The sequence below is a fragment of the Enterobacter cloacae complex sp. 418I7 genome (genome assembly GCF_050030705.1).
Lineage (GTDB): Bacteria > Pseudomonadota > Gammaproteobacteria > Enterobacterales > Enterobacteriaceae > Enterobacter > Enterobacter intestinihominis.
This window is the reverse complement of record NZ_JBLGUU010000001.1, coordinates 456,566-512,882: the sequence shown is the minus strand read 5'-3', so window position 1 is coordinate 512,882 and position 56,317 is coordinate 456,566. Positions and strand designations below refer to the sequence as shown.

59 protein-coding genes (1 of these 59 only partly in view) are annotated in these 56,317 nt (G+C 56.2%); 19 read left to right on the top strand and 40 right to left on the bottom strand.

Annotation, left to right across the window (positions count from 1 at the left end; translation table 11 throughout):
* Both nrdD and nrdG read left to right on the top strand, forming a co-directional pair.
* Positions 1-347: the final stretch of an anaerobic ribonucleoside-triphosphate reductase gene (gene nrdD / locus ACQG0S_RS02505; protein ID WP_022646868.1), read on the top strand. 1,792 nt of this gene lie to the left of the window's left edge; the window shows 347 of its 2,139 coding nt (coding positions 1,793-2,139); its start codon lies off the left edge, out of view; it ends in the stop codon at positions 345-347.
* Between the two features lie 105 nt (positions 348-452).
* Positions 453-917, top strand: a complete 465-nt coding sequence (gene nrdG, locus ACQG0S_RS02500) for an anaerobic ribonucleoside-triphosphate reductase-activating protein (protein ID WP_022646867.1) — start codon at positions 453-455, stop codon at positions 915-917.
* Between the two features lie 32 nt (positions 918-949).
* Here nrdG and ACQG0S_RS02495 read toward each other — a convergent pair whose 3' ends face one another.
* From ACQG0S_RS02495 to pmbA, 12 genes are all read right to left on the bottom strand, one after another.
* The gene (locus ACQG0S_RS02495) at positions 950-2,860 is read right to left on the bottom strand and encodes a BglG family transcription antiterminator (protein ID WP_426749976.1); all 1,911 of its coding nucleotides are present in this window, start codon (positions 2,858-2,860) and stop codon (positions 950-952) included.
* Positions 2,861-2,879: 19 nt separating this feature from the next.
* A complete protein-coding gene (locus ACQG0S_RS02490) occupies positions 2,880-4,016 on the bottom strand; it encodes a lactonase family protein (RefSeq protein WP_048965764.1) in 1,137 nt (378 codons plus the stop codon).
* A gap of 118 nt (positions 4,017-4,134) precedes the next feature.
* Positions 4,135-4,875 (bottom strand): 2-dehydro-3-deoxy-phosphogluconate aldolase, encoded by a 741-nt coding sequence (gene dagF / locus ACQG0S_RS02485; protein WP_048966056.1) that lies wholly within the window; start codon positions 4,873-4,875, stop codon positions 4,135-4,137.
* Positions 4,872-5,990, bottom strand: a complete 1,119-nt coding sequence (locus ACQG0S_RS02480; RefSeq protein WP_048966057.1) for a DgaE family pyridoxal phosphate-dependent ammonia lyase — start codon at positions 5,988-5,990, stop codon at positions 4,872-4,874. The genes dagF and ACQG0S_RS02480 overlap by 4 nt, the downstream gene beginning before the upstream one ends.
* Positions 5,974-7,107 (bottom strand): amidohydrolase/deacetylase family metallohydrolase, encoded by a 1,134-nt coding sequence (locus ACQG0S_RS02475; protein WP_048966058.1) that lies wholly within the window; start codon positions 7,105-7,107, stop codon positions 5,974-5,976. The genes ACQG0S_RS02480 and ACQG0S_RS02475 overlap by 17 nt, the downstream gene beginning before the upstream one ends.
* Positions 7,108-7,149: 42 nt before the next feature.
* Positions 7,150-7,791 (bottom strand): DUF4310 family protein, encoded by a 642-nt coding sequence (locus ACQG0S_RS02470; RefSeq protein ID WP_003856081.1) that lies wholly within the window; start codon positions 7,789-7,791, stop codon positions 7,150-7,152.
* Between the two features lie 13 nt (positions 7,792-7,804).
* Positions 7,805-8,581, bottom strand: coding sequence for a DUF4311 domain-containing protein (locus tag ACQG0S_RS02465; protein ID WP_006810337.1), 777 nt, complete (start codon positions 8,579-8,581; stop codon positions 7,805-7,807).
* A gap of 22 nt (positions 8,582-8,603) precedes the next feature.
* A complete protein-coding gene (locus ACQG0S_RS02460; protein WP_006810338.1) occupies positions 8,604-8,903 on the bottom strand; it encodes a DUF4312 family protein in 300 nt (99 codons plus the stop codon).
* Between the two features lie 2 nt (positions 8,904-8,905).
* Complete coding sequence (locus ACQG0S_RS02455) at positions 8,906-9,268, bottom strand: SFCGS family glycine-rich protein (RefSeq protein WP_006810339.1); 363 nt, start codon at positions 9,266-9,268, stop codon at positions 8,906-8,908.
* A gap of 10 nt (positions 9,269-9,278) precedes the next feature.
* Positions 9,279-9,617, bottom strand: a complete 339-nt coding sequence (locus ACQG0S_RS02450) for a PRD domain-containing protein (RefSeq protein WP_026080657.1) — start codon at positions 9,615-9,617, stop codon at positions 9,279-9,281.
* Positions 9,618-9,927: 310 nt separating this feature from the next.
* Positions 9,928-10,314, bottom strand: a complete 387-nt coding sequence (gene cybC, locus ACQG0S_RS02445; protein WP_022646861.1) for a cytochrome b562 — start codon at positions 10,312-10,314, stop codon at positions 9,928-9,930.
* A 42-nt stretch (positions 10,315-10,356) separates the two neighbouring features.
* A complete protein-coding gene (pmbA, locus tag ACQG0S_RS02440; protein WP_023299182.1) occupies positions 10,357-11,709 on the bottom strand; it encodes a metalloprotease PmbA in 1,353 nt (450 codons plus the stop codon).
* A 95-nt stretch (positions 11,710-11,804) separates the two neighbouring features.
* Here pmbA and yjgA point away from each other — a divergent pair, with 95 nt between their 5' ends.
* Positions 11,805-12,356, top strand: a complete 552-nt coding sequence (gene yjgA, locus ACQG0S_RS02435; protein WP_003856072.1) for a ribosome biogenesis factor YjgA — start codon at positions 11,805-11,807, stop codon at positions 12,354-12,356.
* A gap of 86 nt (positions 12,357-12,442) precedes the next feature.
* Here the strand turns inward: yjgA and mpl are convergent, their stop codons facing one another.
* A complete protein-coding gene (gene mpl / locus ACQG0S_RS02430; protein WP_022646859.1) occupies positions 12,443-13,816 on the bottom strand; it encodes a UDP-N-acetylmuramate:L-alanyl-gamma-D-glutamyl-meso-diaminopimelate ligase in 1,374 nt (457 codons plus the stop codon).
* A gap of 179 nt (positions 13,817-13,995) precedes the next feature.
* Here mpl and fbp point away from each other — a divergent pair, with 179 nt between their 5' ends.
* Positions 13,996-14,994, top strand: a complete 999-nt coding sequence (gene fbp, locus ACQG0S_RS02425) for a class 1 fructose-bisphosphatase (RefSeq protein ID WP_022646858.1) — start codon at positions 13,996-13,998, stop codon at positions 14,992-14,994.
* 39 nt (positions 14,995-15,033) lie between these two features.
* Here fbp and ACQG0S_RS02420 read toward each other — a convergent pair whose 3' ends face one another.
* From ACQG0S_RS02420 to ytfQ, 5 genes are all read right to left on the bottom strand, one after another.
* Positions 15,034-16,602, bottom strand: coding sequence for a methyl-accepting chemotaxis protein (locus ACQG0S_RS02420; protein WP_045307825.1), 1,569 nt, complete (start codon positions 16,600-16,602; stop codon positions 15,034-15,036).
* Positions 16,603-16,695: 93 nt separating this feature from the next.
* Positions 16,696-17,697 (bottom strand): galactofuranose ABC transporter, permease protein YjfF, encoded by a 1,002-nt coding sequence (gene yjfF / locus ACQG0S_RS02415; RefSeq protein ID WP_023299180.1) that lies wholly within the window; start codon positions 17,695-17,697, stop codon positions 16,696-16,698.
* Entirely contained in the window at positions 17,684-18,709 is a 1,026-nt protein-coding gene (gene ytfT / locus ACQG0S_RS02410; RefSeq protein ID WP_426749972.1) for a galactofuranose ABC transporter, ATP-binding protein YtfT, read from the bottom strand. Before ytfT ends, yjfF begins: the two co-directional genes overlap by 14 nt.
* 10 nt (positions 18,710-18,719) lie before the next feature.
* Positions 18,720-20,222, bottom strand: coding sequence for a galactofuranose ABC transporter, ATP-binding protein YtfR (gene ytfR, locus ACQG0S_RS02405; protein WP_022646854.1), 1,503 nt, complete (start codon positions 20,220-20,222; stop codon positions 18,720-18,722).
* Between the two features lie 102 nt (positions 20,223-20,324).
* A complete protein-coding gene (ytfQ, locus tag ACQG0S_RS02400; RefSeq protein ID WP_046621030.1) occupies positions 20,325-21,281 on the bottom strand; it encodes a galactofuranose ABC transporter substrate-binding protein YtfQ in 957 nt (318 codons plus the stop codon).
* A gap of 309 nt (positions 21,282-21,590) precedes the next feature.
* On the opposite strand from ytfQ, the gene ppa reads away from it, so the two are divergent.
* The gene (gene ppa / locus ACQG0S_RS02395) at positions 21,591-22,121 is read left to right on the top strand and encodes an inorganic diphosphatase (protein WP_006810347.1); all 531 of its coding nucleotides are present in this window, start codon (positions 21,591-21,593) and stop codon (positions 22,119-22,121) included.
* A gap of 141 nt (positions 22,122-22,262) precedes the next feature.
* Here the strand turns inward: ppa and ACQG0S_RS02390 are convergent, their stop codons facing one another.
* The 3 genes from ACQG0S_RS02390 to tamA are packed head-to-tail and all read right to left on the bottom strand — an operon-like array spanning position 22,263 to position 28,116.
* Positions 22,263-22,607 (bottom strand): gamma-glutamylcyclotransferase family protein, encoded by a 345-nt coding sequence (locus ACQG0S_RS02390; RefSeq protein ID WP_045307822.1) that lies wholly within the window; start codon positions 22,605-22,607, stop codon positions 22,263-22,265.
* Between the two features lie 2 nt (positions 22,608-22,609).
* Positions 22,610-26,386 carry an autotransporter assembly complex protein TamB gene (tamB, locus tag ACQG0S_RS02385; RefSeq protein ID WP_038415163.1) on the bottom strand — a complete coding sequence of 1,259 codons (3,777 nt, stop codon included), beginning with the start codon at positions 26,384-26,386 and terminating at the stop codon, positions 22,610-22,612.
* Positions 26,383-28,116: an autotransporter assembly complex protein TamA gene (gene tamA, locus ACQG0S_RS02380; RefSeq protein WP_426749969.1), complete on the bottom strand. Its 1,734-nt coding sequence runs from the start codon at positions 28,114-28,116 to the stop codon at positions 26,383-26,385. The genes tamB and tamA overlap by 4 nt, the downstream gene beginning before the upstream one ends.
* A gap of 224 nt (positions 28,117-28,340) precedes the next feature.
* Here tamA and msrA point away from each other — a divergent pair, with 224 nt between their 5' ends.
* Together msrA and ACQG0S_RS02370 are read left to right on the top strand one after the other, a co-directional pair.
* The gene (msrA, locus tag ACQG0S_RS02375; protein ID WP_003856057.1) at positions 28,341-28,982 is read left to right on the top strand and encodes a peptide-methionine (S)-S-oxide reductase MsrA; all 642 of its coding nucleotides are present in this window, start codon (positions 28,341-28,343) and stop codon (positions 28,980-28,982) included.
* Between the two features lie 250 nt (positions 28,983-29,232).
* Positions 29,233-30,570, top strand: coding sequence for a hemolysin family protein (locus ACQG0S_RS02370; RefSeq protein WP_022646849.1), 1,338 nt, complete (start codon positions 29,233-29,235; stop codon positions 30,568-30,570).
* An 82-nt stretch (positions 30,571-30,652) separates the two neighbouring features.
* On the opposite strand, the gene ACQG0S_RS02365 is transcribed toward ACQG0S_RS02370, so the two are convergent.
* Positions 30,653-31,060, bottom strand: a complete 408-nt coding sequence (locus tag ACQG0S_RS02365; RefSeq protein WP_048966059.1) for a hypothetical protein — start codon at positions 31,058-31,060, stop codon at positions 30,653-30,655.
* A gap of 335 nt (positions 31,061-31,395) precedes the next feature.
* The gene (locus ACQG0S_RS02360) at positions 31,396-31,602 is read right to left on the bottom strand and encodes a DUF1107 domain-containing protein (RefSeq protein WP_003856054.1); all 207 of its coding nucleotides are present in this window, start codon (positions 31,600-31,602) and stop codon (positions 31,396-31,398) included.
* 324 nt (positions 31,603-31,926) lie between these two features.
* Here ACQG0S_RS02360 and ACQG0S_RS02355 point away from each other — a divergent pair, with 324 nt between their 5' ends.
* Positions 31,927-32,484 (top strand): YtfJ family protein, encoded by a 558-nt coding sequence (locus tag ACQG0S_RS02355; RefSeq protein WP_017694658.1) that lies wholly within the window; start codon positions 31,927-31,929, stop codon positions 32,482-32,484.
* Here the strand turns inward: ACQG0S_RS02355 and cysQ are convergent.
* Complete coding sequence (gene cysQ, locus ACQG0S_RS02350; protein WP_022646848.1) at positions 32,478-33,218, bottom strand: 3'(2'),5'-bisphosphate nucleotidase CysQ; 741 nt, start codon at positions 33,216-33,218, stop codon at positions 32,478-32,480. The two genes, ACQG0S_RS02355 and cysQ, sit on opposite strands and share 7 nt — an antisense overlap.
* 190 nt (positions 33,219-33,408) lie before the next feature.
* On the opposite strand from cysQ, the gene ACQG0S_RS02345 reads away from it, so the two are divergent.
* Positions 33,409-35,352, top strand: a complete 1,944-nt coding sequence (locus ACQG0S_RS02345) for a bifunctional 2',3'-cyclic-nucleotide 2'-phosphodiesterase/3'-nucleotidase (RefSeq protein WP_048966060.1) — start codon at positions 33,409-33,411, stop codon at positions 35,350-35,352.
* A 93-nt stretch (positions 35,353-35,445) separates the two neighbouring features.
* Here the strand turns inward: ACQG0S_RS02345 and ACQG0S_RS02340 are convergent, their stop codons facing one another.
* A complete protein-coding gene (locus ACQG0S_RS02340) occupies positions 35,446-35,832 on the bottom strand; it encodes a winged helix-turn-helix transcriptional regulator (protein WP_022646846.1) in 387 nt (128 codons plus the stop codon).
* 84 nt (positions 35,833-35,916) lie between these two features.
* On the opposite strand from ACQG0S_RS02340, the gene ACQG0S_RS02335 reads away from it, so the two are divergent.
* From ACQG0S_RS02335 to ACQG0S_RS02325, 3 genes are all read left to right on the top strand, one after another.
* Positions 35,917-36,765: an SDR family oxidoreductase gene (locus ACQG0S_RS02335; protein WP_022646845.1), complete on the top strand. Its 849-nt coding sequence runs from the start codon at positions 35,917-35,919 to the stop codon at positions 36,763-36,765.
* Between the two features lie 81 nt (positions 36,766-36,846).
* Positions 36,847-37,671, top strand: coding sequence for an AraC family transcriptional regulator (locus tag ACQG0S_RS02330; protein ID WP_023299151.1), 825 nt, complete (start codon positions 36,847-36,849; stop codon positions 37,669-37,671).
* A gap of 75 nt (positions 37,672-37,746) precedes the next feature.
* Positions 37,747-38,712, top strand: a complete 966-nt coding sequence (locus ACQG0S_RS02325; RefSeq protein ID WP_045307818.1) for a DMT family transporter — start codon at positions 37,747-37,749, stop codon at positions 38,710-38,712.
* Between the two features lie 80 nt (positions 38,713-38,792).
* Here the strand turns inward: ACQG0S_RS02325 and ACQG0S_RS02320 are convergent, their stop codons facing one another.
* The gene (locus tag ACQG0S_RS02320; RefSeq protein WP_045307817.1) at positions 38,793-40,439 is read right to left on the bottom strand and encodes a methyl-accepting chemotaxis protein; all 1,647 of its coding nucleotides are present in this window, start codon (positions 40,437-40,439) and stop codon (positions 38,793-38,795) included.
* Between the two features lie 245 nt (positions 40,440-40,684).
* Here ACQG0S_RS02320 and ytfE point away from each other — a divergent pair, with 245 nt between their 5' ends.
* On the top strand, positions 40,685-41,347 hold the full coding sequence (ytfE, locus tag ACQG0S_RS02315; protein WP_023299148.1) for an iron-sulfur cluster repair protein YtfE: 663 nt from the start codon (positions 40,685-40,687) through the stop codon (positions 41,345-41,347).
* An 86-nt stretch (positions 41,348-41,433) separates the two neighbouring features.
* On the opposite strand, the gene cycA is transcribed toward ytfE, so the two are convergent.
* Both cycA and fklB read right to left on the bottom strand, forming a co-directional pair.
* Positions 41,434-42,843 (bottom strand): D-serine/D-alanine/glycine transporter, encoded by a 1,410-nt coding sequence (gene cycA / locus ACQG0S_RS02310; protein ID WP_022646840.1) that lies wholly within the window; start codon positions 42,841-42,843, stop codon positions 41,434-41,436.
* A gap of 314 nt (positions 42,844-43,157) precedes the next feature.
* Positions 43,158-43,778, bottom strand: coding sequence for an FKBP-type peptidyl-prolyl cis-trans isomerase (gene fklB / locus ACQG0S_RS02305; protein ID WP_008502892.1), 621 nt, complete (start codon positions 43,776-43,778; stop codon positions 43,158-43,160).
* Positions 43,779-44,009: 231 nt separating this feature from the next.
* On the opposite strand from fklB, the gene ACQG0S_RS02300 reads away from it, so the two are divergent.
* Positions 44,010-44,648: an OapA family protein gene (locus ACQG0S_RS02300; protein WP_045307816.1), complete on the top strand. Its 639-nt coding sequence runs from the start codon at positions 44,010-44,012 to the stop codon at positions 44,646-44,648.
* A 46-nt stretch (positions 44,649-44,694) separates the two neighbouring features.
* Here the strand turns inward: ACQG0S_RS02300 and ACQG0S_RS02295 are convergent, their stop codons facing one another.
* The 5 genes from ACQG0S_RS02295 to rpsF form a co-directional block, all read right to left on the bottom strand.
* Positions 44,695-45,624 (bottom strand): DMT family transporter, encoded by a 930-nt coding sequence (locus ACQG0S_RS02295; protein WP_038415152.1) that lies wholly within the window; start codon positions 45,622-45,624, stop codon positions 44,695-44,697.
* 152 nt (positions 45,625-45,776) lie between these two features.
* Positions 45,777-46,226 (bottom strand): 50S ribosomal protein L9, encoded by a 450-nt coding sequence (rplI, locus tag ACQG0S_RS02290; RefSeq protein WP_006810372.1) that lies wholly within the window; start codon positions 46,224-46,226, stop codon positions 45,777-45,779.
* Between the two features lie 41 nt (positions 46,227-46,267).
* On the bottom strand, positions 46,268-46,495 hold the full coding sequence (gene rpsR, locus ACQG0S_RS02285) for a 30S ribosomal protein S18 (protein ID WP_000135199.1): 228 nt from the start codon (positions 46,493-46,495) through the stop codon (positions 46,268-46,270).
* Between the two features lie 4 nt (positions 46,496-46,499).
* Positions 46,500-46,814: a primosomal replication protein N gene (gene priB / locus ACQG0S_RS02280; RefSeq protein ID WP_022646836.1), complete on the bottom strand. Its 315-nt coding sequence runs from the start codon at positions 46,812-46,814 to the stop codon at positions 46,500-46,502.
* A gap of 6 nt (positions 46,815-46,820) precedes the next feature.
* Complete coding sequence (gene rpsF / locus ACQG0S_RS02275) at positions 46,821-47,216, bottom strand: 30S ribosomal protein S6 (RefSeq protein ID WP_003856034.1); 396 nt, start codon at positions 47,214-47,216, stop codon at positions 46,821-46,823.
* Between the two features lie 340 nt (positions 47,217-47,556).
* On the opposite strand from rpsF, the gene yjfY reads away from it, so the two are divergent.
* Entirely contained in the window at positions 47,557-47,832 is a 276-nt protein-coding gene (gene yjfY / locus ACQG0S_RS02270; protein ID WP_023299144.1) for a DUF1471 family protein YjfY, read from the top strand.
* A gap of 133 nt (positions 47,833-47,965) precedes the next feature.
* Here the strand turns inward: yjfY and ACQG0S_RS02265 are convergent, their stop codons facing one another.
* The 6 genes from ACQG0S_RS02265 to ulaA are packed head-to-tail and all read right to left on the bottom strand — an operon-like array spanning position 47,966 to position 52,373.
* Complete coding sequence (locus ACQG0S_RS02265; protein WP_048966061.1) at positions 47,966-48,652, bottom strand: L-ribulose-5-phosphate 4-epimerase; 687 nt, start codon at positions 48,650-48,652, stop codon at positions 47,966-47,968.
* A complete protein-coding gene (locus tag ACQG0S_RS02260) occupies positions 48,645-49,505 on the bottom strand; it encodes an L-ribulose-5-phosphate 3-epimerase (protein WP_022646833.1) in 861 nt (286 codons plus the stop codon). Before ACQG0S_RS02260 ends, ACQG0S_RS02265 begins: the two co-directional genes overlap by 8 nt.
* A 9-nt stretch (positions 49,506-49,514) precedes the next feature.
* Entirely contained in the window at positions 49,515-50,165 is a 651-nt protein-coding gene (gene ulaD / locus ACQG0S_RS02255; protein ID WP_017694667.1) for a 3-keto-L-gulonate-6-phosphate decarboxylase UlaD, read from the bottom strand.
* Between the two features lie 12 nt (positions 50,166-50,177).
* Positions 50,178-50,645, bottom strand: coding sequence for a PTS ascorbate transporter subunit IIA (ulaC, locus tag ACQG0S_RS02250; protein WP_003856024.1), 468 nt, complete (start codon positions 50,643-50,645; stop codon positions 50,178-50,180).
* Between the two features lie 9 nt (positions 50,646-50,654).
* A complete protein-coding gene (gene ulaB, locus ACQG0S_RS02245; protein ID WP_003856022.1) occupies positions 50,655-50,960 on the bottom strand; it encodes a PTS ascorbate transporter subunit IIB in 306 nt (101 codons plus the stop codon).
* 12 nt (positions 50,961-50,972) lie between these two features.
* Positions 50,973-52,373: a PTS ascorbate transporter subunit IIC gene (gene ulaA, locus ACQG0S_RS02240; RefSeq protein WP_023305301.1), complete on the bottom strand. Its 1,401-nt coding sequence runs from the start codon at positions 52,371-52,373 to the stop codon at positions 50,973-50,975.
* 359 nt (positions 52,374-52,732) lie between these two features.
* Between ulaA and ulaG the strand changes: the two genes are divergently transcribed.
* Positions 52,733-53,797, top strand: coding sequence for an L-ascorbate 6-phosphate lactonase (gene ulaG / locus ACQG0S_RS02235; RefSeq protein ID WP_023299142.1), 1,065 nt, complete (start codon positions 52,733-52,735; stop codon positions 53,795-53,797).
* A gap of 110 nt (positions 53,798-53,907) precedes the next feature.
* Positions 53,908-54,663, top strand: coding sequence for an HTH-type transcriptional regulator UlaR (gene ulaR / locus ACQG0S_RS02230; protein ID WP_003856014.1), 756 nt, complete (start codon positions 53,908-53,910; stop codon positions 54,661-54,663).
* Here the strand turns inward: ulaR and yjfP are convergent.
* Complete coding sequence (gene yjfP / locus ACQG0S_RS02225; RefSeq protein ID WP_023299141.1) at positions 54,660-55,382, bottom strand: esterase; 723 nt, start codon at positions 55,380-55,382, stop codon at positions 54,660-54,662. The two genes, ulaR and yjfP, sit on opposite strands and share 4 nt — an antisense overlap.
* Positions 55,383-55,519: 137 nt before the next feature.
* Between yjfP and bsmA the strand changes: the two genes are divergently transcribed.
* Together bsmA and yjfN are read left to right on the top strand one after the other, a co-directional pair.
* Entirely contained in the window at positions 55,520-55,849 is a 330-nt protein-coding gene (gene bsmA, locus ACQG0S_RS02220) for a biofilm peroxide resistance protein BsmA (protein WP_003856011.1), read from the top strand.
* A gap of 148 nt (positions 55,850-55,997) precedes the next feature.
* Positions 55,998-56,273: a DUF1471 family protease activator YjfN gene (gene yjfN / locus ACQG0S_RS02215; protein ID WP_003856009.1), complete on the top strand. Its 276-nt coding sequence runs from the start codon at positions 55,998-56,000 to the stop codon at positions 56,271-56,273.
* Positions 56,274-56,317: the final 44 nt, after the last annotated feature.

Here is a 56,317-nt window from a genome sequence, read left to right as displayed (position 1 = left end):
CGCCCATCGCGAACGGCGGTTTTATCTGCTACGGCGAGTACCCGAACATCCAGCATAACCTGAAGGCGCTGGAAGACGTGTGGGATTACAGCTATCAGCACGTTCCGTACTACGGAACCAACACGCCAATCGACGAGTGCTACGAGTGCGGCTTTACCGGTGAGTTCGAGTGTACCAGCAAAGGCTTTACCTGCCCGAAATGCGGTAACCACGATGCAGCCCGCGTCTCCGTGACCCGCCGCGTGTGCGGCTACCTCGGCAGCCCGGACGCCCGTCCGTTTAACGCCGGTAAGCAGGAAGAGGTGAAGCGCAGGGTGAAACATCTGGGAAATGGGCAGATCGGGTAATCCACTGCCACGTTAATGCCCGGTGGCGCTGCGCTTACCGGGCCTACGGACCGCTCTCTTTTGTAGGCCGGGTAAGCGCAGCGCCACCCGGCGTGGTTATTCGCGATGAACTATCACCAGTACTACCCCGTCGACATCGTCAACGGCCCCGGCACCCGCTGCACCCTGTTTGTATCAGGCTGCGTTCACGAGTGCCCCGGCTGCTATAACAAAAGCACCTGGCGCCTGAACTCGGGTATGCCGTTTACCGCTGAGATGGAAGACCGCATCATCAACGACCTGAACGACACGCGCATTAAACGTCAGGGGATCTCGCTCTCCGGCGGCGACCCGCTCCATCCGCAAAACGTGCCGGCGATCCTGAAGCTGGTAAAACGCATCCGCCGCGAGTGCGCGGGAAAAGACATCTGGGTCTGGACGGGTTATAAGCTGGATGAACTGAATGCGCAGCAGAAGGAAGTGGTGGATCTGATTAACGTCCTGGTCGACGGCAAGTTCGTGCAGGATCTAAAAGATCCTATGCTTATCTGGCGCGGCAGCAGCAACCAGGTTGTGCATCATCTGCGTTGAATGAAGGCGGATATCCTCTGTCCGCCTGAACGTCAAAACCGACTCACACTCTCCATTGCCTCAGCCTTAAACGCCGCAAAATCCTCGCACTGGCACAGGCGCGCCATCGCGCGTTCACGCAGGAAAGTGACAAAAATATCGTAAATCGCCATTGCCTCTTCGTACTCGCTTTTGCTGATGGCGAGCAGAAAAATGACATGGGCAGTTTCATCTCCCCACTGAATGCCCTGCGGCGCCAGCACGGTGTAGACCACCGTTTTTTGCGCCAGCAGGCCGAGGGAGTGCGGCAGCGCGATGCCGTCACCGAGCATAGTGCTGACGATAGCTTCACGCTCGATAACCGATTCCAGAAATTCCGCGCCGACAAAGCCTTCGCTTTCAAGCTGCCCACACAGTTCGCGGAACAGCGTTTGCTGGTCGAGAGGCTTGTCGAGAATAAGGAAATGGGCCGCGTCGAAGTATTTCTCCAGCATCCACGGGCGGGTACGGTCCACCAGCACCAGCTTGCCGATCTGCTCTAACTGATAATCGGTCGGGAACGGGGCGATTATCACCACCGGTTTGGATTTTTCGCTCACGCGAGCGGTGGAGATCACGAAGTCTTCGCCGATGGCATCGGCAAGTTCGTACTCGCGCAGGGTGAGCGTGCGCGTCACCTCAATCTGCGGGTATTTGCGCTGAAGCACCGCCTCGATCATGCGCACCATCGCGTTACCGGCGTCACATACCAGCAGCACGCGCGGCTGACGCTGGTAGCCGATGTTGTAGTGGCGCTCCAGACCGACACCGATATGCAGCACCAGAAAACCAATTTCGTTTTCGCTGATCACATACGGCGTGTATTTGCCCCAGCTCGACACCGCCGCGAGGGTCATATCCCACGCCATCGGGTAGTGCTGCTTGATGTTATCCAGCAGCGGATTGGGGATCATGATTTGATACCGCACGCGGGTAATCATGGTTTTGATGTGCGTGAGCAGATCTGCATGCAGTTGCTCGTCGCTCAACAGGTTGTAGTTATAGTGGGTGTTGATGTAGCGCAGGATATAGTTGACCAGGGCTTCGTCGTCGTCAGCATTAATGGCGCTGGGAGCGATCTCCTGGATCTGCCGCGCCGCAATGTGCACGCACAGCCAGCTCTCTTCCGATGGTGAAAGCGCCTTGCCCGCCAGCTCCTGGATAGCCACCGCAATATCTTTCGCCGCCTCGCGTACGTTCTCTTCCACGTCTTCAGCGTGGAATTCCGGCAGCGGATACCCCTCGCTGATGCGCCGCACCGACACCGCGCAGTACAGGCGCAGGAACAGCTCGCCTTCATCGGTCAGGCGAATGTGATGGCGCGTCAGCGCGTCGTGCAGGACAGGGACCATCTTTTCCGCCACGCCCGCGTTGAGCGCCACGTCGGTCACCAGCGGGTTCAGGCTATCCTGCTGCGCCAGCTCCCACAGGAGATCGGTCAGGCAGGCGCGGATCGCCATCTCGCTGCCAAACAGCTTCATGCCGTGGCGCGGGCGGGTTTCCAGCGTCAGGTTGTAACGGTGAAACCACTCGCGCACTTCCACCATGTCGCTCTGCAATGTGGCCCGGCTGACGAACCACTCATCGGCCAGATCCTCCAGCTTGAGGGAAAAGGCTGACGTCAGAAAACGCACCCCCAGATAGTGCACGCGCTCCGGTCCGGTTCGCGGAATACGCAGCGCGCGCGGGTGGGACGACTGCAATTGTTGATAGCGCACCACATCATTGATTTTGAGCTGATAGCCGTTGCCCCGGCTCAAAATGAACTGCGCGCCGTGGCTGGCCAGCAGCGCGTTCAGGGCGGTGATATCCGCCCGGACGGTTCGCGTGGAGACCGACAGCCGCTGCGCCAGCTCGTCCTGCGGCAGCGTCTCGTTTTGCAACAGATCGAAAAGTTGTGCTAAACGTTGGTTCGGAAATCGCACGTCGTTGTCCTCTTACTGCTCAGGGTGAAATGACCATCTGGGATGGGCTGCCGACCGGGGTATAGTCTGACTCGGCGCTCAGCTTGCCGTCCGGCGCCACGCGGAAACGGGTAATGTTGTCGCTGCGCTGGTTCATGACGTACAGCCAGCGCCCCTGCTTATCAAGCGTCAGGGTGCGCGGATAGTCGCCCCGCGTCCAGACATCGTCCTGATGCGTCAGCGTACCCTCCGCCGTTACGGTAAAGTGCCCGATGCTGTTATGCAAACGGTTAGCGACATACAGCTGTTTCCCGTCGGCGCTTAGCGCCAGCCCGGCAGCAAAACTGGTGCCTTTATAACCGTCCGGCAAGGCTGAAATCGTTTTACCCTCTTTCAGCCTGCCGTTGCTGTCCAGCGCATAATGGGTGAGCGTAGAGGCTTCTTCGTTAATCAGCCACAGGGCATCCCCCTTCGGCGTAAAGACGAAATGGCGCGGCCCGGCCCCTTTTGAGGAGGCGCGGATAAACGGCGGATCGTTCGGGGTCAGCTTTCCGGTTCGATCGTCAAAACGGTACTGATAGATGCGATCCAGCCCCAGATCGGTGGAAAAAACGTATTTCCCGCTCGGATCGGCGGCGATCATGTGCGCGTGAGGGCCGTTATGATCGCTGATGGCGAAACTGCCCTCGACGGCAGCTTCCGGCTTTGCCGCGCCCGGTTCGCCTTTGTCCTGATGGGTGTCCGTAGCATCGCCCAGGCTGCCGTCTGCGTTAACGGGCAGCACCGCGATCGATCCGCTGACGTAGTTCGCCACCAGCAAATGTTTGCCGTTCGGCGTCAGGGAAAGATACACCGGCCCCGCGCCGCCGGAGGCCACCTGATTCAGCTCGCTCAGCGCGCCGTTATCGCCTATTCGCAACGCCTGCACCACGCCCTGCTCCACCTCGCTTGCCAGGTAGAGCGTTTTGCCGTCGTGCGAGACGGTAAGCTGCGCAGCGTTCGGGAGTTGGCTCACCAGCGTTTTGTTATCTAGCGCGCCGGTTTGCGGGTCGACGGTAAAACGGTACAGCCCTTCGCCGTTGGGATTATAGGTACCCACCCAGGCGTATTGCGTCTGGGCGACAGCGGCGGTGGCGAGCATTGAGAGTGAAGCGACAAGCAGGGTACGGGTGTGCATGGTGGCTCCTTCGGGTGTGTGCGGTGTGTTTCCCCTCACCCTAACCCTCTCCCCAAAGGGGAGAGGGGACGATTACACCCTCTCCCCTTTGGGGAGAGGGCTGGGTGAAGGGCAGGTTCTACTTCACCAGCTTCTTCGTCATCTCCAGCAGCGTACGCACATCTTCCGGACGCGTGTCGCCGCTGGCTTTGTCGATAATCGAGCTGTAGATATGCGGGATGATTTTGCTCACGCCCGCGTCGAGGGCGATCTGCAGGATCTCCTCAAAGTTCTCCAGATCGATTCCCCCGGTCGGCTCCAGCCAGAAGTCGTGACGGGCGCAGGCTTCCGCCACCGCTTTATACTCGTCACGGCACTTGAGGCCGCCCATCGGGAAGTACTTGATTGAGCTTCCGCCAAAATCTTTCAGCAGGGCGATAGCGGTTTCAACCGGCACAATGCCGTCCGGCGCGTTGCTGCTCAGCGGGCCGGTGGAAATTTTAACCATGCCGACGGTACCGGTCGGGGAGACCAGGCCATTGACCACCGACTCATTCTGCCCCAGCAGCGCGCGGCTGGTGGCCACGCCGGTGAAGACCTGATTGACGTGCTGCGGCTGTACCTGGCGGGAGATTTCACTCACCATCGCCGACTGGTTCGGCTCGCCTGCGCCCAGCCCCACGGAGAGCGCGTTATCAATCAGGGCCGCATACTCACGCATATCCGCGACGGCGCTCGCCACGTCGGGGTAATTTTTGGAGAGCACGCCCACCAGCACATGACCTTCCGCCGCCTCGTAAATGGCGCTGGCGTTGGCTTTCGATCCTGCCAGCACGTTCAGGCAGACGCGGTCACGGTAAAAGTTGGGGGTCAGTTTCATGCTTTTTTCTCCTGTCCTAATACTTCGCTAATGCGGCGGTACACGATGTTTAGCTGGTCAGCATTCACGCTGCGCACATCCGCTTCGATAATCCCTTCGTTGGCTTTGTAGCCACGGAAGTAAACGGCGTATTCACCCTGCTTCAGCTTCGCCACCAGGTCACCCGTGCCGACGCCGGTGGTCGCTTCGTCAAACTTAATCTCGGTGCGCGCGATATCGCGACCCGCGCTGTCCCAGACCACGCGGGCGGTGACGCCGTTCAGGGTGTTGAGCGCGTCAATAAACGGCGTCATTTTCGCCACCATCTCGGCCCCGCTCTCCCTGGTGGCCGTCAGGTAGTGTTCGATGGCGCAGGTCAGGCCGAGGATCCCCTCTTTGCCCACCTTCATCGCGCGGCCAATGCCCGCCGTCTGGCGCTTCACCCACTCAACGTACTGGGTTTTGCCGATCACCAGGCCGCTGGTTGGGCCTTCAATCGCCTTCGCGCCGCTGTAGATCACCAGGTCCGCGCCGGAGCGGTAATAGGTATGCAGATCTTCTTCCGCCGCGGCATCAACGATCAGCGGCAGGTCGTGTTTACGCGCCACCACCGCCGCCTGCTCGACGCTGAGCATGCTTTTCTGTACGCAATGGTGCGATTTAATGTAGAGGATAGCCGCTGTACGCGGGGTGATCGCTGCCGCCAGCTGATCGGCAGAGCATTCGTTGGCGTAGCCCGCTTCCACCAGCCTGCCGCCACCCAGCGCTACCATGGTGCCTACCGGCGCGCCAAAGTTAACGTTGTGGCCTTTCGGCAGGACGATCTCGTTGTTCTCAATCGGTGTGACGTGCAGGTTTTCCAGCAGCCAGTCGCTGTCTTTCACCAGTACCGCCGCCACGGACTGGGCAATGCCCGCTGACGCGCAGGAGACCACCGTTGCGCCTTCCACCTCCAGCAACTTCGCGATGTATTCGCCGGTTTTATTGACCAGATCCTTTATCTCGAAATAGTGATTCATGCCGTCCATCGCCGCCTGCACCACTTCCGGGCGCGGCGTGGAGACACCCAGCGCCGTCATGCGGCCAGAGGTGTTGATAACCTGCTTTAAGTTGTACTTCTCATAAATCGAAGGCATGTTCCGTGCTCCCTTGTTCGGTCATGTAGCCCTTGCCCGCGCGGATCGCGGCAAGCGGCACCAGAATGTGTTCAGCCTGCAGGCTGTCGTTTTCAGCATCCGTCAGCACCGTCGGCTGGCGTTTAAGGGTGAACAGCGTCAGGTCAGCGTCGAGACCAGGCTGAATGCGGCCTTTGCGCGTCAGGCGCAGGCCGTCTGCGGCGTTGGCGGTGACGCAGTCAATCACCTGCGGCAATGACATGCCGATGGCGAGGAATTTCGACATCACGCTTGCCAGCGAGCCGACCGGGCCGTTGATGCGGTTGCGGCAGTAGATATCCGAGCTGATGGTGTGCGGCAGAATGCCCATCGCGATGGCGCGTTTCGCCACCTCAAAGCTGAAGCTCGCCGTGCCGTGGCCGACGTCCAGACGCACGCCGCGCTTCAGCGCAGACGTAATGGAGGCGCGCAGCTCGCCGGAGGGCGTCAGAATGCGGTTGGGCTTGCCGTTGTAGCAGTGGGTAATTATGTCGCCGGAGCTTAACAGCTCGGCAATCTCATCGAGGTTCGGCGGGTTGTTGCCGATGTGCACCATCAGCGGCAGGTCGCCATTCTCTTTTTGAATCGCTTTCGCGCGCTCCAGCGGGGTAATGCCGTTTTCACCGACCACGCTGCTGCTCATGCGCGCCTTCAGGCCGACGATAAAATCCGGGTAGCGCGTCACCGCCTGCTTCACCGCATCAGCATCAATATTGGTCATATTGGCCAGCTCGTTCTGGGCAATCAGCCCCACGCGGGAGATGTTCAGCAGGGCAAACACCTCGGTGGATGCTTTGCGGGTGATGGCGTAAAAATCATCCACGTCGTCGGCCCCGGTACTGCCCGCGTCCACCACGGTGGTGACGCCGGTGGCAATGCCCACGCTGTCCGGCTCGTCGTGGTAAATTGGGGAGTTCGGGTAGCAGTGGACGTGGGAGTCAATCCAGCCCGCGCTGACGAACACGACACCGTTAAGCTCAACCGTTTTACGAGCGGGAGCGTCAATTTGGCCTGTCGCGGCGATCTTCCCGTCCTGAATGGCGATATCGGTCAGGGTATCGTCGGCGAGGCGCGCACGGCGCAGGAGTAGATCAAACATGGGGTTCTCCTGATAAGGCGGGCACCGAAGCGCCCGCAGGTATTAAAGGGCGACCGGGAACAGCCAGCCCAAAATCATTGCGCCGAGGATGGCGCCACCGGTAATCGGCTTCTGCCAGATGTAGAACAGCAGCGCGCCCACCAGGGAACCGACGCCGATTGGAATGGAGGCGGTCATGGCGCTGAGGATAATCAACGGCCCGAGGAAGCGGCCGGAGGCGTTACCCGCGCCCATCATCACGTCTGCACCGTAGGTGGAGTTACTCTGGTTGATGGTGAACTTACGCGCCAGGATGATGACGTAGCCAATCGCCAGACCAATCACCAGGCCGGTAATCAGCGAGGCAATAAAGTTGGTCACCGGGAACATGATCCCCGCGCCCAGCAGCAGCGCCGGTACGCCGAGGCCCACGCCGGTCTGGATCGCCCCGCCGATGTCGAGAATCCCGACCAGCGACCCTTCGATGATACGGGCGAACAGGAAGCTTGCGCCGAACGCCGCCACCGCGCCGTAAACGCCGGTATCGATTCCCGCTTTCAGCATTGCCACGAAGGCCACTTCGTTAAACGCGCCGATACCGTAGAGGTAGTACATGTGCGTCCCGGCGAAGACGCCGGAGGAGAGCAGGCCAACGAAGATCGGGAACGACCAGTCGGCATACCAAAAACCTTTATTCTGTTCCATTTAGAGGCTCCTGTTATTTACCGCTGAGCGAGTTGTGGATCATGTCGAGCCAGTTCGGCACGGTCAGATGGAAGGATTCGATCATCTTCATGTCGAAGCCGCGGAAGAAGCCGCTCAGCACAAACAGCAGGACGATCGCCGCCATCATCACTTTGGTGACGTGGTTCCAGCCGCTCTCTTCCACGCCTTTACCGATCAGGATCCCCAGCACCAGACCCGGCACGGCGTTACCCATGATCAGCTGCGCTGCGCCGCCAAAGATGGTGGCCCAGAAGCCCGATTTTTTACCCGCGTCGATGGCTGCCAGCCAGAAGATCACCGGCATCACGGTGTTGACCAGCAGGTTCGCGGCAGGCACCAGCACCTTCACGGCGGTGACCTGAAGCGCAGCCGGAACGGAGGAGGCGGTCAGGTTAAGGAAGGTCACGACAATCATGCCGATAATGCCGCAGGCAATCGCCATTTTGCGCGGGTCATGCAGCGTTTCACCGACGTTACGGTTTTTGATCATCAGTGCAGCAGCACCCCAGTTCGGGATGATGCGGTGGTCAACGTCCTGTGTGAAGGCACCTGCGGCCACGGAAGAGGCCCAGGCGTTAAAGAAGAAACCTAACCCAAAGGAGAAGTGGGACGCCGGATCCCCTTCACAGGAGTTCAGTTCCCCCAATGTACGAAACGCGCCCATACCCTGAGTGGTAGGCGCATGAAACATGCGTGCAGCCCCGGCTCCAACACCGACGCCAACCAGGCCGCCAATGATGAGCGATTTTATTAATATAATTAAGAACATCAGTCTGCCCTTTTATGAATAATCAGCGTTGCGTGACGAAATCCACCTGGTCGAGATTGATGGCGGTCACGTTGACGGTCACATCCAGCTCCACGCTGTAGGTGCGTCTTTCCCGACGCAGAAAGAAGAACAAAAACGCTTCTTTTCGCACCGCTTCTTGCGCCTGAACAACCTGCACATCCTGTGGCTCAATACGCAGTAAGATATGCGGTGAGGCTTTCATCACCGCGGCCTGTACGTGGTTGAGGGCGTCGGCAAAGGCGCGCGCTTTGGCATCGCCCTTCCCCTTCACTCTCACCGTGGTCGTGAACTGTTCTTTCATGCTTACGCGCCGTATTTCTTCTGCCACGCCTGTACCAGACGCTCGCCCAGCTCTTCTTTATCCATAAAGCCAAAGCCCAGCACGTTGCAGCCTTCGTTGATAGCGGTCACCCCCTCATCCACGGAGCGCATGCCGTATTTGGCCTTGTAGCCGTATTTGGTCTGGGCGGTGATGGCACCCGCGCCGCCGCTGCCGCAGAACGAGATCCCGAAGGTGGCGTTTTCTGCTTTCATCACGTCACCGAGCTTCATATCCGCTGCCATGCCCGGTACGACAACCGCGCGTCCGCCGGCTTTTTCCACACCCGCAGCCACTTTCTGACCTTTACCCAGGCGATCGCCAATCACGACTGTAATCTGTTCCATGTGTTGCTCCTTAAAGGTTGTCTTTCGCGACTTCGAAGTGAACGGAGAGCAGCCAGGCTTCTTCATCAGGAAGATTGCCAAACTGCGCTACCACTTCACGGGCAAGTTGCATTGAATCTGGTGAAATTTCGTCGAACAGCTCTGCTTCAACCTCCGGCAGCGGCTCGCCGGTCACAGACCGGTGCGCCATTGCGCGAACGTGGGAGGTCAGCATCTGCTCCTGTACCGCGTTGGGGATGATGTTGTGCCGGGCCAGCAGGGCGTAGACCTGCTGAAGCATGGTGTTCGCGAGCTGTTCTGTTTGCACCGCCTGTTCCCCAACGTCGTTCATTACCGCTCCGTTAATCACTCGTCTTACCCCGTTAATGGCTCTGGAATAAAACTAACGTCGAGGGGGCGTTGTTTGTAGCGAGTTGTTTTCCACTTCGAAGTGGAAAGGCGAGCCGCGGCAGTGATCTGTGCCACATAAATGCGGTGAATCTGGATTAATCGCTGGATTTACGTGATGAATATCACGCTATTACGCGGCACTAAACAGGTAAGCGGAGTGGAAAAGATTACGAGCAGGCTCGTAGAAATGTGATGTGGATAAGGTTTTCTTATGGGGAGGGAGAAGAGTGTGAGCGGGGATGCTTAACGCACCCCGCTCATCCAGACTATCAACGATACTTTTTGTGATACGCGTTGCGGGTCGCCGCAAACTGGTCGGCTGCCGCCTGGGCTTCCTTCACTTTGCCTTCGTTCGCCAGCTTCAGCGCGCCGTCGATCTGGCCGACCAGCACGTCAAAACCGTGGCGGTAGTCTTTCATCTCGGCGCTGTCCGCCGCTTTGCTTTCCAGCTTCGGCGGCGTCGCTTTTTGCGCATCCAGCGCCGCTTCACGCATTTTGGTCAGTGCGTCTTTCATCTCCGCCGCATCGTCGGTTTTCTGCACCACCTTCAGGTTTTGACTGAGGATGTCCATGTTGTCTTCAAGATCGGCAGCAAACGCAGATGAACCAAGAACCAGCGTTGAAGCCGCGACGATCGCTAACAGGTGTTTACGCATTGCTCACTTCCTTTTTTATTATAAATCACGCTTTTACGGGGATTATTGCCCGGCGATTTTCATCTCCGGCAGTAATACAGAACCACACTGAATATTGCTGCGTGTTTCAATATCGTTACCGACCGTAACAATATTGCGCCACATGTCCTTGAGGTTGCCGGCGATGGTGATTTCGCTCACCGGATACTGAATTTCACCGTTTTCCACCCAGAAGCCCGCTGCGCCGCGAGAGTAGTCGCCGGTGATACCGCTCACGCCCTGCCCCATCAGCTCGGTGACCACCAGACCGGTGCCCATCTCTTTCAGCATCTGTTCAAAATTCAGGCCCTGCCCGGCAATGCGCCAGTTATGAATGCCGCCCGCGTGCCCGGTGCTTTTCAGCCCCAGCTTACGCGCGGAGTAGTTGGTCAGCAGCCACTGGGTCAGAATGCCGTCTTTAACGATATCCCGGCGCTCCGTGCGCACGCCTTCGCTGTCGAACGGCGTGGAGGCCAGCCCTTTCAGCAGGTGCGGGTGCTCTTCGATGGTCAGCCATTCCGGCAGGATCTGCTTGCCCAGCGAGTCGAGCAGGAAGGTCGATTTACGGTACACCGAACCACCCGCAATCGCCCCCACCAGATGACCAAACAGACCGGTTGCCACTTCGTTGGCAAAAATGACCGGGGCTTTCATGGTGGAGAGTTTACGCGGCGAGAGGCGTGACAGCGTACGTTCGGCGCACTCTTTTCCCACCCACTCCGGAGACTGCAAATCCCCCAGCGCGCGGCCAATGGTATACGCGTAATCACGCTCCATATCGCCGTTCTCTTCGGCGATCACGCAGCTGGAAAGCGAGTGGCGGGTTGAGCAGTACCCCTGCAACATGCCATGGGAGTTACCAAACACTTTGATGCCGTAGTGGCTGTTAAAGCTGCCGCCTTCGGTATTGGTGATGCGTTTGTCAGCCTGCAAAGACGCCTGCTCGGCGCGCGAGGCCAGCTCAATGGCTTCATCCGGGGTCACTTCCGCCGGATGGAACAGATCGAGATCCGGCGCGTCAAACGCCAGCAGCTCTTTATCAGCCACGCCAGCGTAAGGATCCGGGGAGGTGTACCGCGCGATATCCAGCGCCGCCTGTACTGTACGGGCGATAGCATCCGGGCTGAGATCGGTAGACGACGCGCTGCCTTTGCGATTCTGGTGATACACCGTGATCCCCAGCGCGCCATCGCTATTAAATTCTACATTCTCCACTTCGCCATAGCGGGTGCTCACGCTAATGCCGGTGGTTTTGCTGACCGCCACTTCGGCGCCATCTGATTTACCTGAAGCGAGCATCAGCGCGGTGGAGACGGCTTCTTCCAGGATCTTACGCTGCGCTTCAACTTGTGAGGTTACTTTCATCGCAAATGCCATACTGTAAGAGAGAGTTAAGTGAAGTCTAACAGAGAACCGTTTTTCAGTGCGCGTCTTAACTGGTAACATTAGCCTCTTTTTTTAAGGAGCCTGACATGACTAAGCAGCCCGAAGACTGGCTCGACGACGTTCCCGGTGATGACATCGAAGACGAAGATGATGAGATCATCTGGGTCAGTAAAAGTGAAATTAAACGTGACGCCGAAGAGTTAAAACAGCTTGGCGCAGAAATGGTAGAACTGGGTAAGAACGCGCTGGATAAGATCCCGCTCGACCAGGATCTGCGTGATGCCATTGAACTGGCACAGAAAATCAAGAAAGAAGGGCGTCGCCGCCAGCTTCAGCTTATCGGGAAACTGCTGCGTCAGCGCGATGTTGAGCCGATCCGTCAGGCGCTGGATAAACTTAAGAACCGCCACAACCAGCAGGTTGCGCTGTTCCATAAGCTGGAGCAGATCCGCGACCGTCTGATCGAGCAAGGTGATGACGCGGTACCTGAAGTGCTGAACCTGTGGCCGAATGCCGACCGCCAGCAGCTGCGTTCTTTGATCCGTAACGCGAAGAAAGAGAAAGAAGGGAATAAGCCGCCGAAGTCTGCGCGTCTGATTTTCCAGTATCTGCGCGAGCTGTCTGAGAACGAAGAGTAAACCCCTCACCCCAGCCCTCTCCCCAAAGGGGAGAGGGAGAAGAGATAATGTAGGCCCGGGAAGCGCTAACGCCACCGGGCCTTTTTTTACTCTGCGGCCGCGGCTTTCTTCGCCAGACCGTCCAGCAGCTTCTGATGGATCCCACCAAACCCGCCGTTGCTCATCACCAGAATGTGATCGCCAGGCTGTGCGGCTTTCACCACCATATCCGCTAAGACATCCACGTCCGCACTCCAGTGCGCTGGCTGAATGCAGGCGTCGGCCACTTCGGCCACCTGCCACGGAATATGCTGCGGTTGCAGGAGGAAGACCTCGTCGGCACGCCCTAAGGACGGCGCGAGATCGTCTTTGCATATCCCCATTTTCATGGTGTTCGAACGCGGTTCCAGCACGGCCAGAATGCGCGCGGTGCCGCCAACTTTGCCACGCAATGCGGCAAGCGTCGCCAGAATGGCGGTTGGGTGGTGCGCGAAATCGTCGTACACCGTCACGCCATTCGCTTCACCACGCAGCTCCAGACGGCGGCGGGCGTTAATGAACGAACCCAGCGCATTGGCGGCATCCGCAGGCAGTACGCCCACGTGACGCGCCGCGGCGATCGCCATCAGGCCGTTGTGCATATTGTGCTCGCCCACCAGGCCCCACTTCACTTCGCCCACTTTTTCGCCGTCGAGCAGCACTTCCCATTCGGAAGCATCCGCGTTGAGCTTTTTCGCCTGCCAGTGCCCCTGCTCGCCAACCAGCTCCTGCTCGCTCCAGCACCCCATCGCCATAGTCTGCTTCAGGTTGATGTCGTTCTCCGGCAGGATAATGCGGCCCTGACCCGGAACAATGCGCACCAGATGGTGGAACTGTTTCTGAATCGCTTTCAGGTCGTCAAAGATATCCGCGTGATCGAACTCAAGGTTGTTGAGGATCAGCGTGCGTGGGCAGTAATGCACGAACTTGGAGCGCTTGTCGAAGAATGCGCAGTCGTATTCATCCGCTTCAATCACAAAGAACGGGCTGTCGCCCAGACGCGCGGAGACGTCGAAATTCCCCGGCACGCCGCCGATCACGAACCCCGGCTTGTAGCCGCAGGCTTCGAGGATCCAGGTCGCCATACCGGCGGTGGTGGTTTTGCCGTGCGTCCCGGCAACGGCGACAACCCAGCGGTCGCGCAGGACAAAGTCATGCAGCCACTGCGGGCCAGACATGTACGGGATATTGCGTTCCAGCACCGCTTCAACGCATGGATTCCCACGGGTCATGGCGTTACCAACGATCACCAGATCCGGCTGCGGCTCGAGCTGGCTGGCGTCATATCCCTGAATCAGAGAAATCCCCTGCTTCTCCAGCAGCGTGCTCATCGGCGGATACACATTGGCGTCCGAACCTGTCACTTCATGGCCCAGCGAGCGCGCCAGCATTGCCAGTCCGCCCATGAAAGTGCCACAAATCCCCAATATATGAATGCGCATACGTCACTATCCTTCTTCAATGTGGCGCACATTTTACTCACATGTCAGCGGCTGTGAAACGCATTTCAGGTAAATCCGTATTTTGCTGGCGCGATTCACCTCTGCGCTAATATTTGAATGTTTGTTAAGATTGTTGGACATCAACCGCTTTACTCAACATAAGATGCAGGGAAAGTGTTATGAAAACGTTAGGTGAATTTATTGTCGAAAAGCAGCACGAGTTCTCTCATGCTACGGGTGAGCTCACTGCTTTGCTGTCGGCAATAAAGCTGGGCGCTAAGATCATCCACCGCGATATCAACAAGGCCGGTCTGGTCGATATCCTGGGTGCCAGCGGTGCCGAGAACGTTCAGGGTGAGGTTCAGCAGAAACTCGACCTGTTCGCCAATGAAAAACTGAAAGCAGCACTGCGCGCGCGCGACATCGTTGCGGGTATCGCCTCTGAAGAAGAAGATGAGATCGTCGTATTCGAAGGGTGTGAACACGCAAAATACGTTGTTCTGATGGATCCGCTGGACGGCTCCTCCAACATCGACGTTAACGTTTCTGTCGGTACCATTTTCTCCATCTACCGTCGCGTCACCCCGGTTGGCACACCGGTGACGGAAGAAGACTTCCTGCAGCCGGGCAGCAAGCAGGTTGCTGCCGGTTATGTGGTGTATGGCTCGTCCACCATGCTGGTGTACACCACCGGCTGCGGCGTGCACGCCTTTACCTACGATCCGTCGCTGGGCGTTTTCTGTCTGAGCCAGGAGCGCATGCGCTTCCCGGAGAAGGGCAATACCTACTCCATCAACGAAGGCAACTACATCCGATTCCCGAATGGCGTGAAGAAGTACATCAAATTCTGCCAGGAAGAGGATAAAGCCACCCAGCGCCCGTACACCTCGCGCTATATCGGCTCGCTGGTGGCGGATTTCCACCGTAACCTGCTGAAGGGTGGTATTTACCTCTACCCAAGCACCGCCAGCCACCCGGACGGAAAACTGCGTCTGCTGTACGAGTGCAACCCGATGGCATTCCTGGCCGAACAGGCAGGCGGCAAAGCGAGTGACGGTAAAGAGCGTATTCTGGATATCGTGCCGGAAAGCCTGCACCAGCGCCGTTCGTTCTTTGTCGGCAACGACCACATGGTGGAAGACGTTGAACGCATGATCCGCGAATTCCCGGACGCGTAACGCGTTAAAAGGGGAGCCCGACAGGCTCCCCTATTTTTATCATGCCGTTTGCGCCGTCAGTTTGAAGGATGCCATCGCCTCCATCAGCTCGCGCGATTGTTCCTCCAGGGAACGCGTTGCCGCAGAGGATTGCTGAACCAGCGCCGCGTTTTGTTGCGCCGTTTCATCCATCTGATTGACGGCAATGTTAACCTGCTCAATACCGCGGCTCTGCTCCTGAGACGCCGTCGCAATTTCTCGCATCAGTTTGGTCATACGCAGCACTTCAGTGGCGATCTCGTCCATCGTCTCACCGGCCTGTTGCGCCAGCTCGCTGCCCTCGTTCACGTGGGTTTGCGAATCGCTGATCAGCGAGCGGATCTCTTTCGCCGCATCGGCACTGCGGCTGGCGAGATTGCGCACCTCACCCGCCACGACCGCAAAACCCCGTCCCTGCTCGCCCGCGCGCGCCGCTTCCACGGAGGCGTTCAGCGCCAGAATATTGGTCTGGAAGGCAATGCCGTCGATGACGCTCAGGATATCGGCGATGCGCGCCGAGCTGCCGGCGATGTCGCGCATCTTCTCAATGACGTAGCAGACCATTTCGCTGCCATGATCGGCGGTATCGGAGACCGACTGCGCCAGCTGGTGCGCCTGCCCGGCGTTATCGGCGTTAAGTTTCACCGTGGCGGTGATCTCTTCCATGCTGGCGGCCGTCTGCTCCAGCGAGGTGGCGGTGGATTCCGTGCGCTGGGCCAGGTTCAGGTTCCCTGCCGTCAGCTCGCGGCTGCCGGTATCAATCTGCGAGCTGGCGTCACGCACCCGCAGAACGGAATTCATCAGCGACTGGCGCATCTCTTCGATGACCGCGTTGAGGCGATTAAATTCCTGGCTCGCCGGCGCGTTCAGGGTGTGGGTTAAATCCCCTGCCGCTACGTGCTCCAGCTGGGCAATTGAGGCTGAAAGCGGCTTAAGCAGCATATGGCGCAGCACCAGCCAGGCCAGCACGATAATGCCTGCCGTCAGCAGCGCCGCGACGATAATCAGGATCAGCACACGGGTTTTACTCGCCTGCACGGCGCTCACCTCCGCTTTGCCGCGCGCTTCGCTCCACGTCTGGAACGCCTGCATATCGTTATCAAACTGCTTCGCCACCGGGACTAGCTTGCTTTCCAGCAGATCGTAATAGCCGTCCGCGCTTTGCTCGTTCAGGGCTTTCAGCATCGGGCTGATACCCTGCTGGTTGTACACCGCCAGGCTCGAGGCGACGTTATCCAGCAGCTTTTGTCCCTGCTCATCCGCCACGCCGCCGCCGATCACGCCCTTGAGCGTTTTCTGTGCCAGCGCCACTTCCTGGTTAATGGTTTTGACCGCCCTGGCCGCATCGTCCAGCAGGCCGACCTCCATCATGCGGACGGCCTGACCCGCTTCGTTACGCGCGCGCAGGATCAGCGTATAGCCGGCATTCAGCTGCACCATCTGTTCACCCTGAAGATGATTGATGCGCTGGAGAGAAGCGGAACTTTGCGTAAGGGCATAAATGCCAATGCCGCTGACAATCAGCAGCAGAAGGGTCATAACGGCCAGTAAAGAGAGCAAGCCGGTACGAATCGATAGCGTTTTAAGCATGATGTTATTTCCGGTAGCGAGATATTTCTGGGCATAAAAAAAGAGTATCGACCGCTACCGGAAAATGTTTAGAGTTTAAGCAATTTCAGCATGTTATCGCCCTGTTAAAGATGTATTCACACGGGTAACAGGCGAGCTCTGGCGGTTCTCCCACAGCACCGTCAGGCCGCGCTGGAGCGCGATAAAAATAAACAGCAGAATACCGATGGCGATTTTGGTCCACCAGGAGCTGAGCGTGCCGTCGAAGTTGATATAGGTCTGAATCAGCCCCTGGATCGCCACGCCAAACAGCGTACCGAGCACCGTCCCTACCCCGCCGCTGAGCAGCGTACCGCCAATCACCACCGAGGCAATGGCGTCAAGCTCAACGCCCACCCCCGCCAGGGCATAGCCTGCCTGGGTGTATACCGAAAACACAATCCCCGCGAGCGTGGCAAGGCCGGTCGAAAGCATATAGATGCGGATGGTGGTGCTGCGCGTGGAAATCCCCATCAGGTTCGCGGACGTGGCGCTGCCGCCAATGGCATAAACCTGGTTACCAAACCGGGTACGGTGAGCGAGGAAGATCCCGATCACCACCACGCCCAGCATCAGCAGCCCCATTGCGCTCAGGCGCCCTCCGCCGGGAATTTTCCACGCCAGGCTGGAGAGCGTGTCGTAGATCGGATGGTTAATCGGAATTGACTCCTCCGACACCAGATAGCTCACGCCGCGCAGGAAGAACATCCCGGCGAGGGTGATGATAAACGCCGGGATTTTCAGCGCGTCGATCAAAAGCCCCATAAAGGCGCCGAACGCGCAGCCCATAATCAGCACCAGCGGGAACGCCAGTAGCGGCGAAATGCCCCAAAAGCCAATCGCTTTAGCAAGGAACACGCCGGTAAAGGCGATCACCGACCCAACGGAGAGATCGATCCCGCCGGAGAGGATCACAAACGTCATGCCAACGGCGATAATGCCTAAAAAGGCGTTGTCGGTCAGGATGTTGCAAATCACCCGCGTGGAGGCGAAGCCCGGGAACTGGGTCAGGCAGTAAAGGTATCCCAGCACGAACACGCCCAGCGTGATCATTAACGGCAAATTACGTTTTATCATGACCGCGGAACCCCTTAATGAGAGTGATAAAGCGCGGCGACTGCACGATAAGTACGATAAGCACCACGACCGCTTTGACGACCTGATTAAGCTCCGGCTGGAACCCGGAGAGCAAAATACCGGTATTCATACCCTGAATAATTAACGCCCCCACCACCGAGAGCAGCAGATTAAAACGTCCGCCCATCAGCGACCCACCGCCGATAACCACCGCGAGGATCGCATCAAGCTCCAGCCAGAGTCCGGCGTTGTTGGCATCCGCCCCGCGAATGTCGGCCGCCACAATCACCCCGGCAATCGCAGCACAGACGCCGCTCAGCACGTAGGTCAGCATCACCATCAGCCGTGTATTTACCCCGGCGTTTTTCGCGGCCCGAATGTTAATCCCCACCGCTTCGATGAACATCCCGAGCGCCGTTTTGCGTGTGAAAAGCCAGAACACCACCAGCGTCACCAGCGCGACGATCACCGGGGTCGGGAAGAACAGAAAATTACCGCTGCCGATCCACGCAAGATTCGGGGAGGTAAAGGTGACGATTTGACCGGAGGTGATAAGCTGCGCCACACCGCGCCCGGCCACCATCAAAATCAACGTCGCGACAAACGGCTGGATCTTGAGCACCGCGACCAGAATGCCGTTCCACAGCCCGGCTAATACACCGGAGCCCAGCGCGGCCAGCAGAACCACCGGCAGGCTGTGCCCGGCAACGGTCATCGAGGCGGCGGTGGCGCCCGCAATCGCCATTACCGCACCGACGGAGAGGTCGATCCCGCCGGTGGCAATCACCAGCGTCATGCCAATCGCCAGCAGCGCCACGGGCGCGACACGGTTTAAGATGTCGATCGGGCTACCAAACAGGCGGCCATCCTGCACGACGATCTGGAAGAAATGCGGAGCCACCAGGCTATCCACCAGCAGCACCAGCAGCAGCGCCACGATTTGCGGCGTGCCGGTCGGCCAGCTGAAGCGGCGCTTCGCTTCGCCAGTTTGCGAAAGAGAACGGGACATCACATATGACTCCTTACGCCGCGATGGCATTCATGATCGCCGGAACCGACAGTTTATCCAGCGGGATCTCTGCCACCTGCCTGCGATCGCGCATGATGATGACGCGATCGGCATAGCCAACCAGCTCCTCCAGCTCAGACGAGATCACCAGCAGCGCCAGACCGTCGGCGCACAGCGTTTCGATAAGCCGGATGATTTCGGCATGCGCGCCCACGTCGATACCGCGCGTGGGCTCGTCGAGGATCAGGAACTGCGGTTTGGTCAGCAGCCAGCGCGAGAGCAACACCTTCTGCTGATTACCGCCCGAAAGGAACTCGATGGGCTGTTCCGCGCTCGGGGTACGGATACCGAGCTGGCGGATGAAGCGCTCGGCAATGGCGTTCTGCTCGCGCTTAGGGATCGGACGCAGCCAGCCGCGCTGGGCCTGTAGCGCCAGAATGATGTTTTCCCGCACCGAGGCGGCGGCAATAATCCCGTCCGTTTTTCTGTCCTCCGGGCAGAAGCCCACGCCGAGGCACGACGCCTGATGCGGTGAACGTAGCGTTTGCGGTTTGCCTTTGATCAGCGCCGTTCCGCTGTCGGCAGGTTTGATCCCGAAGATCACTTCGGCGGTTTCGGTGCGCCCGGAGCCTAACAGCCCTGCCAGACCCACAATTTCACCGGGGCGTACCTCGAGGTTAAACGGCGCGATGGTCCCTTTTTTGCCGTAATCGTGAAACGCGGCGATCGGTTTTTCGCTCAGCAGCGTGCGGCCCGCACGCTGGAGTGCGTTGGTCTCCAGCTCGCGACCCAGCATCATTTTGACCAGCTCAATCTGCGGCAGCTCGCGGGTTTCCCGGCAGCCGACAAAGCCGCCGTTGCGCAGCACCGTAATACGGTCGCTTACCTCGTAAACCTGATCGAGGAAGTGCGTAACAAAGATCAGGCTCACGCCCTGATCGCGCAGCTGGCGCATCAGGGTAAAAAGCATCTCCACTTCCTGGGTATCGAGGCTGGCGGTGGGTTCATCGAGGATCAGCACTTTCGCCGAGAGATCGATAGCGCGACAGATCGCCACGATCTGCTGCATCGCCACGGAAAAACGGTTCAGCGGTTCGCGCACGTCGAGAGAGAAGCCATACGATTCCATCAGCTTCGCGGCGCGCGCTTCCATCTCTTTGCGGCGCAGCAGGCCAAAACGTCTGGGCTCGCGGCCAATAAACAGGTTATCCGCTACCGACATGTTTGGCAGCAGGTTCACTTCCTGGTAGACCGTGCCGATCCCCAGTTGCTGCGCATGCGCGGTGTTTTTGGGCGAAATAGCATTACCTTCCAGCCAGATAGCGCCGCGATCGGCGTGATAGACCCCGGTCAGGGTTTTAATCAGCGTCGACTTCCCCGCCCCGTTTTCGCCGAGCAACGCCATGATCTCCCCCCGCCGCAGGCTGAAATCAACGTTATCCAGCGCCTTAACGCCAGGGAAAAATTTACTCAGGCCCTCTGTGCGGAGGATTTCCTGGTGTTGTTCGGTGGTCATGGTTTCCCCCTGCATTAAGCCGGATGACGCTACGCTTATCCGGCCTACAAATGAGCGTATCGTAGGCCGGGTAAGCGCAGCGCCACCCGGCAATGTCACTGATCAGTAGCCCATATTTTTCTTCTTCTCTAACTCTTCTTTCGCCGTGTCCGGCAGGTAGAGCGTGGATTTGGTGATAGTCAACTTCTCAGGCTGGGTGCCGTCTTTCTTGAATTTCTCCAGCGCATCGAATGCCGGGCCCGCCATGTTCGGCGTCAGCTCCACGCTGGCGTTCGCTTCGCCGTCAATCATCGCTTTGTAGATGTCCGGTACGCCGTCGATCGAGCCGGTGAGAATATCTTTGCCCGGCTTCAGGCCCGCTTCTTTGATGGCCTGGATGGCGCCGATCACCATGTCGTCGTTGTGGGCGTAAACCATGCAGATATTTTTGCCGTTATTTTCTGCCTTGATGAAGCTTTCCATGACCTCTTTACCTTTGCTGCGGGTGAAGTCGCCGGACTGAGAACGGATGATCTTGATGTTTGGTGCTTTGCCGATGGCCTCCGCGAAACCTTTCTTACGGTCGATAGCCACGCTCGCCCCGACGGTGCCCTGCAACTCAACCACGTTACACGGCTTGCCATCCACCTGCTTCACCAGCCAGTCACCAATCAGTTTGCCTTCCAGCACGTTATCGGCGGTGACGGTGGTCATATAGAGAGATTTGTCTTTAACGTCGATGGAACGGTCGAGCAAGAACACAGGAATTTCAGCCTCTTTAGCTTCCTTCAGCACCGGCTCCCAGCCCGTGGCAACAACCGGGGCGATAAAGATGGCATCCACGCCCTGAGCGATAAAAGAGCGCACCGCTTTAATCTGATTCTCTTGCTTTTGCTGACCATCGGCGATTTTCAGGGTAATACCGCGCTTTTCGGCCTCACTTTTCGCCACGTTCGTTTCAGCGGCGCGCCAGCCGGATTCAGATCCGACCTGCGAAAATCCAACGGTTAACGGTGCGGCCATCGCCATAGACGACATGGCTGCCGAAACTGCTGTAACAAGAAGTAAGCGCTTCCACATATGAACGTCCTCGTAGGGTAGGTTATTGTTGGTTAAAAGATGTTCTGCGGATGAACTATAGCCAATGGAATATGTTACGGATTGCGTTACATCACACTTCAGAAAAGTGAATAAAACGTTAATCACAAGTTTGTAATCGCTTTCATTTCCACATTTAAAATGCGGCTGAGTTTATGGATTATCCTGTCATAGAAACGGTCTGAAAAGTGAAAGCGCGAGGGAGATAAGTCGAAAACAGGCGAAGACTTTCAGCGCCAGTTGGCTATAATACCTGCCACTTGTTTACCATCCATTTTAAAGGACACCGACATGAGCTTACTCAACGTCCCTGCGGGTAAAGAACTGCCAGAAGACATCTACGTTGTGATCGAAATCCCGGCCAACGCAGATCCAATCAAATACGAAATCGACAAAGACACCGGTGCGCTGTTCGTTGACCGTTTCATGTCTACCGCCATGTTCTATCCGTGCAACTACGGCTACATCAACCACACTCTGTCTCTGGACGGTGATCCGGTTGACGTACTGGTCCCAACGCCATACCCATTGCAGCCAGGCTCCGTCATTCGCTGCCGTCCTGTTGGCGTGCTGAAAATGACTGACGAAGCGGGTGAAGATGCGAAACTGGTTGCCGTACCGCACACCAAGCTGAGCAAAGAGTACGATCACATTAAAGATGTGAACGACCTGCCAGAGCTGCTGAAAGCGCAGATCGCCCACTTCTTCGAGCACTACAAAGATCTCGAAAAAGGCAAATGGGTTAAAGTTGAAGGCTGGGATAACGCAGAAGCGGCGAAAGCAGAAATCATCGCCTCTTTCGAGCGTGCTGCTAAGAAGTAATTCTTACTGCTGATACTAAGCCCCGCGCGTCGGGGCTTTTTTGTGCCTTTCGATGCGCCCGGCGGCGCTACGCTTGCACGGGCCTACAATCAGCAAGAGGCGCAAAACGATAACGCCACCTTACGGTGGCGCTGTCGTTTTTCAGAACTGGTCTCTGTCTAACCAGTTACCGCTTTCAATCAGCGTTAACCCGTCGACCGAACGTTGGTACACATACATCCATGCACTGCCGTAAGGCGTCTGGATCAACTGGCGAGCGTATTCACCGCCCCTGGTGCGCAAGGCATCAAGTTCGGCCAGCGTAGCATTATCAATACGATAAACCTCACCCTGTACCGTTCCGTTCCCCGGAACCGCGCCTGGATAGTGGCCCAGACTGTACAACTGGTAGTTTTCGATTGTGTAATTTCCCAGCAACTGGGCGTTGGTCATCCAGTGGCTGTTGCCTTGCTTGGTTCGTAAACTGCCGTAAACAAATATTCGCATTGCTAAAACTCAAACTGATAGAGCAGATCAAGTGCCTGGTCTACGCCGGACACTGCTTCCAGATATAGCTTAGGCATCAGGCGATAACGTAACGTGAGTGTAGCCAGTGAGTCAAAGATCCCCACGCCATATTTTACCTGTAGACCCGGCAGTACATAGCCGCTGACCACTACCTGCGAGGAGTCACCCACGCCCTGAGTGTCCAGCGCCAGATTGCTTACGCCAAACGTCTCGCCGATTTTACCCACAACCTGACCACTTTGTGCAACCCCCAGACCGACTAACATCGATGTCATTGCCGCACCATCGCCCTGTTGGCTATCCAGACCCTGGCCGCGCAGCAGGTAGGAAAGCGCTTCCTGTTGCGACATGGCCGGGTCAGAGAAGATCTCTGCCTTAGGTTCATCGGCGGAGCCCGTCACGCGCACGCCCGCAATCACATCATCTTCGGTGGCTTCCGGGTTACGGATCGCTTCGATATTGAGTACCGGCTGATCCGGTGGGCCGGAGAACAGCAGCTCACCTTTACGCACAATCAAATCCTGACCGTAGGCATGGAAGCGCCCTTCAGGAATATTGATTTGTCCATTGAGGCCAAGCCCCTGTTGATCCTGCGCCACCTTCAGGTCACCCGTGAGTCTCGCCTTCAGCCCAAACGCGTCCAAACGCACGTTATTCCCCACGTGCACAATAAGATTACTATTGATCGGTATGCCAGCGCTCTTCTGTTCAACAGGTTTCAGATTTTCATTGAGCATAACTTCGTCACTGGAGACGCCAACCGCGCTTTCCGGCACCTCGTGAACCACGATGCGCGCCCACGGTACGTCAACACGGCCGTCCAGGGTGAAGAGACTCGGCGTTGCCTCAAAGACCACGTCTGGCGACACGTCCAGGCGCACCATCGGCGGTACCGTGATACGCACCCTGCTGCCCTTGGCCGCAATACGGGCGCGCCAGTTGTCGAGCTGGCTCCAGTCTGCGTCACCAGTCAGGTTGATTTGTCCCTGCTGTGTCAGCACTGAGCCACTGAGGGTTGAGCTTTGGCCGTTAAAGTTCATCGTCAGCTGGCTTGGCTGCATATCGAACGGCATAAAGTTACCGTCAATGTCCACGCCGTTTAACCGCATCTGGCCAAACAGCTGCGGGCTTTGCGCATCCCCCGCCAGACGCAGGTTGGCGCTGAGCATCCCCGCCGCCTTTTCTCCCCGCGAGAAAATCGGATTCACCATCGCCAGGTTGAAGTTGCGAATATTGACGTTGCCGCCGAGATTGCGCCGCCCTTGCGGATCGGTAATTTGCACCTGTCCGTCAAGCTGACCGTTGTTGGTCAGACGAATAAGCCATCCCAGTTCCGCACGATTGTTACGCAGGTCAGCGTTCACATTCAGGGTGTCGAACGCCACCGGCAGCGGCGCGTCATTGACCTCCTGCGTCACCTTCACGTTACGCCCGGAGAGGGTAACGCTGCCCTGCGGCAGTCCCTCTTTGGTGGTGTCCCACGCGACGTCCGCTTTACCGCTGAAGACCCCGCTGGCCTGGGTGGTTTCCGGCATAAACGGTTTCAGCATCGCCAGGTCAAAACGGTTGAGGTTGATCTGCGCGCGTCCTTCCGCGCCCGCATCAATGGTCTGCGGCACGCACAGCTCAGCATTCGGGTTGGTCCAGCAGTGTGGCCCAATGCTGATCTTTTGCTCCGCATTGCGGTAGTCCAGCGCGATGGATCGGGACAGCACCAGCGGGCCGACCGGCGTGCTGAAGCGGGTGTTATCCAGCACGCCCTTCCAGCGCGTTGCCTGGCGGTCAAAACTGCCCGTCAGGTGCAGCTGCCCGGAGACCGGCTCGCCCTGCACGCGAAGCTGGAGATCGTGCTGCTTTTCGTTACCTTTTGCCGCCAGCGTAACCAGACTGATGTTCACGTCCGGCTGGGAGATACGCTCCACGCGCAGGTCCAGGTTTCCGCCGATCTGATCGGTGGATTTCACGTCCCCTTCGACGCGCACGCGGGCAATGGAAAGTTCCTGCCAGCGCAGGTTATTGGCGGTGATGTCCGCCAGCAGCTGCGGCGCCTCCACTGTACCGCGAACCTTCACTAACCCCTTCGCCGTCCCGCCAAGACCCGGCAGGGCGTTATCGAGATTTGGCGCGTCGATGGTGGCATCCAGATCGAGATCTTTCACCCCCAGCTCGCCTTTGATATCTGCCGTGTTGCGGCCCAGCGCCACGTGCAGGCCCGGGATCACCCACTGGAGATAGCTGTTGCCCTTAAGCGAGCCCTCTACGTTGACTTTGTTCTGCTTCACATTACCGGTGAGCTTGAGTTCCGGCACGTCCATCTGCCAGGTGCCGCCGTACAGGCTACCGCGGGTTTTGATCAGACCATTCAGTTTTGACGGCCAGTCCGGGACTTCTTTAGCGGTGTTGATCCCGGTCAGCTTCAGCTCGCCGCGCCAGCTGATCGCCTGCTGCCAGTCGAGCAGCGCGATCAGCTCGGTTTTCCCTTCCAGCGCCGCCACGGTCAGCTTGTCGAGGTTAACCTGCAACTCGTTACCCTTCGCATCCAGAGTAATATCGGCGGGCGGTACTCCCTGCCCCTTCACTGCCGTACGGAACGACAGCGTGTAGTCGGTCATTTTGCCACTCAGCTTCAGCTTTAGATCGTCGGCCTGGAACTGCTTTTCACCGGTGAACGGCCAGTAAAGCTGCTTGCTGACAATCTCAAGGTTGAGCGGTAGACCGGCCTCTGCCAGCTGGGTTTGCCCGCGCAGTACCATATCCACAGGGCCGGAGAGGTTCACGCCGAACTCCAGCTTCTCGCGCAGCGCGCCGCCGACTTTCACCTTCACCTTCTCGCCTTTCAGCGGATCGATGTTCAGGGCGCTGTTAAGGGTAATATCTACCGGCCAGTTATCGCGCAGCAGCGCATTGCCTGAGGCGTTTACCGACCCCTGGTTGGTATCGATATCCAGCGCGTCGAGCTTCATGTTGCCGTCGATACTGCTGACTTTAAGCAGCATGTTGAAGACCGTCAGATCGGTATCGCCGGTCAGACGCAACTGCTCGCCTTTAAACTCTTCGATATTGAGGTTCAGCGGCAGATGCACGTCGGTCATCTCCGGCAGAACCGGTTTCGAGAAGAGATCTTTCAGCGTTTCACCCAGCGGTTTTTCTTCCGGCTGCGGGTTCTGGATCTTCGGCTCGACGATCTCTTCCTGCGCCACGTCGGCCACCTTCGGCAGCGCAATCAGCAGCCCTTGCAGGGAGGTTGGGGTCAGGGTGAGGTTTTTCTCCTGCCAGCGCAGACCGGAGGTGAAATCCATCACGGATACCGTCGTGTCGTCGATTTTGATATTGACGTTATCCAGCGCGACCCGGTAGAGCGCAATCGGGTACGGCGTGGAGAGATTCAGCGGGCCGCTGTCCTCTTCTTCGACAGGCTCAGACTTCGGCATTTTTTTGGAGTCTATCGCCACGTTAACGTCTTTTAGCGACAGATCGTTTACGCACAGCTGGCTATCCCGCAGGCAGCCGAGCTTGACCGCCAGATGAAACTCGCCCGCGTTCACCGCCACGCCGGGCTGTTCATAACGAATATTCTTCAGGCGCAGATCGCGCCAGCCGCCCGTCACCTGGCCGATTTCCAGCCCTGGCACCCAGCGGTTCGCGGCGTTAAACAGCAGATGCAGGCCCGTGGTGGTACCCACCAGAAATGCCACCGTACCGAGCAGTAATACGATAAAAATCAGCACCCCGAGGCTTATCTTCTTCCATAAACTCATAATTCAGGCCCCAGACCGATGTAAAACTGTAAACCGTGTTCTTCTTTGTCGCCCACCGGAACGGCGAAATCGAGCTTGATCGGCCCGACCGGTGACTGCCAGCGCACGCCCACACCCGCGCCGGTTTTGAAATCGCTGCGGCGGATGTCGTTCACGGCCTCGCCGCTGTCGACAAACATGGCGCCCCACCATTTGCCGCTGACGTTGTACTGATACTCCAGCGAGCCGGTCGCCAGTTTAGAGGCCCCGGTCAATTGGCCTTTCTCGTTTTCAGGTGAGATCGATTTGTACTTATAGCCGCGAATGCTGCGGTCGCCCCCGGCGAAGAAACGCAGATCTGGCGGAACGCGTTCGAAGTCACCGGTTTCGATCCAGCCCAGATTGCCGCGAACCACAAAGCGGTGCTTGTCGTAGAGGGTACGGATCCAGACGTTTTGCGCCTGCACGACGGAGAAATCCACGTCTGAGCCCCAGGCGGAGTTGGAATAATCGATGGAGTAGCGCTGAGAATCGCCCCAGGTCGGCATCAGGCCACCGCGCGAGCGGGTACGGCTGATCATCACGCCCGGATAAAGCAGCATGGTGGTGTTGGTGACGTTTGCCTGAGTAAAGTGGTCAAGGCTCCAGCGCAGGTTAATGGCGCGCTGCCAGCCGCTGGAGAGATCCCAGAAGCGTGATACCGCAAGCGCCGTCGAATCCTGTTCGGTATCGTTCAAATCGGTACGCTTAAAGCCGCCCTGCACGAGGTAGTATTGCTCAAGCGGATTTTTCAGCAGCGGCATTTTATAGCTGAAGTCCAGCTGCTGTTCAGGCGCAGACAGGCTGAGGCTGGTGGTCAGGCTGTGACCGTAGGAGTTCATCCACGGTTTTTTCCACGAGGCTTTCACGCGCGGGCCGACGTCCGTGGAGTAGCCGACACCAGTCTCAATGGTGTTCTCGGTGCGCGGTGAGACCACGCCATGCAGCGGTAACACTTTCGTTTTACGGGATTTATCAAATTGCGGTGCCACCACCACGGAGTTAAACCAGCCGGTGGCAGATAAACGACGGTTCAGCTCGCCCAGGTCGCTGGACTGGTAGTAGTCACCCTTTTTAAACGGCACCAGGTTTTGCAGATACTCATCACGGATTTGCGATCCTTCAAAGGTTACATCGCCAAACCGATAGCGCTCGCCGCTGTCGTAATCGATATCCCAGAATGCCTGACGTCGTTCAAGCGCAACGCCCAGCTGGCTTTTGTTGAACTGGCTGTCAAAGTAGCCTTTGCGCAGCGAAACGCTGGTTAAGGATTTTTTAAAGCGATCGTAATCCCCGTGATTAAGCACGGTGCCCACTTTCGGGCGGTTGCTGAGCAGATCCAGGTAGTCACGATCCGTGCGTGCACCGCCGCGCAGCACCACGTTCGTGCCGCCAATCAGGACGGGTTCTCCCGGCGAGACGCGGGCAATCAATACCTGACGTCCTTTAGCCGGCGGCGGCCGTAAATCGAAATCAATGGTGGGTTCGTAGTACCCCAACGCCTTTAAGCCTTCGCGAATGGCGTCATCCACGCGCGCGCGAAAACGCCGATCCGGCGTGACTTCATCGCTCTGGATGGTGGAAAGCTGCGCACGCACGTTTTTTTCCAGCGCCCCGGATAACCCCTCAACCTGCAAACGGACATTCGCCGCGCTGGCAATCCCGCTTGTCAGCATTAAACTGACTAAACATAACTGGCGGATCTTTGTCACGTTTTCTCCTGAATATCCCTGTTTCCACCCTGGAAGCAAATGCAGTGCCGCTCCGCGGCAAAATACGGCCTGAAAGCCAAAAACCCAAATTACGGGTTGAAAAAGGGCCTAACACCCAAATATTTCTTATGATTAAATCTAGACTCATTCATCGCATTTATTGTGTTCAATTAAACGCTTCGTGACAACCTTAACCGAAACAACGCTACCCCGGAGGCCCCACCGTGAGTTTATTTGATAAAAAGCATCTGGTATCACAAGCCGATGCGTTACCGGGACGCAACACCCCTATGCCAGTGGCGACATTACACGCCGTAAACAACCATTCAATGACAAACGTTCCTGATGGAATGGAGATCGCCCTGTTTGCCATGGGCTGCTTCTGGGGCGTAGAACGCCTGTTCTGGCAACTGCCGGGCGTGTACAGCACCGCTGCGGGCTACACCGGAGGATATACGCCTAACCCAACCTACCGCGAAGTCTGTTCCGGTGAGACCGGTCATGCTGAAGCGGTGCGTGTGGTGTATGACCCGAGCGTCATCAGCTATGAACAGCTGCTCCAGGTGTTCTGGGAAAACCATGACCCGGCGCAGGGCATGCGTCAGGGTAACGATCACGGCACCCAATACCGCTCGGCCATCTATCCGCTCACCCCTGAGCAGGAGGCTGCGGCCCACGCCAGCCTGACGCGTTTCCAGGAAGCGATGCAGGCAGCCGGTGATAAACGTCAGGTCACGACGGAAATCGCTACTGCGAAACCGTTCTACTATGCCGAAGACGACCACCAGCAGTATCTGCATAAAAATCCGTACGGCTACTGCGGCATTGGCGGCATCGGCGTCTGTCTGCCTCCACAGCAGGACTGATTACAACATCAGCGCCACGCGAGCCGCGTGGCGCGCCTGTAAGCAAAAGTGTCAGTTCATTACTTAACCACTCACTGCCTTTTCATCCGGCCACTTTTTGCCGAAAACGTGACCTCTGGCAGATTTACACGCCTTTACGCTATACTACCGCTGAAATAATCGGCTCAACGCTACGAGCTGAGTTCAATGTGTCTTCACACGAATGGTATCAACTCCCCTTCTGAGGATCTGGCGAGAAGCCGGATAAACTATGTTAAACAGTATTTTAGTAATACTTTGTCTTATTGCCGTCAGTGCATTTTTCTCGATATCGGAGATCTCGCTGGCTGCCTCCCGTAAAATCAAACTGAAGCTGCTTGCCGACGAGGGCAACATCAACGCATCACGCATTCTGAAAATGCAGGAAAACCCCGGCATGTTCTTTACCGTGGTGCAGATTGGCCTGAACGCGGTCGCCATTCTTGGCGGTATCGTGGGTGATGCAGCATTTTCTCCGGCGTTTTATAGCCTCTTTGTAAAGTACATGTCCGCAGAGCTGGCCGAGCAGTTGAGCTTCATCCTCTCCTTCTCGCTGGTCACCGGTTTGTTCATTCTATTCGCGGACCTGACCCCGAAACGCATCGGTATGATTGCGCCAGAAGCTGTGGCTTTGCGTATCATCAACCCGATGCGCTTCTGCCTGTATGTCTTCCGTCCGCTGGTGTGGTTCTTCAACGGCCTGGCGAACGTCATTTTCCGCATCTTCAAGCTGCCGATGGTGCGTAAAGACGACATCACCTCCGACGATATTTATGCGGTGGTGGAAGCCGGGGCGCTGGCAGGCGTGCTGCGCAAGCAGGAGCACGAGCTGATCGAGAACGTTTTCGAACTGGAATCCCGTACCGTGCCGTCCTCCATGACCGGCCGTGAGAACATCATCTGGTTCGATCTGCATGAAGACGAGCAGAGCCTGAAGACCAAAGTGGCGCAGCATCCGCACTCCAAGTTCCTGGTCTGTAACGAAGATATCGACCATATCATCGGCTATGTGGACTCCAAAGACCTGCTGAACCGCGTACTGGCAAACCAGAGCCTGGCACTGAACAGCGGCGTGCAGATCCGTAACACCCTGATTGTGCCGGACACCCTGACGCTCTCCGAAGCGCTGGAAAGTTTCAAAACCGCCGGTGAAGACTTCGCGGTGATCATGAACGAATATGCGCTGGTGGTGGGCATTATCACCCTCAACGACGTCATGACGACGCTGATGGGCGACCTGGTCGGCCAGGGGCTGGAAGAGCAAATTGTGCAGCGTGATGAGAACTCATGGCTGATCGATGGTGGTACGCCGATTGAAGACGTCATGCGCGTGCTCGACATCGACGAGTTCCCGCAGTCCGGAAACTACGAGACCATCGGCGGCTTTATGATGTTTATGCTGCGTAAGATCCCGAAACGTACCGACTCGGTGAAATTCTCTGGCTTCAAGTTTGAAGTGGTGGATATTGATAACTACCGCATCGACCAACTGCTGGTAACGCGCATTGATAGTAAACCGACCGTGCTGGTACCGAAGCTGCCAGATGCGGAAGATAAGGTGTCGGCGTAATTTATGAAGGGCAGCGGTGAGCTGCCCTTTTTGTTTTAAAACGGAAGCTGCCGTTTATGTAATTTAAATAATTTTTAAGTCCTTAGAAGGGGGACGAATTGAGATAAATAAAGGCAGAGCCTGCGATATTATTAAATTTAAAAATATCCCCGCTTACTTTAAGAAAAATCGTTCTGTCTTCAATGCTAACTTTCACGCCAGGATCGGTGGTGACAAGGAAAGGTTCATAACCATTTTTAATGTCTTCTAAAAAAACCTCATCGGTCTTTTGTGCCGTGTAAAGATAATATTTATATACGAAAGAAGTCGTCGCACCCGCGTTGCTTTCCGTGATATACAACATAGACTTATCAGCTACGGCATGCCGATAAATTATAGTCTGCTCAAGGTAAAAAAAGTCACCAAGCATGCGCCAAATCCCATATCCTATGGTAGCTAACATAAATAACACAAATATATTCTTATTTTTAAAAACCAGATCTCGATGCATAATTATTCCATTTATTTTCCATGCGTAACGGCTTCCCTTCTCAGCCAACAGTTAAAGCTGACCTCTTTACAACTCGCTTATAAAAAGCATAGGGGTATTGTTTATGCCATGGATAATAAGACCAATAGTGATCCAAGTTTTTAATGTTTTATATCAATTTTTAGCACTGAAAAAGATTTTAAGAAAAACTTCATCAATTCATGGTTATGCACGTTAATACAAATAACGCCATGTTAAAACTATCTGCTTCAGGGTATGTCTCTGGACTGGCCCTACAAACATCAACGGCTCCCATTGGGAGCCGTCTTTTTAACTACTACTGCATAGCACGTTGGTTAAGCCATCTCAGTTTGCAGACGCATAACCTGACGGTTGACTTCGGACATCACAGACAAGTGCTGTTTGTCCTTCACTTTCGGGATAAGGATTTTGCCCTTATCGAACTCAAAAGCGCCAACATCCTTGATATACAACCGTCCACGGAACAGGATCTTCACGTACTTCGCCACCTGAAGCGGGTTGTAGCGTTGGAAAATTTTCATTCTTGTATCTCCTGCGAATCATACGCCCTTGCGGTGCCACAATCGGCCCGACTGTCCTGAGCGCAAATTTTGATGCCCAATGACTATAGACCAGAACCTCGTACTTACCCAGTGTGCATAAGTTTATTTACCGTTTGATTACAATTATTCAGAATAATCTTTGCAAAGCGTGATACAGAGCAGTATATGCCGTCGTTTTTGCGTGGATATGTGCGTTCGCCCGCAAACTGGCATCGGGATTGCGGGAAAAGCCCATTGATCGCACTTATGATTAAAAGCGCATGACCAAGTGGTCGGATCACCTGCTCACAATAAGGAAACACCATGACCCTACGTAACCTCCTGGCAGCAGCTTGCCTGTTGCTGCCGCTGATGGCTTCCGCGCACAACATTGAAAAAGGACAACGTGTCCCGCCGGTCGGCATTGCTGACCGGGGAGAATTGATTCTCGACAATGATAAGTTTAGCTACAAAACCTGGAATAGCGCGCAGCTTGCGGGCAAAGTGAGAGTTGTACAGCATATTGCCGGACGTACATCCGCTAAAGAGAAAAACGCCACCCTCGTGGAAGCGATCAAGGCCGCAAAACTCCCGCACGATCGCTACCAGACCACCACCATCGTGAATACCGACGACGCGATTCCCGGCTCCGGGATGTTTGTGCGCTCAAGCCTTGAGAGCAATAAGAAGCTCTATCCCTGGTCGCAGTTTATTGTCGACAGCAACGGCGTGACGCGTAAGGCGTGGCAGCTGGAAGAAGAGAGTTCAGCGATTGTTGTGCTGGACAAAAACGGTCGCGTACAGTGGGTTAAGGACGGCGCGCTGACGCAGGATGAGGTGCAGCAGGTGGTTGCCCTGCTGCATAAGCTGCTGACTCAGTAAAGTGACACCCTGAAGCCAGGATTGAGGAATGACTCGCGCGGGGTGTAGTCCAGTGGCTTACCCTGCCAGTCATGCACATGCGCGCCTGCGGCCGCAGCCACCGCATGCCCTGCCGCCGTATCCCAGACGTTCGTCGGCCCGAAACGGGGGTACAACTGCGCCTGCCCTTCCGCCACCAGACAGAACTTCAGCGACGAGCCAATCGACGTCGTCTGGTGTTCCCCCAGCTGTTGCAGGTACTCCTCCAGCTCGCTGTCGCTGTGCGAGCGGCTGATCACCACCAGCGGAGGACGGGCATCTCGCACCTGGATCTGCTTACGCACGCCGCACTCTTCCTTCCAGGCTTTACCTTCCGCCGCGCTGTACATCACCTTCATCACCGGGGCATAAACCACGCCAAGCACCGCCTTTCCTTTTTCAATCAGGGCGATATTCACGGTAAATTCACCGTTACGCTTGATGAACTCTTTCGTGCCGTCCAGCGGGTCCACCAGCCAGTAACGCTGCCAGTGCTGACGTTCGTCCCAGCCCTGGGGCGCTTCTTCAGAAAGGACCGGAATATCCGGCGTCAGGGTCTGCAAACCTTTCAGGATCACCGTATGCGCCGCGATATCCGCCGCTGTCACCGGGGAGTCGTCCGCTTTGCTGACAACATCCATCGGTTTCGCACCGTCGTACACCTGCATAATGGCATCACCCGCATCCCGTGCGAGCTGACAAATTTGATCTAACATTCTCCACCTCTTCGTTAACGCAGTGGGCATAACTTATTGTTTTAGTTATATCGTAATGTGAACAATTCCGCTATCTGTGAAGCAATTCTGGTTTCAGCGTTCTTTTTTCTGGCAGCATTCACACTTCTGTAAGCAACAAATACTACATACATACTCTTTTGTGGCTTGGATCGAAAAAAGGACTCCTCAGATGATTAAGTTTAGCGCAACGCTCCTGGCAACGCTGATTGCGGCAAGCGTTCAGGCAGCGACGGTGGATCTCCGCATTCTGGAAACCACCGATCTGCACGGCAACATGATGGACTTCGATTACTACAAAGATACGCCTGTCGAAAAATTCGGACTGGTACGTACGGCAAGTTTGATCAACGCCGCCCGCGGTGAAGTGAAAAACAGCGTGCTGGTCGATAACGGGGACTTAATTCAGGGCAGCCCGCTCAGCGACTACATGGCGGCGAAGGGGCTGAAGAAAGGCGAGATCCATCCTGTTTATAGGGCAATGAATACGCTGGACTATGCCGTCGGCAACCTGGGCAACCACGAATTTAACTACGGCCTGAAATACCTGCACGATGCGCTGGCAGGGGCAAAATTCCCGTACGTTAATGCCAATATCATCGACGTTAAGACGAAAAAGCCCCTCTTTACCCCTTACCTGATTAAAGAGACCGAGGTTGTCGACCAGGACGGTAAAAAACAGACGCTGAAAATCGGCTATATCGGCTTTGTGCCGCCGCAGATCATGACGTGGGATAAAGCCAACCTCGACGGGAAAGTAACCGTCAACGACATTACCGAAACGGCGCGCAAATACGTGCCGGAGATGCGGGTGAAAGGCGCAGATGTGGTGGTCGTTGTGGCCCACTCTGGCCTCTCGGCCGACCCGTATCAGGCGATGGCTGAGAACTCCGTGTATTACCTCAGCCAGGTACCGGGCGTGGATGCGATCCTGTTTGGTCACGCCCACGCCGTCTTCCCGGGCAAAGATTTCGCCAGTATCAAAGGCGTGGACATCGAAAAAGGGACGCTCAACGGTGTGCCATCGGTGATGCCGGGCATGTGGGGCGACCACCTTGGCGTGGTAGATCTGGTGCTGAATAACGACAGCGGGAGCTGGAAAGTCACGCAGTCGAAAGCGGAAGCGCGTCCGATTTATGATGCCGCGGCAAAAAAATCCCTGGCCGAAGAAGATAAAAAGCTGGTCGACGTCCTGAAGCATGACCACGACGCAACGCGTGAATTTGTCAGCAAGCCGATCGGTAAATCGGCTGATAACATGTACAGCTTCCTCGCGCTGGTACAGGATGACCCGACCGTGCAGGTAGTCAACATGGCGCAGAAAGCCTATGCCGAGCACTATATTCAGGGCGATCCGGATCTGGCCAATCTGCCGGTTCTGTCTGCCGCGGCGCCATTCAAAGTGGGCGGGCGTAAGAACGATCCGGCCAGCTACGTTGAGGTGGAAAAAGGCCAGCTGACCTTCCGTAATGCCGCCGATCTCTACCTCTATCCCAACACCCTCGTGGTGGTGAAAGCCACCGGGAAAGAAGTGAAGGAGTGGCTGGAGTGCTCTGCCGGACAGTTCAACCAGATCGATCCGCACAGCAGCAAACCGCAGTCGCTGATAAACTGGGACGGTTTCCGCACCTACAACTTCGACGTGATCGACGGCGTGGAATATCAGATTGATGTAACCCAGCCCGCGAAATATGACGGCGAATGTCAGGCCATTAATCCGCAGGCAGAACGCATCAAACACCTGACCTTCAACGGCAAAGCGATTGATCCGAATGCCACTTTCCTGGTGGTGACCAACAACTACCGCGCCTATGGCGGTAAGTTTGCCGGTACGGGTGACAGCCACATCGCCTTTGCCTCACCGGATGAGAACCGTTCGGTGCTGGCGGCGTGGATTAGCGCGGAGTCGAAAAAAGCGGGTGAAATTCATCCGGCGGTGGATAACAACTGGCGTCTGGCACCGATCCACAGCGACACGACGCTGGATATTCGCTTTGAGACATCACCGTCCGATAAAGCAGCCGCGTTTATCAAGGATAAGGCACAGTATCCGATGAAACAGGTCGCGACGGATGATATTGGGTTCGCGATTTATCAGGTGGATTTGAGCAGGTAGCGATGATTGTGCCGGGTGGCGCTTGCGCTTACCCGGCCTACGGGATCGAGGATTGCGGGTAGGCCGGGTAAGGCGAAGCCGCCACCCGGCATTTCATGCCGCACGATCGTCCCGATTCGCCATCACCTTCGGCGTATTCACCTCAATCCAGTCAGCCAGCGCGGCCACCTTCTCGCTCACCTCCAGCCCCATCGGCGTCAGGCTATATTCCACGTGCGGCGGCACAACCGGATAAGAAACGCGATCGACAAACCCGTCCTGCTCCAGCGCCTGAAGCGATTGGGCCAGCATCTTCTCGCTCACACCGCCCAGCTTGCGGCGCAGATCGCTAAAACGATGCGTCCCCTGACGTAACGCCACCAGGATCAGCACGCCCCAGCGGCTGGTAACATGTTTGAGCACTTCCCGTGACGGGCACTGTTCTGCGAAGAGATTGCCATCGCGCATTTGCTCGCTGAGCGTCGGTATCGGTGTTTTCATACTTACCTTTTTGTGCGTACTTACTAAAAGTTAGTTATGGTGATAGTGTGCCACAACACCAGACAAACACGAAGGAGATTCATCATGATCGCGATTACCGGCGCAACCGGCCAGCTTGGCCAACACGTTATTGAAGAACTGCTGAAAACCGTTCCGGCCAGCCAGATCGTGGCTATTGTGCGTAACCCGGCAAAAGCCGACGCCTTAAGCCAGCGGGGAATTGTGGTACGTCAGGCGGACTATACCGACCAGGCCGCGTTCACCACCGCCCTGAACGGCGTGGATAAGCTGCTGCTTATCTCCTCCAGCGAAGTGGGCCAGCGCGCCGCACAGCATCAGAACGTGATTAACGCCGCCAAAGCCGCCGGGGTGAAACTTATCGCCTACACCAGCCTGCTGCATGCGGATACCTCCCCGCTGGGTCTGCACGTTGAGCACGTCGAAACCGAAAATGCACTGGCGGCTTCAGGCGTGCCTTACGCCCTGCTGCGCAACGGCTGGTACACCGAAAACTACCTGGCAAGCGCGCCGCCAGCGCTGGAACACGGCGTATTTATAGGTGCCGCAGGCGAAGGCAAAATTGCCTCTGCGACCCGTGCGGATTACGCGGCGGCTGCGGCAAAAGTGATTTCTGAAGAGGGTCACGCCGGCAAGGTGTATGAACTGGCAGGTGACAATGCCTGGACGCTGAGCGAACTGGCTGCGGAGCTGAGCAAGCAGAGCGGTAAGCCGGTAACGTATCAGAACCTCAGCGAAGCCGATTATGCCGCTGCACTGAAAGGCGTTGGTCTGCCTGCCGGGCTGGCGGAGATGCTGGCGGATTCCGATACCGGTGCGTCCAAAGGCGGCCTGTTTGACGACAGCCGTACCCTGAGCAAACTGATTGGCCGTCCGACCACGCCGCTGGCGGAGAGCATCAAAGCCATTCTGTAATTGTTAAGAATTGGTTATTTTTTGTGGCATCCCTTCGGGTCATCTCGGATAATGAAGCGATGACCCACAAGGAGGCTCACCGTGCAAGGCGTACCGGAACAGTTTACTGATGAGAGAGACAGCGCGCGCTTTCGCCATCTGGCGCAGTTGCCGGGTCTGGAGCTATATCACGCGCATATTGCTGACTACGCCTTTGAGCCTCACACGCATGAAGCCTTCGGTATCGGCACCATTGAAACCGGCGCCGAACGCTTCCGCTATCGCGGTACCCAACACTTAGCCGCTGAAAAATCGGTCGTGACCATGAACCCGGACGAGATCCACACGGGCGAATCCGCCACCGAAGGCGGCTGGCGCTACCGGATGGTCTATATCGAACCCGACCTGCTGGAAGAAGTCACCGGCCTTCGCCACTGGTGGTTTAGCGACGTGACCCGCCACGACCCGCTGCGCTCGCAGCAAATTGGCCAGCTGATTTACGGCCTTTGGCATACGAACGATGCGCTGGCACAAAAAGGGTTGCTGCTGGATCTGATTGAGACGTTCCAGCCGCTGGCCCGTCACGCGCCGGTAGCCCGGGAGGGCGCGCACCGCTTCGAGCGCGTTCGCGACTATCTGCACGACAACTATATGCGCGCGCTCACCCTGGACGAACTGGCGAGCGTCGTGTCGCTCAGCCCGTACCATTTCCAGCGCCAGTTTAAGGCCCATTTTCACGTCACCCCACACCAGATGCTGATGGCCATCCGGCTGTGGCGCGCCAAAGCATTCCTCACCCACGGCATGCCTGCCGCCGAGGTGGCCGCCGCAACGGGGCTGACCGATCAGTCTCACCTGACCCGCGCCTTTACCCGCCGCTACGGCATTACGCCCGTGCGTTACCAGAAGCAGGTTTCGCCGCGCTAATGCGCAACCTCATACAATACGCGTGCATCTGTGCCTCCTACACTGGCTACAACATGTATTACTGTGGACGAAAAGATGATTAGCGGCGTGTTGTATGCCCTGCTTGCAGGGTTGATGTGGGGGCTGATTTTCGTCGGCCCGCTGATTGTGCCTGAGTACCCGGCAATATTGCAGTCGACCGGACGCTATCTGGCGCTGGGGCTTATTGCCGTGCCGCTGGCCTTGCTGGGGCGTGCGCGTCTGCGCCAGCTGAGTTGCCAGGACTGGCTCACCGCGCTGTGGCTGACCATGATGGGTAATCTTATCTACTACGTCTGCCTGGCGAGCGCCATTCAGCGTACCGGTGCGCCGGTGTCGACCATGATTATCGGCACGCTGCCGGTGGTCATTCCGGTTTTCGCAAACCTGCTTTATAGCCAGCGAGACGGGAAACTGGCGTGGTCAAAAATGGTGCCTGCGCTGGTATGCATCGCCGTGGGGCTGGTGTGCGTGAATATTGCCGAGCTACGCCACGGCCTCGAAAACTTCAGCTTGTGGCGTTACGGTTCTGGGATCTTTCTGGCGGTTATTTCAGTTGTCTGCTGGGCCTGGTATGCCCTGCGCAACGCACGCTGGCTGCGGGAAAACCCGGATAAGCATCCGATGATGTGGGCGACGGCGCAGGCGCTGGTCACGCTTCCTGTCTCGTTGCTGGGCTATGTGGGTGCATGTATCTGGCTAGGTAGCCAGCATCCGGATTTCGCCCTGCCCTTCGGACCGCGCCCGTGGGTATTCGTCGGGTTAATGGTCGCCATTGCCGTGCTCTGTTCGTGGGTTGGCGCGCTGTGCTGGAACATTGCCAGCCAGAAGCTGCCGACGGTGATACTGGGGCCGCTGATTGTCTTTGAAACGCTGGCCGGGCTGCTCTATACCTTCCTGATGCGCCAGAGCGTGCCGCCGCTGCTAACGGCCTGCGGGATCGCGCTGCTGGTCGTTGGGGTGGTGATTGCGGTGAGAGCGAAGCCGGAAAAACCGATGGTCGTTCCGGCGTCGGAGGGGTGAGCTTTTCGACCAGCGGCGCTTAGCTTGCAGGGCCTACAAAACCGTAGGCCGGGTAAGCGTCAGCGCCACCCGGCACAGTATCAGAACGTTTCCCAGTTCGCTTCAGACGCCGCTACGGGCTGCGCTTTAGGTGCATAGGTCTTTACCGGCGCGGCTTTCACCGCCTGGTTACGGGTGATCTTAAACACCGCCACCGCGTCGTTCAGGCGCGCGGCCTGATCTTCCAGCGCCGCCGCCGCCGCCGCAGACTCCTCCACCAGCGAGGCGTTCTGCTGGGTAACGCGATCCATCTCCGCCACCGCCTGGCCCACCTGGTCGATACCGCGGCTCTGTTCGTCGGAGGCCGACGCAATCTCACCCATGATGTCAGTCACGCGCGTAACTGCATTGACGATCTCTGCCATCGTCGCGCCCGCTTCATTTACCAGCTGAGAGCCCGCGTTAACGCGCTCGCCGGAATCATCGATCAGGGCTTTGATCTCTTTCGCCGCCTGAGCGCTGCGCTGGGCAAGGGTACGCACCTCACCCGCGACAACCGCGAAGCCACGCCCCTGCTCGCCCGCACGCGCCGCTTCTACCGCCGCGTTCAGCGCCAGAATATTGGTCTGGAAAGCAATGCCATCGATTACGTTGGTAATTTGCGCAATTTTGCTGGAACTGGTGGCGATTTCGTCCATGGTGCGCACCACGCCTTCTACCACATTTCCGCCCTTCTTCGCGGTGGAGGAGGCGTCCAGCGCCAGACGCGACGCCTGACGCGCGTTATCGGCGTTTTGCTTCACGGTGGCGGTTAACTGTTCCATGCTGGCTGCCGTCTCTTCCAGAGAAGCGGCCTGCTGCTCGGTGCGAGACGAGAGATCGTTGCTGCCCGCCGAGATTTCACCCGCGCCGGTGTAGATGGTATCTGCGCCTTCACGCACTACGCCCACCGTGTTGGCCAGCGCAGTCTGCATCTCCTGAACGTTGCGCGCCAGGATCGCCATTTCATTTTTACCCTCAGCCTGAATCGGCTGGGTTAAATCCCCTGCCGCAATGGCGCGGATATGGCTGATCACCTCTTCCAGCGGCAGCAGCAGCACGCGGCGCATCGCAATCCAGCTGGAAATAATCACCGCGATCACCAGCAGCATCACCGCAGAGAGGATCCACAGAATGCGTTTGTAGTCGCTTTCATTGTCTTTGATGCCTTTGTCGGTGAGCGCGGCCTGCGCCTCGCGCCATTCGCGATAGACCTTTTGCATCGCGGTCTGCTTCTGTTCGGCATTTTGTTTGAACATATCTTCCAGATTGCCCTGCCCCAGCAGAATGTTCATTTGCGTCAGCGTGGCGGAGTAGATGCGGTAGTGCTCTTCCAGCCTGTCGGCCAGGTGCTCGTCCATACCCGGCGTTTCCGGCAGCGCGTAATATTTATCGTAATGTGTCTGGGCATCAGCCAGCAGGTTTTTCGCGGTATTGACCAGCTCGTTCAGCTGCCCGCCGTTAATCTGCGACGCCATGCTGCTTTGCAGACGCAGCATGCCGCGGTTAAGGGTAACACGCGCCTGATTCAGGCTGATCCAGGCGTCGGTAAACTCCGCGACGTTCTGGCTGGAAAGCTGAGAAACGGTGAAGTTCTCTTTGTCGTTATTGAGCGCATTAATGAAAATGCCAGCGGAGATCAGTTGCATGATGCCGAGCACAAGCAGCACCGAAATCAAAAGAGTAATGACTTTTATACGTTTAAACATGCGTTGCCTTTTTTATATACAGGTATTGTCTGACCTGTATCTATCGGCACGCGCGGCAGGTTGTTTACTGTTTCTCCACCTTTAAAAACTTTCGAAAGCCCTTTTCTGCATTCAATCAGCAAGTTAAAAGCACGATTTTTTTGTGATCCCCTTCTCATTTTTACCCTTGCCTCTAAAGGGTTATAGTATCCACATAAAGATGCATTTAAAATGCATCTTATATTCCTGATGATGAGGTAACTGCTATGGCCTTCCGCGACCAACCCTTAGGCGAGCTGGCGCTCTCCATCCCTCGCGCTTCAGCGCTGTTCCGTAAATACGATATGGATTACTGCTGCGGCGGTAAGCAAACGCTGGCGCGCGCAGCGTCGCGTAAAGAGCTGGATGTAGAAGCTATCGAAGCGGAGCTGGCTAAGCTGGCAGAACAGCCTGTCGACAAAGACTGGCGCACCGCGCCGCTGGCTGAAATCATCGACCATATCATTGTGCGTTACCACGACCGTCACCGCGAACAGCTGCCGGAGCTGATTTTACAGGCCACCAAAGTTGAGCGCGTTCACGCCGATAAACCTTCCGTACCGCGCGGCCTGGCGAAATACCTGACCATGCTGCACGAAGAACTATCCAGCCACATGATGAAAGAGGAGCAGATCCTCTTCCCGATGATCAAACAGGGCATGGGCAGCCAGGCAATGGGGCCAATCAGCGTGATGGAAAGCGAACATGATGACGCCGGCGAACTGCTGGAAGTGATCAAACACACCACCCACAATGTCACACCGCCGCCAGAGGCGTGCACCACCTGGAAAGCCATGTACAACGGCATCAACGAGATGATCGACGATCTGATGGAACACATCAGTCTTGAGAATAACGTTCTGTTCCCGCGTGCATTATCGGGTAAATAAAAAAGCCCGGTGGCGCTAGCGCTTGCCGGGCCTACAACATCCTCGAACGTAGGCCGGGTAAGCGTCAGCGCCACCCGGCAACATGCTTAACGCATGCCTGCCATCCGTTTCTTACCGATAAACAGCCAGCCCAGCCCCAGCGCGATAAACCACAGCGGCGTGACGATCAGCGCCTGACGGGTATCTTCTTCCAGCGTCAGTAGCACCAGTACGAAGACGAAGAATGCCATGCACACCCAGCACATCAGCTTGCCCAGTGGCATCTTGTAGATCGACTTCTCATGCAGATGTGGACGCTGTTTGCGGTACACCAGGTATGAGCAGAGGATGATGGTCCAGACGAACATAAACAGGATCGCCGACACCGTGGTGATCATCGTGAACGCGCCGATTACGCTCGGGTTAACGTAGAGCATCACCACACCGCCCAGCAGACAGATGCAGGAGAAGGTCAACCCTTTCGCCGGTACCGCGCGTTTTGAGAGTTTGGCGAACGCGCTCGGGGCAACCCCCTCCTGCGCCAGACCAAACAGCATACGGCTGGTGGAGAAGACGCCGCTGTTCGCGGAAGAGGCCGCAGAGGTCAGCACCACGAAGTTAATCAGGCTCGCGGCAGCAGGCAGCCCCACCAGCACGAACAGCTCGACGAACGGGCTCTTGGTTGGCACTACTGAGCTCCATGGCGTCACGGACATAATGATGATCAGCGCGAACACGTAGAACATGATGATACGCAGCGGAATGGAGTTGATCGCGCGCGGCAGGGATTTCTCCGGATCTTTAGTTTCCGCCGCCGTGGTTCCCACCAGCTCAATCCCGACAAACGCGAACACCGCAATCTGGAAACCGGCGAAGAAGCCGCTGATGCCTTTCGGGAACCAGCCGCCATCATTCCACAGATGGGCAAACGAGGCCTGAACGCCAGTTGGCGACTGGAAGTGCGTCAGCACCATTACCAGCCCGACGACAATCAGCGCGATGATGGCGACGATTTTGATCATCGCGAACCAGAACTCCATCTCACCGAACATTTTAACGGTCGCGAGGTTGAGGCTCAGCAGCAGGACAATCACCGCCAGCGAGGCGACCCAGTCCGACAGGCCGGGGAACCAGAATTGGGCGTAGGCCGTAATAGCGACAACATCCGCCATGCCGGTAACCACCCAGCAGAACCAGTAGGTCCAGCCGGTAAAATAGCCCGCCCACGGGCCAAGCAGGTCTGACGCGAAGTCGCTGAAGGATTTGTATTCGAGGTTCGAGAGCAGCAATTCACCCATTGCACGCATCACGAAAAAGAGCATAAAACCGATGATCATATAAACGAAGATGATCGACGGGCCTGCAAGACTGATAGTTTTGCCCGAGCCCATAAATAGCCCTGTGCCGATGGCGCCGCCAATGGCAATGAGCTGAATGTGACGGTTCGTGAGATTTCGCCGTAGCGACTGTTCAGACGTCGCCTCTTCTGCGGCGGCGACTTTGACCTGATCTACCATGTGATATTTTCCTGTTTATGCCTGTCTGTGTTGTTAAGGCTCTTCTGGCCTTTAAATACGCCAAATAAATGACGGTCCCTTTGTAAGGGCTTATCGATAGTAGGTAAGAATCGGCGGGATGAATACTATGATTTGAATATTATGTTAATAATATGTTGAAAATGAGTGTCATATCACTCATACAGCGCGAAACAGCTCACAAAAATACACGTAACAGTTTCGTTTGCAATACAAAATGTTGATTCCGTCGTAACTCCAGGTTTTATCGCTATTTTCCTCTCCCCGATCGGAGAGAGGAAAATAAGAAAAACCGATTACAGGATTTCCAGCAGTTCGACTTCAAACACCAGGGTGCTGAATGGCGGAATGGACGCGCCAGCGCCACGCTCGCCGTATGCCAGGTTGTGCGGGATAGTCAGTTCCCATTTTGAACCTACTGGCATCAGGGTCAGGGCTTCGATCCAGCCTGCAATCACGCCGTTGACCGGGAATTCAGCCGGTTCGCCACGCGCGACGGAGCTGTCGAACACGGTGCCGTCGATCAGCTTACCGGTGTAGTGTACGCGAACGTGGTCGGTACGCGCCGGGATTGCGCCATCACCCTGATTGATTACGCGGAACTGCAAGCCGGACTCGGTGCTGTTCACGCCTTCACGCTCACGGTTCTCTTCCAGATATTTCACGCCTTCTGCCGCCATCTCTTCGAAACGCGCGCGACGTACGGCGTCAGCACGTTCGTGGATTTCACGCAGCGCACGGTGCACAACGTCAACCGGCACAGCGGGCTGCTTGCCTTCCAGCGCGTCAGCGATACCCGCCACCAGCGCTTCCGGTAACAGACCTTCCAGGCCGGATTCGCTCAGCTGCTGTCCTACCTGCAAGCCGATGCCGTAGCTTGCCTGCGCTTCGATAGTGTCAAAAGTCGGGGTGGTCATGGGTTTTCCTTCCATCACATTTAAAGTAGCGGGCAGCATATCAGCCATGCCCTTATGGGTAAAACTTTGTCTTAAGTAAAGGTGACAAACTGCGACGAAACGGAAACAATAGTAGCCGTCAGGATTTTCCCTAATATATGTCACGAAAGCTGGCTTTGTTACGCCCATCAGGCAGTTAGCAAACTACACTTCTCAGGACAGGATAAAAAGACGCGGAGCAGGAGGAGAGCCATGCCCGGGCGATTTGAACTGAAACCTACCCTGGCGAAAATCTGGCATGCGCCGGATAACTTTCGCATCATGGACCCGCTGCCGCCTTTGCACCGCAGAGGCATTATCATCGGCGCGTTGCTGATGGTCATCGGTTTCCTGCTTCCTTCCGGCAGTGACAACGTTGATACCGCGCCGGTCAGCCGGAATGCTGAGCTGGATATCCAGTCGCAAAGCCAGCCGCAGCCTGATTCACAGCCGATGCAGACGCAGCTGGTCACACCGTCTAACGATCCGGGCCAGGTTGCGCCGGTTGAACCTGAACCGGTTCAGGAAGATCAGGAGCAGGCCGCCGCCCCTTCAGAGCCACAGGCGCAACAGCCCACCGGCATTGAGCAGCAGTGGCGTTCGTATCGCGTAGAGCCTGGGAAAACTCTTGCCCAGCTGTTCCGCGACCACAATCTGCCGGCAACGGATGTGTATGCCATGGCGCAAGTCGAGGGGGCAGGCAAACCGCTCAGCAACCTGCAAAATGGTCAGATGGTGCAGATCCGCCAGAATGCCAGTGGGGTGGTGACCGGGTTAACGATCGATACCGGAAACGGGCAGCAGGTACTGTTTACCCGCCAGCCGGACGGCAGTTTTATCAGAGCACGTTAATAGCCCAGGCCGGGTAAGGCGAAGCCGCCCCCCGGCACTTTTGTTCTCAGGCACGACGTTTATTCACCCACCAGATCCCCGAGCAGACCAGCACCAGCGCAATCGCGTATTTGATGTCCAGAATGTCTTCGCCGAGGAATATGGCGGAGAGCACCGTTCCTGCTACAGGTATGACAAAGTTGAACGGGGCAATCATACTCACGCGGTTCACTTTCAGCAGCGCGCTCCACAGGGCGAACGCCACGGATGAGAGCAGCGTCAGATACCCCAGCACGGCGACGGCCTTCATGCTATGCACCTCCAGCGCCCCGCCCGTGGCATAGCCTCCCACAACCAGTGCCGCCCCGCCTATCGCCAGCTGCCATCCCGTCATCACCGTCGGGTCAACGGTCTGGGAAATGCGTTTCCCGTAAAGCGTGGCCGCAGAGAGAATAAAGGCCGCCAGCACCACAAATCCGTCACCTTGCCAGACAAACTGGAAATCACTTAACCCGCCGTGGAAGTTCACCAGCATCACGCCGGTAAAGCCCAGAACACAGCCCAGCGTTTTGTTATAGCTGAGTTTGTCGTTGTGGTAGATAAAGTGCGCCAGCAGCACGCTGAAGAAGGTCCCGGTGGCATTCATGATCGAACCGTTCACCCCGGTGGTGTAAGCAAGGCCGATATAAAAGAAGGTGTACTGGATGGTGGTCTGGGTCAGCCCGAGGATCGTGAGCTGACCAAACTGCGTGGGTGTGAGCCTGCCAATCGGTTTACGTTGGGCCAGGGCAAAGAGCAGCAGCAACGCACCGGCAAACAGAAAACGGTATCCAGCAAAGACGACTTTGGACGGAATATCATCGGTCGCGATCTGGAAGAGTTCGTAGCCGCTTTTAATGGCCGGGTATGAGCTTCCCCAAAGCAGACAGCAGAGCGTGGCGCAGGCATAGGCCACATTTCGACGGGCAAAGACGGGCGTGGGCAGAGCGGTATCCATGACAAATCTCATAAATAAAATTGCGTTTCAATTTATTATCAGAGAATGCATCAGGAATAGCGACCTTACAATCGCAAAACATGACGTAGGGTCACGCTAAAAAGCAAAACGCCGGCACAAGGCCGGCGCTTCGACGTGAGCAGAGTAAAAAATTACTCAGCTACTACGTTAACAACCAGTTTAGCGAACACTTCGCTGTGAACCTGGAAGTCAACTTCGTGCTCACCAGTGGTACGCAGAACGCCGTTCGGCATGCGAACTTCGCTCTTAGCCACTTTAACGCCTGCTGCAGTGACTGCATCAGCGATATCGCGGGTACCGATGGAACCGAACAGTTTACCTTCGTCGCCAGCTTTAGACGCGATGGTAACGGTGCCCAGTGCGTTGATTGCTTCAGCGCGAGCGTTAGCAGCCGCCAGAACGTCAGCCAGTTTGGCTTCCAGTTCAGCACGACGTGCTTCGAAAAACTCTACGTTTTTCTTAGTAGCTGGAACAGCTTTACCCTGTGGTACCAGGAAGTTACGAGCGTAACCCGCTTTAACGTTTACCTGATCACCCAGGCTGCCCAGGTTTGCTACTTTATCAAGCAGAATAACTTGCATTACCTTATCCTCTTAAAGTCGTATTAATGGACCGTGCCCGATTACTGATGACGATCAGTGTACGGCAGCAGAGACAGGTAGCGAGCGCGTTTGATAGCGCGAGCCAGCTGACGCTGATATTTTGCACGAGTACCGGTGATACGGCTTGGGACAATCTTACCGCTTTCGGTGATGTAGTTTTTCAGCGTTGCGATATCTTTATAGTCGATCTCTTGAACGCCTTCCGCGGTGAAACGGCAGAACTTGCGACGACGGAAATAACGTGCCATTTGGCTAGTCTCCAGTATCTATCAAATCAATCTGCTCGGCATGCAGAACCATTTTGCTCAGGCCGTTCTTTGCCTTGTGGCAAGAGATGAACCCCTGAACGATTACTGCACTACCGACCGTTAAACTGTGAGTAATGGCCTGGTTTTCGTGTCCGCTAATGATAACGGGCATTTGGCACCACGCCTGCCGGTGAAACCCGGCTTCCTCTTGCACAGAACGATGCTCAAGCACGAACTGGCAATGCGGAATTCCTGATGGGCTGACCTTTCGAAGGGGGGTCCTGCACACGGTGCCGGACAACACCAGACGGTTGGTCATCAGAAATTACTCTTCAGAATCCCCAGCATCAGAATCATCTGCGGTTTCGTTTGCGAAATCATCGCGACGCTCACGGCGCTCGTCTTTCGCTTTAACCATCGGAGATGCTTCGGTCACTGCGTGTTTGGTACGCATAACCATGCTGCGGATAACGGCATCGTTGAAGCGGAAGGTAGTTTCCAGCTCATCAATCACTTCCTGCGGCGCTTCAACGTTCATCAGAACGTAGTGAGCTTTGTGCAGTTTGTTGATTGGGTAAGCCAGCTGACGGCGGCCCCAGTCTTCCAGACGGTGGATCGTGCCTTCTGCACCAGTGATGGCAGCAGAGTAACGCTCGATCATACCCGGAACCTGTTCGCTCTGGTCAGGATGGACCATAAAAACGATTTCGTAATGACGCATCGAATTGCTCCTTACGGATTATTCAGCCTCCTGTCTGGGTCAGCCGAGGCCCGGGGAGGCAAGGAACGTGTTAAAGGTCGGCTGAAAAATTGACGCGTCATAATACTTGCGCGCCCCGCTAAACACAAGGTGATTGCACAAATAATTCGCACAAAGGGTAAAGCTGTTCTAAGTGGGTGATTTAAAATCTCACTTATCAGAAACGCTGTTTTTTTGAACAACACCATCAGAAATGGTCACCCATCGCAACCCGAGTAGCGATTACACTTTAATCAGAAGCCTTAAGCAGAGAAGGAGAGCATTACCCCATATCACAGCACGCAGTCGTGGAGCGCATATCATGAAAAGAATCGCATTCGCCATTTTGGCTGCGCTTTTGCTCAGTGCAAACGCGATGGCAGCCATCAAGATAGACAGCCGACAGGCCAGAAACATGGATGATGTGCAGAGCTTAGGCGTTATTTACATCAATCATAACTTCGCCACTGAAAGTGAAGCAGATCAGGCGCTTAATGAAGAAACCGATGCGCAGGGCGCAAAATACTATCACGTCATACTGACACGTGAGCCCGGCAGCAACGGCAATATGCGCGCCAGTGCAGATATTTACCAGTAACGCTTTATCTCCAGCACCAGGAAAGCCAACGAAAATCATAGCTATATATGATTGCCCCCTGCCGGGGGCTTTTTTTATGAATGGCTCCGGAATACCACCGGTTACAACTGTTTCGGTATTCCAGAGCACTTATTCACTTCTGCCCGTAATAAGCATTCGGGCCGTGCTTACGCATGAAATGCTTGTTCATCAGATAATCATCAATGCCCTGAAGCTGTGGGTTAATGCCGCGCGCAATCCACGCCATTCGAGCCACCTCTTCCATCACCACCGCGTTATGCACGGCGTCATGCGCATCTTTACCCCAGGAGAATGGACCATGCTGGTACACCACAATACCCGGCGTATGCAGTGGTTCCGTCTCACCCAGCGTTTCGATAATGACCCTGCCGGTGTTAAGTTCGTACTCGCCTTCGACCTCAGCCTGCGTTAACGCCCGCGTGCAGGGAATATCGCCGAAGAAGTAGTCCGCGTGCGTCGTACCCAAAGCAGGGATCACCAGCCCGGCCTGTGCCCAGGCGGTGGCGTGCGTGGAATGGGTATGCACAACACCACCCAGGGACGGGTAACGCTGGTACAGCGCCAGATGGGTTGCCGTATCTGAAGAAGGACGCCATTTGCCTTCAACAACGTGTCCTTCCAGGTCAACCACCACCATATCGTCCACTTTCATGGCGTCATAGGCCACGCCGCTCGGCTTAATCACCACCAACCCCTGATCGCGATCGATGGCGCTTACGTTGCCCCAGGTAAACGTCACCAGTCCATAGCGCGGGAGATCCATATTGGCCTCAAAGACCTGCTGTTTCAGCTTAAGCATGTTCCGCCTCCAGTAAGCCTGCCCGCGCCATGCGCTCGCGCACCCAGTCCCGGGCTTTCGCCACTTCTGCCGCCGGGTCGTCCGCGGTTTCGCTCCACATCTCAATCAGGTAAGGTCCGCAATAACCTGTCTGTTTGAGCGTCTGGAAGCACCGTTCGAAATCCACCACCCCGGTGCCGAACGGTACGTTTTTAAACACGCCGGGACGGGTATCTTTTACGTGCACCGCCACGATATGCCCGATGCCCGCCTGAAGCTCCATCTGTACGTCGTTATCCCATGCCGACAGGTTGCCGATATCCGGATAAAGCTGGAACCACGGATTGTTCAGATAGTGCGCGTAGCCCAGCGCCTTGCTGATGGAGTTCATCAATGGATAATCCATGATCTCCATCGCCAGCGTCACCTGCGCACGGCTTGCCATCTCAACGCTCTCTTTCAGGCCGTCACGGAAACGACGGCGCGTCTCATCGTTGGCTTCCTGATAGTAAACATCGTAACCCGCCAGTTGGATCACGCGGATGCCAACATCCTGTGCAAAGCGAATGGCTTTACGCATGATCTCCAGCCCTTCGGCGCGTACGGCATCATCTTCGCTGCCAAGCGGAAAACGACGGTGAGCGCTCAGGCACATGGATGGCACGCGCACGCCGGTTTCGGCAATGGCGCTCACCAGCGCCAGACGCTGGTCGCGGCGCCAGTCCAGGCGAGAAAGACGCTCGTCCGTCTCATCCACCGACATTTCGACAAAATCGAAACCCAGCTGCTTCGCCAGCTGTAACCGCTCCAGCCAGCACTCCCCCGCAGGGAGTGCCTTTTCATAGATGCCAAGCGGGACCTGTTTTGACAACATACCCGCTCCTTAACCCCAAAGCTGAGCGATTGAGCGTTTGAACTGACGCGCCGCTTCCACCGGAGACGCAGCATCACGAATGCTACGACCGGCAATAAAGACGTGAATCGGGATACCCTGGAACAGCGGCAGATCCTCCAGCGCCAGGCCACCGGTGACGGTCACTTTGAAGCCCATATCGGCCAGACGTTTGATCGCGCTGATATCAGCTTCGCCCCACGCCACACCTGCGGCCTGCGCATCACGGCTACGGTGATAAACCACCTGCTGGATACCCGCTTCGCGCCACTCCTGCGCCTGCTCCCAGGTCCAGAAACCAGTCAGTTCAATCTGCACGTCGCCGTTGAACTCTTTCGCCACGTCCAGCGCGCCTTTCGCGGTGTTGATATCCGCACAGCAGATCACGGTGACCCAGTCGGCGTTGGCTTCAAAGCACATGCGAGAGAGAATTTTGCCCGCATCGGCAATTTTGGCATCCGCCAGCACGATTTTATGCGGATAGAGCGCCTTCAGGTCACGAACCGCACGAACGCCTTCGCCCACGCACAGAATGGTGCCGACTTCGATGATGTCCACCTCTTCCGCAATCAGACGGGTGGTTTCGTAAGCGTGAGACAGCGTCTGGTTATCCAGCGCGACCTGCAACATTGGTAATGACATTTTCAATTCCTCTTAAACGGCCGCCGCAGTGGCGTTATCAATTAAATCCAGCACGTCCTGCGCGGTACGGCAGGCACGTAAACGGTCAAAATTAGCTTCGTCATCAAACAGGTTAACGATCTGCATGATGCCCACCTCCTGGTGGGTGTTGGCATCGACAGCTGCCATGGTGATCAGAATGTCGACCGGGTCGTTATCTTCGTGGTTGAACACCAGCGGGGTTTTCAGCGTCACCAGCGCAAAACCGGTTTTCTTGACACCCTCTTCCGGGCGGCCATGCGGCATTGCCAGCCCCGGGGCAATCACAAAATAGGGGCCGTGCTGCGCCACGCCATCCAGGATGGCCTGGTAATAACGCGGCTCGACAACGTCCGCCTTAACCAGCAGGTCCACGCTCAGCTTCACCGCTTCCTGCCAGGTACTGGCTTCGGCCTGTAAAAGGATGGAGTTATTCTCAGCCAGCGAATCACGTAGTTTCATGTGGCATCCTTACTTCACGTCTTGTGGGAAGTGCTCTTTGATCACTTCCAGCAGTTTTGGCCCAAAATCCGCAGGCGACAGCATGTTGCGCACGCCTACCACGTATTTGTTGCCCGACACGCTAATCTCGCCGGCAATGTGCGTTGAAGCGATGATGATGTCCGCGCCGTTCAGTTCACTTTTGTATTCACCCACTGCGCAGCTGTTCACCGTGTGGTCAATGTTTGACTGGGTTAAAAACTGGTCCACTTTCATTTTCATGATCATGGAGCTTCCTTGCCCATTGCCACACACAGCCAGGATACGTACGGTCATAATCGAAACTCCTTAGTGAGCAGAAACTTCTGCTGTTTGTTTTTCCGCATCTTCTTCAGCTCGCAGCGAACGGCCAGCGAAGAACATATAAGTCAGTGCAATCAGGATGATGACGGCCATAAAGACCAGCCCGACGGACGCAAAGCCCTGCATCATCGGCGGCGCCAGAATTGACCAGTCCGCCATGCCCATCCAGGCGCTCATGCCGGTGAGCTTGACCGCCCACACGCACCCGAAGATTTCAACCATGCCCATCACCAGGCAGATCTTGAGCGCGGCGCGCCATCCGCCGAAGTGGTTAGCAAACACGCCGATAGTGGCGTTGGAGAAGAACATCGGGATAAAGCCAGGAATAATCAGGATTGAGGAGCCACAGCCCACCAGGATGCCGACCGCAATCAGCTGGCCGATGGTGCCCCACATAAAGCCCCAGACGACGGCGTTTGGCGCAAAGCTATAGATAGCCGCACAGTCAATCGCCAGCACCGCGCCAGGGATCAGGCGCTGAGAGATACCGTTGAACGCTTCCGACAGCTCGGCGACGAACATACGCACGCCCTGAGTGATGATGAAAATGGCCACGGCAAAGGAGAAACCGGTTTGCAGGATATAGACCGTCCAGTGGGTTTTACCCGCCATCACCTGCACCACGTCAATGCCAAAGGAGAGCAGGATGGCACCGAAGAAAAGGGTCATCACAATCGCCGTGGAGACGATGTTGTCGTGGAAGATATTCAACCAGCCAGGCAATTTGAGGTCTTCAACACTCTCCTCTTTTTTACCCAGGTACGGTGCAACTTTGTACGCAATCCAGGAGGCGAACTGCTGTTGGTGACCGATGGAGAAGCCGCAGCCGTCAGTAACGTCCTGCGTTGGCTTATACATCATGTTGGAGGTGATGCCCCAGTAAAGCGAGACCAGCACTGCCGTGCAGATGACCGTGGTCCACATTGGGTAGCCGAAGATATAGAGAGAAACGGCAATCAGCCCCGCCTGCTGGAACATGATGTGCCCGGTGAGCATGATGGTGCGAATACCGGTGATGCGGCGCAGGAGCACGTAAATGATGTTCAGCGCCAGCGCGAGCAGTACCGCATACCCAACCCAGCTGTACGCATCCCCCATGCGATCGATGGTGGCCATCATGGACGCGTAAGTGTCAGAGATGGCGCCGTTAATGCCATATACCTCTGACATTTTGGCAACAACCGGCTTAAACGTGCTGGTCAGAATGCCAGACCCCGCCTGCAACAGCATAAAACCAATGATGGTTTTGATGGTGCCTTTGATAATCACGCTGACGCTTTTGCGCAGCAGGATGTACCCCAGGCACGTCACGATACCCAGCAACAGCGGGGCGTTGGTCATTACCTGATTAAAGAAAACGGTAAAGACGTTGTAGAGGATCTCCATAACTCTCTCCAGAAAATGAGAACACGAGGGGCAATCCCTGTGTGGTTGGTGTCATCACTCTATTAATCACAAATAATCACCACAAGATTGCATTTGATTATTTGTGACGGATCACGCAATTTATTTCCATGGAGTTAGTAATGATTTTCACTACCGATCCAGAAAGATAAATAAATTCTTAATTTTCAATATATTAATTATATGTAGCGGTTATCTTAACAACGACGAGGTGTATTTTCTGTGATGTGGCGAGGGGAATTTTCCGCAAATCAGCCATTGCAAATCGATTCAAACAGTGCCAGCATTAATCACAACAAGTCACAGTATGATTACTTTTGATTAAAACCAGGAGTCAAACGATGAGTAAAGTGAAAACCATCACCCGTGAATCATGGATTTTGAGTACCTTTCCGGAGTGGGGTAGCTGGCTGAACGAAGAGATCGAGCAGGAACAGGTTGCTCCTGGCACATTTGCGATGTGGTGGCTGGGATGCACCGGGATCTGGCTGAAATCAGAAGGCGGCGCCAACATTTGTGTCGATTTCTGGTGCGGCACCGGCAAACAGAGCCACGGCAATCCACTGATGAAAAAAGGCCACCAGATGCAGCGTATGGCCGGCGTTGAAAAGCTCCAGCCGAACCTGCGCACCACGCCTTTTGTGCTTGATCCTTTCGCCATTCGCCAGATCGACGCCGTTCTCTCTACCCACGATCACAACGATCATATCGACGTGAACGTGGCGGCAGCGGTAATGCAAAACTGCGCGGACGACGTACCCTTTATCGGGCCGCAGACCTGCGTGGATTTGTGGATTGGCTGGGGCGTGCCAAAAGAGCGCTGCATCGTGATGAAGCCGGGCGACGTGGTGAAAATCAAAGACGTTGAAATTCACGCGCTGGATGCCTTTGATCGCACCGCGCTGATCACCCTGCCTGCCGACCAGAAAGCCGCAGGCGTACTGCCAGACGGGATGGACGAGCGCGCAGTGAACTACCTGTTCAAAACGCCTGGCGGTTCCCTGTATCACAGCGGTGACTCTCACTACTCCAACTACTACGCGAAGCACGGTAACGAGCACCAGATTGACGTGGCGCTTGGCTCTTACGGTGAAAACCCGCGCGGGATTACCGACAAAATGACCAGCGCGGACATGCTGCGCATGGCCGAAGCGCTGAACACCAAAGTGGTGATCCCCTTCCACCACGATATCTGGTCAAACTTCCAGGCCGATCCGCAAGAGATCCGCGTCCTGTGGGAGATGAAAAAAGACCGACTCAAGTATGGTTTCAAGCCGTTCATCTGGCAGGTTGGCGGCAAGTTCACCTGGCCGCTGGATAAAGACAATCTCGAGTACCACTACCCGCGTGGTTTTGATGATTGCTTCACCATTGAGCCAGACCTGCCGTTCAAGTCCTTCCTCTGATTGTGCAGCCCAATCGCCAGACACTGTGTCTGGCGATGTCATATTTAATTTAGTAATTTCATGCTATTTCAAATATCATCTTTTCAAATCAATTCTTTTCGGAATAGCTCATGACGGAAGCGCAACGGCATCAAATTTTACTGGAACTCCTGGCGCAAACAGGGTTTATCACCGTCGAGAAAGTGATCGAACGTTTAGGGATCTCCCCTGCTACCGCGCGGCGGGACATTAACAAGCTGGATGAAAGCGGCAAGCTGAAAAAAGTCCGCAACGGCGCAGAGGCCATCAGCCAGCAGCGTCCACGCTGGACGCCGATGAATATTCACCAGGCGCAGAATCACGATGAAAAGGTGCGGATTGCCAGAGCGGCATCACAGCTGGTGAATCCCGGGGAAAGCGTGGTGATTAACTGCGGCTCGACAGCGTTTTTACTGGGCCGAGAGATGTGCGGCAAGCCGGTGCAAATCATTACCAACTATCTGCCGCTGGCCAACTATCTCATTGACCAGGAACATGAAAGCGTGGTGATCATGGGGGGCCAGTATAACAAGAGCCAGTCCATAACCCTGAGCCCGCAGGACAGTGAAAACAGCCTCTACGCCGGGCACTGGATGTTTACCAGCGGCAAAGGCCTGACGGCGGATGGCCTGTATAAAACCGATATGCTCACCGCAATGGCAGAGCAGAACATGCTCAACGTGGTGGGTAAACTGGTGGTGCTGGTCGACAGCAGCAAGGTCGGTGAACGCGCCGGCATGCTTTTCAGCCGCGCCGAGCAAATCAGCATGGTGATCACCGGCAAAAACGCCAACCCCGAGATCCTCAGCAAGCTCGAGGATCAGGGTGTCACGGTGCTGCGCGTTTAAAGGTGCTGACGGAAAAACTCCACGGTGGCTTCCAGCGCAGCCGGAGTAATACGGTGCCGGACACCGGCACCCCACAGGCAGGTCAGATTGCTGTCCAGCCCTTCACGCTGTAGCGCCTGTTGCAGACGGAACGTTTCACCGGGCGGTACGACATCGTCGGCATCCCCATGCCACAGCAGCAGGGGACGATCGGCCAGCTGCGAAAGCGCATGGCTGACGTCCCATTCAGACAACAGGGCCTCAATCTCCTGAGGAGCCTGCGGCGGGAACAGCGTCTTTGCCAGTGACATAAAGTAGCCCGATCCCATCAGGCAAGCCACGGACGTCACCTCTGGATGCCTGGCCATGATCCCCAGCGCCGTCATTCCGCCCATTGATGCGCCTGCGACCGCCAGCCGTTTCCCCTCCACCAGCCCGGCCTGTAAAAGCGCGTCACGCAGCCCGGCGAACTCGGTCAGATTGCCGTGCAGCGTTTGCCAGAACAGCCCCAGCCGCGCCTGTTCATCGCCCGTAAAGCGTGCCCCATGATTCGGCGCATCAGGCATGACCACCCGGAAACCGGCCTGCGCCAGCGCGACGGCAAAATAGCTGTAGACCAGCTTTGAGGAGAGAAAACCATGATAGAAAACTACCGTCGGCAGCGGCTGTTCACCTTTACCAGCCGGAAAAGCATGGATGATTTCATGCTCACTAAGCAGGCGAGTTTCAATTTCAATCATTGTCGATCCTGTGCTGATGAATGATTCATAATGTTGAGAGCTGGATTACGGTTTCACGATATTTTCATTCGAAATCTACGTCCCAGATAACACTTCGGGAACATTCCCCCAAAACTAAATTCGCAGACCACTACACTATGGCTATCAGGAAAAGAGACAGGTTTATGCGCAGGCTTACCGCTTTATTGCTGGTCTCACTGCTCAGCGGATGTTCCGTATTGCAGGGTACTCCAGAACCGGCACCGCCGGTTACCGATCATCCTCAGGAGATTCGTCGTAATCAGACGGAAGGATTACAACGCCTGGGAACCGTATCCGCGATGGTTCGCGGTTCACCGGATGATGCAGAAGACGCAATTGAAGCACAGGCCGTTGCCGCAAAAGCAGATTATTACGTCATCACGATGATTGATGAAACCATTATTACGGGACAGTGGTATGCACAAGGCATTTTGTACCGTAAGTGAGCATCATCATTTGAACGACCTTTACACTGCTTTGCGTCCGTAGACATTTTCCTGTCCACAATAAACTCCATGCCAGCAACAATGGAAATGAGTTTATTCGCGAAGGATTGCCCGGCGGATACCGGAGACACGTGAAAAGGAGCTGACGATGAAACGAACCCTTGCTTTAACGACGCTATTGCTTTCAGCGGGCCTGCTGAGCACCACGGCGCAGTCGGCTGAATTTGCCAGCGCGGATTGCGTCACGGGCCTGAATGAGATTGGTCAGATCTCCGTCAATAATATCACGGGGAGTCCGCAAGACGTTGAACGTGTCGTCGCCCTGAAGGCGGATGAACAGGGCGCATCCTGGTATCGTATCGTCCAGATGCAGGAAGATCACCATGTTAATCACTGGCGCGTGCAGGCTATTCTTTATGCATAATCCCCTCCGATAAAAGCCACTTAATTTTAGTGGCTTTTCACTTT

Coding starts and splice junctions, on each gene's coding strand:
- nrdG (WP_022646867.1), top strand. CDS start 453: ATGAACTATCACCAGTACTACCCCGTCGACATCGTCAACGGCCCCGGC.
- ACQG0S_RS02490 (WP_048965764.1), bottom strand. CDS start 4,016: ATGCACACCCGTACCCTGCTTGTCGCTTCACTCTCAATGCTCGCCACC.
- dagF (WP_048966056.1), bottom strand. CDS start 4,875: ATGAAACTGACCCCCAACTTTTACCGTGACCGCGTCTGCCTGAACGTG.
- ACQG0S_RS02480 (WP_048966057.1), bottom strand. CDS start 5,990: ATGCCTTCGATTTATGAGAAGTACAACTTAAAGCAGGTTATCAACACC.
- ACQG0S_RS02475 (WP_048966058.1), bottom strand. CDS start 7,107: ATGTTTGATCTACTCCTGCGCCGTGCGCGCCTCGCCGACGATACCCTG.
- ACQG0S_RS02470 (WP_003856081.1), bottom strand. CDS start 7,791: ATGGAACAGAATAAAGGTTTTTGGTATGCCGACTGGTCGTTCCCGATC.
- ACQG0S_RS02465 (WP_006810337.1), bottom strand. CDS start 8,581: ATGTTCTTAATTATATTAATAAAATCGCTCATCATTGGCGGCCTGGTT.
- ACQG0S_RS02460 (WP_006810338.1), bottom strand. CDS start 8,903: ATGAAAGAACAGTTCACGACCACGGTGAGAGTGAAGGGGAAGGGCGAT.
- ACQG0S_RS02455 (WP_006810339.1), bottom strand. CDS start 9,268: ATGGAACAGATTACAGTCGTGATTGGCGATCGCCTGGGTAAAGGTCAG.
- cybC (WP_022646861.1), bottom strand. CDS start 10,314: ATGCGTAAACACCTGTTAGCGATCGTCGCGGCTTCAACGCTGGTTCTT.
- pmbA (WP_023299182.1), bottom strand. CDS start 11,709: ATGGCATTTGCGATGAAAGTAACCTCACAAGTTGAAGCGCAGCGTAAG.
- yjgA (WP_003856072.1), top strand. CDS start 11,805: ATGACTAAGCAGCCCGAAGACTGGCTCGACGACGTTCCCGGTGATGAC.
- mpl (WP_022646859.1), bottom strand. CDS start 13,816: ATGCGCATTCATATATTGGGGATTTGTGGCACTTTCATGGGCGGACTG.
- fbp (WP_022646858.1), top strand. CDS start 13,996: ATGAAAACGTTAGGTGAATTTATTGTCGAAAAGCAGCACGAGTTCTCT.
- ACQG0S_RS02420 (WP_045307825.1), bottom strand. CDS start 16,602: ATGCTTAAAACGCTATCGATTCGTACCGGCTTGCTCTCTTTACTGGCC.
- yjfF (WP_023299180.1), bottom strand. CDS start 17,697: ATGATAAAACGTAATTTGCCGTTAATGATCACGCTGGGCGTGTTCGTG.
- ytfR (WP_022646854.1), bottom strand. CDS start 20,222: ATGACCACCGAACAACACCAGGAAATCCTCCGCACAGAGGGCCTGAGT.
- ytfQ (WP_046621030.1), bottom strand. CDS start 21,281: ATGTGGAAGCGCTTACTTCTTGTTACAGCAGTTTCGGCAGCCATGTCG.
- ppa (WP_006810347.1), top strand. CDS start 21,591: ATGAGCTTACTCAACGTCCCTGCGGGTAAAGAACTGCCAGAAGACATC.
- ACQG0S_RS02390 (WP_045307822.1), bottom strand. CDS start 22,607: ATGCGAATATTTGTTTACGGCAGTTTACGAACCAAGCAAGGCAACAGC.
- tamB (WP_038415163.1), bottom strand. CDS start 26,386: ATGAGTTTATGGAAGAAGATAAGCCTCGGGGTGCTGATTTTTATCGTA.
- ACQG0S_RS02370 (WP_022646849.1), top strand. CDS start 29,233: ATGTTAAACAGTATTTTAGTAATACTTTGTCTTATTGCCGTCAGTGCA.
- ACQG0S_RS02365 (WP_048966059.1), bottom strand. CDS start 31,060: ATGCATCGAGATCTGGTTTTTAAAAATAAGAATATATTTGTGTTATTT.
- ACQG0S_RS02360 (WP_003856054.1), bottom strand. CDS start 31,602: ATGAAAATTTTCCAACGCTACAACCCGCTTCAGGTGGCGAAGTACGTG.
- ACQG0S_RS02355 (WP_017694658.1), top strand. CDS start 31,927: ATGACCCTACGTAACCTCCTGGCAGCAGCTTGCCTGTTGCTGCCGCTG.
- cysQ (WP_022646848.1), bottom strand. CDS start 33,218: ATGTTAGATCAAATTTGTCAGCTCGCACGGGATGCGGGTGATGCCATT.
- ACQG0S_RS02345 (WP_048966060.1), top strand. CDS start 33,409: ATGATTAAGTTTAGCGCAACGCTCCTGGCAACGCTGATTGCGGCAAGC.
- ACQG0S_RS02340 (WP_022646846.1), bottom strand. CDS start 35,832: ATGAAAACACCGATACCGACGCTCAGCGAGCAAATGCGCGATGGCAAT.
- ACQG0S_RS02335 (WP_022646845.1), top strand. CDS start 35,917: ATGATCGCGATTACCGGCGCAACCGGCCAGCTTGGCCAACACGTTATT.
- ACQG0S_RS02325 (WP_045307818.1), top strand. CDS start 37,747: ATGATTAGCGGCGTGTTGTATGCCCTGCTTGCAGGGTTGATGTGGGGG.
- ACQG0S_RS02320 (WP_045307817.1), bottom strand. CDS start 40,439: ATGTTTAAACGTATAAAAGTCATTACTCTTTTGATTTCGGTGCTGCTT.
- ytfE (WP_023299148.1), top strand. CDS start 40,685: ATGGCCTTCCGCGACCAACCCTTAGGCGAGCTGGCGCTCTCCATCCCT.
- cycA (WP_022646840.1), bottom strand. CDS start 42,843: ATGGTAGATCAGGTCAAAGTCGCCGCCGCAGAAGAGGCGACGTCTGAA.
- fklB (WP_008502892.1), bottom strand. CDS start 43,778: ATGACCACCCCGACTTTTGACACTATCGAAGCGCAGGCAAGCTACGGC.
- ACQG0S_RS02300 (WP_045307816.1), top strand. CDS start 44,010: ATGCCCGGGCGATTTGAACTGAAACCTACCCTGGCGAAAATCTGGCAT.
- ACQG0S_RS02295 (WP_038415152.1), bottom strand. CDS start 45,624: ATGGATACCGCTCTGCCCACGCCCGTCTTTGCCCGTCGAAATGTGGCC.
- rplI (WP_006810372.1), bottom strand. CDS start 46,226: ATGCAAGTTATTCTGCTTGATAAAGTAGCAAACCTGGGCAGCCTGGGT.
- rpsR (WP_000135199.1), bottom strand. CDS start 46,495: ATGGCACGTTATTTCCGTCGTCGCAAGTTCTGCCGTTTCACCGCGGAA.
- priB (WP_022646836.1), bottom strand. CDS start 46,814: ATGACCAACCGTCTGGTGTTGTCCGGCACCGTGTGCAGGACCCCCCTT.
- rpsF (WP_003856034.1), bottom strand. CDS start 47,216: ATGCGTCATTACGAAATCGTTTTTATGGTCCATCCTGACCAGAGCGAA.
- yjfY (WP_023299144.1), top strand. CDS start 47,557: ATGAAAAGAATCGCATTCGCCATTTTGGCTGCGCTTTTGCTCAGTGCA.
- ACQG0S_RS02265 (WP_048966061.1), bottom strand. CDS start 48,652: ATGCTTAAGCTGAAACAGCAGGTCTTTGAGGCCAATATGGATCTCCCG.
- ACQG0S_RS02260 (WP_022646833.1), bottom strand. CDS start 49,505: ATGTTGTCAAAACAGGTCCCGCTTGGCATCTATGAAAAGGCACTCCCT.
- ulaD (WP_017694667.1), bottom strand. CDS start 50,165: ATGTCATTACCAATGTTGCAGGTCGCGCTGGATAACCAGACGCTGTCT.
- ulaC (WP_003856024.1), bottom strand. CDS start 50,645: ATGAAACTACGTGATTCGCTGGCTGAGAATAACTCCATCCTTTTACAG.
- ulaB (WP_003856022.1), bottom strand. CDS start 50,960: ATGACCGTACGTATCCTGGCTGTGTGTGGCAATGGGCAAGGAAGCTCC.
- ulaA (WP_023305301.1), bottom strand. CDS start 52,373: ATGGAGATCCTCTACAACGTCTTTACCGTTTTCTTTAATCAGGTAATG.
- ulaG (WP_023299142.1), top strand. CDS start 52,733: ATGAGTAAAGTGAAAACCATCACCCGTGAATCATGGATTTTGAGTACC.
- ulaR (WP_003856014.1), top strand. CDS start 53,908: ATGACGGAAGCGCAACGGCATCAAATTTTACTGGAACTCCTGGCGCAA.
- yjfP (WP_023299141.1), bottom strand. CDS start 55,382: ATGATTGAAATTGAAACTCGCCTGCTTAGTGAGCATGAAATCATCCAT.
- bsmA (WP_003856011.1), top strand. CDS start 55,520: ATGGCTATCAGGAAAAGAGACAGGTTTATGCGCAGGCTTACCGCTTTA.
- yjfN (WP_003856009.1), top strand. CDS start 55,998: ATGAAACGAACCCTTGCTTTAACGACGCTATTGCTTTCAGCGGGCCTG.